We start from the raw sequence: 54,844 nt of genomic DNA on the forward strand, positions 1-54,844 counted from the left end.
GCAATCCACTCCGCGGTGCGTGGTGCCGCCCCACTGATAGTGAGTCCCTTTCCATTTCTGGTATTGATCCAGTATCCGGGAGCGGAGTGGGCCTGTCTCCTGGTGAAGCAGGGCCGACTTCACCGGCGATTCCGCAAATGTGCTATCGGCGGAGATCATCGATGCGGGCAACTGAAAACTCAGTGCGGAAAACGAAGCAAAACTTAACGTGAGGATTGAAATAAGCGATCTGAATGTCATATCTAAACAGGAGCTAAGAGTGAATTTTTCCTTACCTGTGGAGGCCAACGTTCCCCCGAAATATCTTTCGATGTGGCGATAATATAGACCGCTCACTTTTTCACCAATCATTATTGAGGCCAAAATTGGACTCACTTTCAGATCGCAAGATTGAGAAAAAAAAGGGTAGTGATGTAAGGACTGTTCAGATAAAGCAGGTAAACTGATCGACAGAATGTGTAATTCAGCTAAGACGTATTTATGACCAATATGATTGCCGACGAGACGGTGGCGAAATCCAGCGTGCTCTCTGTCTTTGACTTTGACGGGACGCTCACGCACCACGACAGCTTTATCCCTTTCCTGCGTTTTGCCTTTGGGAAACGCTACTTTGCGGGTCGTCTGGTGCGCATGGCGCTGCCCACGCTCCACTGCGTGCGCCGCAAGCTGACGCGTGATGAGCTGAAGGAAGTGCTGATTAAAACGTTCCTGACAGGCGTGGACGAACACTGGCTACGCCAGCAGGCGGAAGCCTTTTGCGAAAAATACTGGAACAAGCTGATGCGCCCCGAAGGGGTTCTGGCGGTGGCGGCTGAGGTGAATTCCGGCGCGGAAGTGACGATCTGCTCTGCGTCGCCGGCGCTGGTGCTCCAGCCGTGGGCGGACAGGCTCGGCATTAAGCTGATTGGCACGCAGCTGGAAGTGAAGGACGGCAAGCTGACGGGACGCATTACGGGCAATAACTGCCGCTGCGCCCAGAAAGTGGCGAGGCTGGAGAAGGTGTATGGCGATCTGAACGACTATCATCTGCGAGCCTGGGGCGACACCCGCGGCGACCACGAACTGCTGGCCGCGGCGCAGGATCCTCACTGGCGGCACTTCCATCACCCACGCAAGCGCCGGAATTCACCGATTAAAGGTTAGGTGCGGTCTGTTGCCCTCACCCCAGCCCTCTCCCACAGGGAGAGGGAGAAAAGCGGTGCATCAGGCCTCACGTTTCCCCGGGAACATTACGCTCGCAATAATCCCCAGCGCCAGCACACCTAACACCACAAACAGGCTGGCCGTCGCGCCAATGCTGTAACCGTGGTGCCAGAAGTGATCGGTCGCATTCAGACCCAGCTTGAACGCCACGAAGAACAGCAGCAGCACCACCGCTTTCTCCAGGTGCACCAGATACTGCTTGAGCGCTTCCAGCACAAAGTAGAGGGTACGCAGGCCGAGAATGGCGAACATCATGGCGCTGTAGATAATCAGCGGCTCGCGGCTTACCGCAATAATCGCCGGTACGGAGTCAAACGCGAACATTACGTCAGAGAGTTCCACCACCGCCACGCAGAGCAGCAGCGGCGTTGCATAGCGCTTCGCCTTCTTCACGCGGCCAACCGTTACGTCCTGGTTTTCCGGCTTTTCAAGCTCCGCATCCACCTCTTTCTGCGTCAGGATAAACGCGTTGCTGCTGATTTTGGGCCAGACGGGATAGAAGCGTTTCACCAGGCGATAGGCAAGGTGACCCGAGTAATCTTCCACTTCGTCACTCTCTTCATTGCGCTTGAGCATCATCACCGCCGTCCAGCCGACGACCAGCGCAAAAATAACCTCCACGTAAGGCCCCAGGCTCAGCAGGCTGGTGCCGATCGCCACGAAAATACCGCGGAAGACAATCGCCCCCAGCACGCCCCAGTAGAGCACACGGTGACGGTACTTATCCGGCACGCCGAACCAGGCAAAGATCGCCATCATCACGAACAGGTTATCGATGGAGAGCACCTCTTCCAGCGCGTAACCGGTGAGGAACAGACTCGCCATCTCGGCGCCGTGGTGGATGTACAGAAAACCGGCGAAGGCCATCGCCATCGAGAACCAGAAAACGGACCACATGGCCGCACTTTTCAGCGAAACAGGTTTATCGTGACGGTGCATGAAGAGGTCGATAAACATCGCCCCAACGGCCATCACCACAAAGACAACAACGGTTTCAGTCGGGAAACCGAGATGAGCAGAAGCCATGAATCTATCCTTAACCTTCATCTGCGCGCTGGCAGAGGCAACGTTTGCAACAAAAAAAAAGAAAACGCCCGTATCACCGGGCAAGAGAATAATAATAACACTTCTTGACGCCAGCCCGGCAATGTAAATGTGATGTTAAAAATGCCAAGATTTCTCTTACGTCTTCCGGGAAGGCAACGTGTTCTTCCGGAGATTATTCTTTCATTATTATGAAAGTTTTATTATCTGAGCTGAACCTGACATACGGCAAGTAGTAAATAAGCCGTAAAATTCTCACACTGAATTGCTGATAAAACCCTGATAAAAACAACCTAACTCATTGATTTTAAATCAACCAAAGACAAATCATGACGTTCTCACTTTATTTTTTTTAAACGCTTGTTAACCTGACCCAGAAAAATATTCAGACTTCTTGTGATGGAAGTTTTTCACATGGACTGGTAAGCGATGATGAATATCCACCTTAATGTTTCATATTAGCGGAATATCCACATCCCGTGACCACAACAACGCTTTCGAGTGACTAACCCGAAATAATACTGTTCTACCTTTTACACACTGAGGAATATTTTAAAAAATGAATAAATCCGTTATTACCATGGGATTTTTATTGGCTGCAATTGCCAGTCCTTCCAGCCATGCAGCGCCAGGTAAAGGCGCAGGGACCATTGAATTCACGGGTATGATTACCGCGAGCACCTGTGATGTCGATATTAACGGTCAGGGGGGGAACCCAACGATCGATATGGGTACCATCTCGTCTTCAGCATTTAAAGAAAAAGGTGACGTTGCGGGTATTCACCGTATCCAGATAGAACTGTCTAACTGCGATACCGCCGTCCTTAAATCAGCCGGAGCACGATTTGGCGGTGCCTATGATGCTAATGATAATAATCTGCTCGCGCTTAAAACCGGTGGCGACGCCGCAACGGGTTTGGGTATTGAATTCCTGAATGAAGATGGAACATCGTTAAAACTGGGCGACAACCCGAATAAATTTGTTCCTATTACCGGTGATGGCACCACGGGGGCAGCCACCCTGCTGTATTCAGCCCGTTATAAATCATCCCTGGATGCTGTGACCGCCGGTAAGGCAGATGCGGTTGCGGATTACACCATTATCTATAAATAAATCATTCAACTCAGTTCCGGGCAATGAATAACAGCCCGGAACGCAAGGACGTTTTATGTTAAGGAAACGCTATCTGACGCTGCTGGCTCTGCTCTTTGGCTCTTGTATGTCACACGCCAGTGTGACCTTATCCAATACGCGAGTGGTATATCATGCGGACAAGAAAGAGAGCAATATTACAGTCAGAAATAATACTGCCAGCCCGTTCCTGGTACAGAGCTGGGTACAGGGCAAAGATTCACAGGGCACCAAAGCCCCGTTTATTGTGACGCCACCGCTTTTTCGCATGGATGCAGGTAAGTCCAACGCGCTCCGTATTATCTATAACGGCGCGCCTTTACCGCAGGATCGCGAGTCGCTTTTCTGGATCAACGTAAAATCGATCCCCTCCTCTTCCAGAGAGGATATTAATAAACTGCAGATAGCGGTAAATACCCGGATCAAATTATTTTATCGTCCGTCAAATTTAATGGATGAACCCACGGATATTAGTAAGAATGTGCAATGGTCTGTTAAAAATAACGAACTCATTGTACGCAACAACTCGTCTTATTACATTTCCTTTGCGGAGGTGAAGATCAATAACAAAGCATGGTCAGAGATTGACATGCTCGCGCCTAAAAGCAGCACAACATTCACGCTCAGGAACACGCTTTTGAAAAACAATGCCACCGTACAATGGAAATATATCAATGATTATGGCGGCAACAGCCAGTTAATCACACAAAAAATAGAATAACGATTTTAAAACAATAACCTCACAGGGGTATTTTTTCATGACTATATTTTGGGGCATTCGTCCAGCGCTTTGCTTTGCCTGGATATTACCCAGCGCATTATACGCCAGTGATTACTTCGACCCGGCCTTTCTGGAAACGGGTGGCGCGCCGCGTACCGCCGTCGATCTTTCTCTCTTTGAGAACAAAGAGAGCCAGACACCCGGCGTTTATCGTGTTGACCTGTTTCTTAACAATAAAATGTACGACACGCGCGATATCACGTTTCGACTCGAAGAGAACGCGCAGCATAAAAATATCCTCGCACCGTGCCTCAGCGAGGAGACGCTCCGGTCGTTTGGTGTTAAAACGGCGGCATTCCCGTTGCTCCGGGACGATACCCAGGGCTGCGCGAATCTGTCGGCGATCCCTCTCGCAAGCAGCGAATTTGACTTCAGCGAGCAGGCGTTAAGGCTCAGCATTCCCCAGGCGGCCCTGGACAGCCACGCTCACGGCTACATCGATCCTGCGCGCCGGGAACAGGGTATTCCGGGCCTGATGCTCAGCTACAACTACAGCGGCGCCACGTGGACCTCGCACAACGGGACGGGAACCGATAGCCAGTACCTCAGCCTGCGTCCGGGACTGAACGTTGGACCCTGGCGTTTACGCAATTTCTCGACCTGGAGTAACAGCCAGGGACAAGCTGGGCACTGGGAATCGGTTTATACCTATCTGCAGCGTGATATCAGCGCCCTGAATAGCCAGCTGATTGTCGGGGATAACAGTTCTACCGCAGAAGTCTTTGATAGCACCCCATTTCGCGGCGTTCAGCTTTACTCGGATGAACAGATGCTTCCGGGCAGCCTGCGAGGCTATGCGCCGGTGATCCGCGGTATTGCTCGTACTAATGCCCAGATCACTATTTTTCAGAACGGCTACAGCATTTATCAAAGCTATGTCCCGCCCGGTGAATTTGTCATCAACGATCTTTACCTCGGCAGCAGCGGCGAGCTGAAAGTTGTGGTGAAAGAGGCGGATGGCAGCGAACAAGTCTCTTTAGTGCCTTACGCGTCGTTAGCGGTGATGCAGCGGGAAGGGCAATACAAATATGAAGTCATTAGCGGCAGCTATCGTTCCAGCAGCAGCGATGCTGAGAATGCCCTGTTTTCACAAGGGAGCCTGATTTACGGTCTGCCGTGGGAAACCTCGATATACGGAGGCATGCAGGCTGCCAGTCAATATCAGTCCCTGCTTTTTGGCATGGGTAAAAACATGGGCGATTTTGGCGCACTGTCATTTGATATTACCCAGGCCTGGGCCACCACTAAACAGGCAGAGAAAAACCGGGGACAGTCGCTACGCCTGCGCTATAACAAAAATTTGCTGTCTACCGGCACTAACGTTGCGATTGCGGGCTATCGCTACTCGACGTCCGATTTCTACACGCTCGGTGAAACCCTGAGCAGCTATCACTCGCAACCCTCGCGCATGGATCGACGCCGTAGCCGTACAGAACTGACGCTAAACCAAAACCTGGGAGAAAACCTCGGCTATCTCTCCGCCATGCTGGTCAGCGAGGACTACCACACGAGCCAAAAACGCACGACCTCCGCCACGCTGGGCTATGGCAACAGCTGGAACGGGATCAGCTATAGCCTGAATTACAACCACTATCTGAACGTGACAAAAGAGGATAACCAGCGTCTCTATAACCAGGACAATCTGTTCAGCCTGAGCGTGAGCGTCCCTCTGGACAAATGGCTCCGCTCCACACGTGCCGGTTACACCTTCTCTGCGGCGGAAAAACGCTCGCCAGGCCACAGTGTTTCCCTGAGCGGCAGCGCCCTTGAGGACAATAACCTGAACTGGAGCGTACAGCAGAATATCAACCCAGGGAGCCAGGCAAACAGCAGCGATGCCTCGCTTAGCTATAACGGACGCTATGCGCAGGTTGGCGCCGGGTATGGCTATAGCCGGGACGCGCAGCGGCTGAATTACAGCCTGCGCGGGGGCGTGCTGGTTCATCCTCATGGCGTCACGCTGGCGCAGTCGCTGGGTGAAACGGTCGCTCTGGTTGAAGCGCCGGATGCCGCAGGTGTCAGCGTCCGTAACCACACTGGCGTGCGCACCGACCCCTGGGGCTATGCGGTGGTGCCTTACCTGACACCTTATCAGGAGAGCAATATCCAGCTGCGTCCCGATACATTACCTGACGATGTCGAGCTGGAAAGTAACAGCCATAAAGTCGTTCCCACCCGGGGGGCTATCGTTCGGGCACGTTTCACCACGGCGGTGGGTAAACGCCTGATGATGACGCTGAAAGATGCGCAGGGCAAACCCGTTCCGTTCGGTGCCATTGTTTCTCAGAATACCACCACCAGCATTGTGGGTGATGAAGGCAGCGTATTCCTCACCGGGATGGCGGAAAAAGGGACGTTAGACGTGAGCTGGGGTAAGAAACCCGATCAGCGTTGCCAGGTTCACTATCAGCTTTCTGGCCAGGAACCCACGATTAGCGGAATTGTGCAATTAACGCAGACCTGCAAATCATCCGTTAATAAATAAAGGAATTAAAAATGAAAAAATTAACGTTACTCGCGTGCCTGGCAGCAGGGGGATTAATGGGCGCGCCAGCTTATGCTGATGTTGTAGGAAGCTGCTGGCCGACATCAACCGTATCTGGCCAGGCGCACAAGTTTGATATTATCGAAAACCTTACTGCTGACGACGTACCCGGCACAACCCAATCCACATGGAATAACAAAGGTAATTTTAATGGTATCTGCCTCTGTCAGGACTCCAGCGTGCCAGAAAGTATCTTATTTCGATTTACCAGTACGAAACTGGGCACAGGAGGCGGCAAACGTAACGCAGACTTTATCTATTATCCTCTGGATGCGGAAAAGGGTATTAATATCGGTATAAATGTCGTTCTTGGTGGCGAGGATGAATTGCGGTATATCCCGGTTGATTTGAGTAATACCGCCGGTGTTGATAATGGACGTCCTGCGACAAATAACTGTGATGATAAAAACGACCATACTCTGTTCGCAACCGGCTCCAGCGGGACTGTCTCTCTGGAATTAACTAAACCGCTTCCTTCAGGCCGCATTGATATTCCTATGCAGGAATTAGTGACCATTTTTGCCAAAAAACAGACGGGGAGTTATGACACCTTCAGACCTTTTGTCACACTTAATTTCCAACTGTCAATTGATATTCCACCACAATGCATGATTAATGACGGGCAAACCATCAAGGTCCCGTTTGGCAGTATTACCGCGAATGAATTTAAGCCCGAGGCCACCAGTAAGCAAAAAAACGTGGATATTCGTGTGACTTGCAAAAATCCTGAAGATGAAAGCAAGGTGAGTATTAAGTTCCGCGCGTCCGATTTTAATGGCTCTGGTTTTATCAAGACCCATAATGATGAAGGTGAGCGCAATGATTTAGGGATAAAACTTGAACACAACGGGAATAAAATTGATGGCAGCAGTTCGGCCGTACCAACGCAGGAGGGGAATGTCACTATTATAGCAACACCTGTCCAACAAGGAGAAAAGTCTCCACAACCGGGAAAATTTGAAGCCACATCCACGCTGGATTTCGAGTTTAAATAAAGAAAAAACTTTATACAGCGTAGAAACCTCTTATTTCCCGGCAACACATAGCGCTATACAAATGAGTTGCCGGGTATGAAAAATGGATTTGTATAAGGATATATACTATGAAACTCAAAACGAAAACGCGTGTAGCGCTTTGCGTTGCAGCTTTATCAGGTACTGGCATCACGGCATCACAGGTTATCGCCAGCGATATCGAGCCTTATTCTGTCCCTGTATCTATTAAGGGTGAAAAACAAAAAGACTATTTCGGTATGACGATGACCACGATCGGTAAGTTTTCCGATAAGGACAATGGTTCGCATATCGCGGGTGAAGATATTGTCATTACGGCTCCCTGGGGGGATGGCGCAAAAGGGATCGCGTACGTCATTTTCGGGACTTCCGGTGGGAAACCCATGCAGCAAGTCAATAACGTAGGTGAATTCGATCCGCAAAACGCGCTTAAAATTATCCACAGCAATAAAGCGAATAAGCCTGGCTCAGTGACGACAAAATGGATGGGCGTCGCGGTACGTAAAATAGGTGATATTAACGGCGATGGATATGATGATTTAGTCATCGCCTCCCACTGGCATGATCAGGTCTATATTATCTGGGGCGGACCGCATCACCGTACCGGCGCGCGTCTTTCTAATCAGATTGACCTCAATGATATCGACAACGGCGACGCTCGCCTGGGTATTCGCATCCGTACGGTGAATTCTTCAGGCAATGCGAATACCGGCGGCTGGTTTGGCGCCGCGGTAGGCCCAATTAAATATAAAAATTCTGCCGTGGCTAACAAGATGGTCGATCTTGCTATCGGCGATATCGAAGGCACGGGCGGACGCGGCGGCGCCGTCATTATCTACGGCGCTCAAAAGCCAGGCGATCAGTGGCAGAACATTGATATTAAGCGCAACAACCTGGGCGACTGGGAGATCCCTGCCGCGACCGGTGCCTATATTCGTCCGCAGATGACCGCCACCAACGGCCCGGATAAACCCCTTAACTACAACCTTGGGCAGCAGATCAGCGATGTCGGGGATATTAACGGCGACGGCTTCAGTGATTACCTGATCGTCGACCCGGAATCGGTCAATGAAGGCCGTAAATCAGAGAACAGCGGCACTGATGGACGCGGCACGGCCTATCTCGTCTACGGCAGCAGCTTCAACCAGGGGAATCTCGACATCGCCTCGCTAAACGCGACGCAGGCAACCCGCATTCACGGTATGGGGGCGGCTTTCCTGGGTGGTCAGTCCGGCGGAGGTGAAGGAAGTAACGATCATAGCGCGTATACGCAGGATAAGCCCAATAACGGCACCATTACGCCATTAGGTAACTTCCTGAATGCTCACGCTAACGCTTTTGCGATTAGCGCCCCTGCCGACATGGGTATTGATAAAAAACGTTCCGGGCTGGTCTGGATTATTAAAGGTAAGGCCGACGGCAGTAAGCTACCATCGTCTCTGTTCCTCGATGCGGCGCACACCCGGCTGAACTACAACAAAACATTTAGCGTACACGATGGCTATGCTATTTACGCCGAAAGGCCTGGCAGCAAGCTGGCAGGGTTCGGGAACAGCATTCTCGGTAATGTGGACTTGAACGGCGACGGTAAAAAAGACCTGGTGATCGGCGATCCGAATGCGGTGAACGGCAGCGGCACGCAGGTGGGTGCCGTGTATGTCATCAACGGCGGTAAAAGCCTGGATGACTACGCTGACGATGAAGAAGGCATGATCAATATTAATACGCTGGTGAGAGAAGGCGTTGCGAAAGTCTACTGGGGTAAAAATCAGTATGAAAAATTCGGCGCGTCCATTGCGGCCGGGAGCTTCAATGGCTTCACTCAGGACAGTCTCGCCATTGGTTCTTACCGTGATAACACCTGGACGGGTAAGGTCACCTTCCGCATTGCGGATTATGCCATACCGGATTAATGCTTACATCATCTGAATGGGCAACACCGCCGGGGAAGAGACTCCCCGGCAATTTATTGCGCATTTTGCAGCGCCTGCGCGCACGCCCAGGCGCTCGACCACGCCCACTGGAAATTGTACCCTCCGAGCCAGCCGGTTACGTCCATTACTTCGCCAATAAAGTAGAGCCCCGGTACGTTACGCGCTTCCATCGTGCGTGAAGAAAGCTCATTCGTATCAACGCCGCCCAGCGTCACTTCCGCCGTGCGATACCCCTCGGTACCGTTTGGCTGAACGCGCCAGTTCGTTAGCGTATCCACCAGCGTATCCTGCTCGCGGCTGTTAAGCTGCTTTAGCGACACATCCGGGATCTGCCCCAGCCCCTGCAAACACTCCACCAGACGCTTCGGCAGCTGCATCGCCAGGGTATTTTTCAGGCTCTGATTCGGGTGCGCGGTACGCTGTTCGTTGAGGAACGCGTTCAGATCGCAGTCCGGCAGCAGATTCACCGAGACAAATTCCCCCGGCTGCCAGTAGCTGGAGATTTGCAGGACCGCTGGGCCGGAGAGACCGCGGTGGGTAAAGAGCAGGTTTTCGCGGAATACCGTCCCGTCTTCGGCAGTAATAACGGAGGGAACAGAGACGCCGGACAGCGTCTGAAGCTGTTCCAGCAGCGGCTTATGCAGCGTGAACGGCACCAGCCCGGCGCGGGTTGGCAGCACCTTCAGGCCAAACTGCTCGGCAATCTTGTAGCCGAACGGTGACGCGCCCAGCCCGGGCATCGACAGACCGCCGCTGGCGATCACCAGGTTATCGGCGCTGACGGTGTCACCGTTCAGCTGCAGCGTGTACCCCTGCTCGTCGCGGGCCACCTCCAGCACTTCAGTGCGCAGGCGCATGACCACACCGCCCTTCTCGCACTCGGCCACCAGCATATCGACAATCTGCTGCGCGGAGTCGTCGCAGAAGAGTTGCCCGAGCGTCTTTTCATGCCACGCGATGCCATGCTTACCCACCAGGTCGATAAAGTCCCACTGGGTGTAACGCGCCAGCGCTGATTTGCAAAAATGGCGGTTCTGGCTCAAATAGGCCGCGGGTTCGACATAAAGATTGGTGAAGTTGCAGCGCCCGCCGCCTGACATCAGGATCTTGCGGCCTGGCTTTTTTCCGTTGTCCAGCAACAGCACGCGACGACCCGCCTGTCCGGCCATCGCCGCACAAAACATACCCGCCGCACCGGCGCCAATAACCACGGCATCAAACCTTTCCACGTCAAAACCCTCTTCGTTAACTGCCGCGGATTGTAAAGTTTCCTCTGTGGTCACACCAGCGTAAAAAGATATTACAAAGCCATTCCATTGAAATTTAACGATTATCCTTTCAGGCACTTTTCCCAAATCAGGTGGTATGTCAAAAAAAGTCTATATTTCACTTTGCCCGTTGCGCATTTGTCCTGGATAATGCGCCGCGTTCATGTCCTCAAAATGGCGTAACGTCCTATGCTACATTTGTTTGCCGGCCTGGATTTACATACCGGGCTTTTACTATTGCTTGCTCTGGTTTTTGTACTGTTTTACGAAGCGATCAACGGCTTCCACGACACTGCAAACGCAGTAGCAACGGTTATCTACACTCGCGCAATGCGATCGCAGCTTGCGGTTGTTATGGCGGCGGTATTTAACTTTTTTGGTGTCCTCCTGGGCGGACTGAGCGTTGCGTATGCGATCGTGCATATGCTGCCAACGGATCTGCTGCTTAACGTGAGTTCCGGTCATGGCCTCGCCATGGTGTTCTCAATGCTGCTTGCTGCCATTATCTGGAACCTCGGTACCTGGTATTTTGGCCTGCCTGCATCCAGCTCTCACACCCTCATCGGCGCGATTATCGGTATCGGGTTAACCAACGCCCTGATGACCGGGACATCGGTTGTTGATGCGCTGAATCTGCCTAAAGTACTGGGCATTTTCGCTTCTCTCATCGTCTCCCCTATCGTGGGTCTGGTGGTTGCGGGTGGATTGATTTTCATCCTGCGTCGCTACTGGAGCAACACGAAGAAACGTGCGCGTATCCACCTGACGCCAGCAGAGCGTGAGAAGAAAGACGGCAAGAAAAAGCCGCCATTCTGGACGCGTATCGCCCTGATCATTTCTGCTATCGGCGTGGCCTTCTCTCACGGCGCGAACGACGGGCAGAAAGGCATTGGTCTGGTGATGCTGGTTCTGATCGGTGTCGCACCGGCGGGCTTCGTGGTGAATATGAACGCCTCGGGTTACGAAATCACCCGTACCCGTGATGCGGTCAACAACGTTGAAACCTATTTCCAGCAGCACCCTGAGCTGCTGAAAAAAGCGACCGGCGTTGACCAGCTGATCCCTTCTCCGGAAGCCGGTGCCACCACCGCGCCTGGCGAATTCCACTGCCATCCGGCTAACGCGATTAACGCGCTGGAACGTGCCAAAGGTATGCTGGGCAACATCGAAAGCTACGATAAACTGGCCGTTGAACAGCGTGGTCAGCTGCGTCGTATCATGCTCTGTATCTCCGACGTGACCGATAAAGTCGCGAAGCTGCCAGAGGTGAATGGTGACGACAAGCGTCTGCTGAAGAAACTGAAAAGCGATATGCTCAATACCATTGAGTACGCGCCAATCTGGATCATCATGGCCGTCGCGCTGGCGCTGGGTATCGGTACGATGATTGGCTGGCGTCGTGTGGCGACCACCATCGGCGAGAAGATCGGTAAGAAAGGCATGACCTATGCGCAGGGTATGTCCGCGCAGATGACGGCGGCAGTGTCTATCGGTCTGGCGAGCTACACCGGTATGCCGGTATCCACCACCCACGTACTCTCCTCGTCCGTGGCAGGTACCATGATTGTTGACGGCGGCGGTCTGCAGCGCAAAACCGTGACCAACATACTGATGGCCTGGGTGTTTACGCTTCCGGCTTCTATCCTGCTGTCAGGCGGGTTGTACTGGATTTCGCTGAAGCTGATTTAATTGGCTGAAGGCGACAAAAAGCGGGTCAGGAAACTGACCCGCTTTTTTATGCTCAGTGCCAAATCATCAACGCAATCATACTGACCACGACCAGCCCACACAGGGCGCTGGTTAAAATGAACTGACGACGCAGACGCTCGCAGCGACGGATAAACTCTTCATCGTGATGATCGCGGTAGCGCTGGTAGTAGATATACCCCACCAGACGCATCTGCTTGCTGGGCTGTCCATGCGAGGTGAAGAACCCTCCACCGTCCACATACTGATACAGCAACGGATCGCAACCACGAAGTACCACTAACAGCGCACGTAACGATGAGAAGTAGCGCGCCATATTCACTATGCAAACTACGCATAACGCCCAAAACAATGCGACGGTGCTAATCATACATCCTCCCCGGCGTCCGCCCACGAAGCAAGGCTCCTGAGCTACCGCACCCCAATGCCCTGACAGACAGTTCAGTGAAAGAATGACTAAAAGTCGATCCGGTTCGCGTTTTAATATCCGAACGGCTCATTAAATAGTGTAGGAGATCCGTTAATTTTTTTGCCACAAGGTTAATCGTTATCAACACCAAAGCTTGAAAAATATGTTTAACTGGGCCGTAATGAAAGCATCAGACGACGGCTTTCCCATTTAGTCATCGATAACTTAAGGAAGGAGTAACACTATGGCTTACAAACACATTCTTATCGCGGTAGATCTCTCCCCGGAGAGCAAAGTGCTGGTTGATAAAGCGGTATCTATGGCACGTCCCTACAACGCGAAAGTCTCCCTGATTCACGTTGATGTGAATTACTCCGACCTCTACACCGGTCTGATCGACGTCAATCTGGGCGATATGCAGAAACGCATCTCTGAAGAAACGCATCACGCGCTGAGCGAGCTCTCCACCAACGCGGGCTATCCGATCACCGAAACCCTGAGCGGCAGTGGCGACCTGGGTCAGGTGCTGGTTGATGCGATTAAGAAATACGATATGGATCTGGTGGTATGCGGTCACCATCAGGACTTCTGGAGCAAGCTGATGTCTTCAGCACGCCAGCTGATTAACACCGTTCACGTGGACATGCTGATTGTTCCGCTGCGCGACGAAGAAGACGAGTAAGTGCAAAAAAAGCGGCACTGAAAGTAGGCCGGGTAAGGCGAAGCCGCCACCCGGCTTTTTTTATTCCGGCGTCCCCGAATAAATATCAAACCGATGCCCTTTTGTGGTCACCGCGTTGGTCGTAGCAACGTCCGCCAGCGGCGGCGCGTAGTCCGGGCGCTTCACCACCACCCGCTTCGTCGCGAGCTGACGAGCCGGCTCCAGCAGGCCATCTGCGTCTAAATCCGGCCCCACCAGCGACTGAAATACCCGCATCTCTTTCTTCACCAGCGCGCTTTTCTGCTTATGCGGGAACATCGGGTCGAGGTAGACAACCTGCGGACGCGGGGTGATGTCCGTCAGCGCCGTCAGGCTTGACGCGTGGATAAGCTGCAAACGTTCCTGCAGCCACGGGCCGATTTCCGGGTCCGCATAGCCTCGCGTCAGCCCGTCGTCGAGCAGCGCGGCGACAACCGGATTACGCTCCAGCATCCGCACATGACAGCCCACCGACGCCAGCACAAACGCATCGCGTCCCAGCCCCGCCGTGGCGTCCACCACGTCCGGGAGATAGCTCCCCTTAATGCCGACCGCTTTGGCCACCGCTTCGCCGCGACCGCCGCCGAACTTACGCCGGTGCGCCATCACGCCGCCAACGAAGTCGACAAAAATCCCGCCGAGCTTCGGTTCATCGCGCTTGCGTAATTCGAGATGTGCTGACGTCATTACCAGCGCCATCAGGTTCTCTTCATCGTGCTCCAGCCCCCAGCGGGCCGCCAGAACAGATAAGGCGCCGTCTCCGGCGCCCGTTTCATCCACTAAGCAGATCTTCACGTAACAATCAGCCTTTGATCCCGTAATGCTCAAGCATCGCATCCAGCTGCGGCTCGCGGCCACGGAAGCGTTTGAACAGCACCATTGGCTCTTCAGAACCGCCGCGGGTCAGGATGTTGTCAAGGAACGACTGGCCGGTTTCGCGGTTGAAGATCCCCTCTTCCTCGAAGCGAGAGAAGGCATCCGCCGCCAGCACGTCGGCCCACAGGTAGCTGTAATAGCCCGCCGCGTAGCCGCCCGCAAAAATGTGGCTGAACGCGTGCGGGAAGCGGCCCCAGGTAGGCCCTGGAATAACGGCAACCTGCTTTTTAATCTCGGCCAGCGTTTCGAGGATTTTCGCCCCCTGCTCCGGGCTGAACTCGGCGTGCAGGCGGAAATCAAACAGGCCGAACTCCAGCTGACGCAGAATGAACATCGCCGCCTGGTAGTTTTTCGCCGCCAGCATTTTATCCAGCAGCTCTTTGGGCAGCGGTTCGCCGGTCTCATAGTGGCCGGAGATAAACGCCAGCGCGTCCGGCTCCCAGCACCAGTTTTCCATAAACTGGCTTGGCAGCTCGACCGCATCCCATGGCACCCCGCTGATACCGGCGACGCCGGCGGTTTCGATGCGGGTCAGCATGTGGTGCAGGCCGTGACCGAACTCGTGGAACAGGGTGATCACTTCGTCGTGGGTGAACAGCGCAGGTTTGCCGCTTACCGGACGGTTGAAGTTACAGGTCAGATAGGCGACCGGCTTCTGCAGAGAACCGTCTGCTTTACGCATCTGGCCCACGCAGTCGTCCATCCACGCCCCGCCGCGCTTGTTCTCACGCGCGTAAAGATCGAGGTAGAAGCTGCCGCGCAGTTCGTTTTTCTCGTCATACAGTTCGAAGAAGCGTACGTCCGGATGCCAGACGTCAATATCAGTACGCTCTTTAGCGGTAATGCCGTAAATGCGTTTCACCACTTCAAACAGGCCGTTGACGGCTTTGTTTTCCGGGAAGTACGGGCGCAGCTGCTCGTCGCTGATGCTGTAGAGGTGCTGCTTCTGTTTTTCGCTGTAGTAAGCAATATCCCACGGCTGCAGCTCGTCCACGCCAAACTCCGCTTTCGCGAAGGCGCGCAGCTGGGCCAGCTCTTTCTCACCCTGAGGACGAGCACGTTTGGCCAGATCGGTCAGGAAATCAAGCACCTGCTGCGGGTTCTCGGCCATTTTGGTGGCGAGGGATTTATCCGCGTAGCTGTCGAAGCCCAGCAACTGAGCCAGCTCGTGACGGAGGGCGAGGATTTCCGCCATCACCGGACTGTTGTCCCATTTACCCGCGTTCGGCCCCTGATCGGAGGCGCGGGTGCTGTAGGCGCGGTACATCTCTTCACGCAGGGCCTGGTTGTCGCAGTAGGTCATCACCGGCAGATAGCTCGGGATATCCAGCGTTAACAGGAAGCCTTCCTGCTCTTTCGCTTCGGCCTGGGCTTTCGCCGCCGCCAGGGCGCTTTCCGGCATTCCCGCCAGCTCTGCTTCGTCGGTAATCAGCTTCGTCCAGCCCATGGTGGCGTCAAGGACGTTATTGCTGTACTGGTTACCCAGTTCGGACAGGCGCGCAGCGATTTCACCGTAGCGAACCTGCTTCTCTTTTGGCAGACCGATACCGGACAGTTCGAAATCACGCAGGGCGTTATCAACCGATTTTTTCTGCGCCGTATTCAGTTCGGCATAATGGTCGCCGTCGCGCAGGTCGCGGTAGGCTTTGTACAGCCCTTCGTGCTGGCCGACCCAGGTGCTGTACTCAGAGAGCAGCGGCAGGGTTTGTTCGTAGGCTTCACGTAGTTCCGGGCTGTTTTTCACGGAGTTCAGATGGCTCACCGGGGAGAAGATACGCCCCAGCACGTCGTCCACTTCGGCCAGCGGCTGACACAGATTCTCCCAGGTGTACGGCGCGCCTTGCGCAACCACGCTTTCTACCGCCGCGCGGCAGTTGTCCAGCGACTGGGTAACGGCTGGAACCACATGCTCAGGGAGGATTTTAGAAAACGGTGGCAACGAAAAAGGCGTCAGTAATGGATTGGTCATAAACGCTGTCCTGTTGAAATAGGTGAATGAAGCGCGCATCCGGCGCTGTGCATATTGTTTTCAGTAATGGGGTTAAGTGTAGAGGATTTCAATAGCTGCGCTTACCGGGCCTGCGGGTAATCTGTGCCGTTCTGCTGTAAACTGTGGCAAATCGTCAATTCAGCGGAATACCATTACCCATGCTCAGTTATCGCCACAGCTTCCACGCTGGCAACCATGCCGACGTCCTCAAACACACCGTTCAGAGCCTGATCATTGAATCGCTTAAAGAGAAAGAGAAGCCGTTTCTCTATCTGGACACCCATGCGGGCGCGGGCCGTTATCAGCTGAGCGGCGAGCATGCCGAGCGTACCGGCGAATACCTTGAGGGCATCGCCCGCATCTGGCAGCAGGACGACCTGCCCGCCGAGCTGGAGCCTTACATTGGCGTGGTGAATCACTTCAACCGCAACGGCCAGCTGCGCTACTACCCTGGCTCACCGCTGATTGCCCGCCAGCTGCTGCGCGAGCAGGACAGCCTCCAGCTGACCGAACTGCACCCGAGCGACTTCCCGCTGCTGCGTTCTGAGTTTCAGAAAGATAACCGCGCCCGCGTCGACAAAGCCGACGGCTACCAGCAACTGAAAGCCAAGCTGCCGCCGGTTTCCCGTCGCGGCCTGGTGCTGATCGACCCACCGTACGAAATCAAAACCGACTATCAGGCGGTGGTGACCGGCATTCACGAAGGCTACAAACGTTTTGCGACCGGAACCTATGCCCTGTGGTACCCGGTGGTGCTGCGCGCGCAGATTAAGCGCATGATCAAAGACCTTGAGGCGACCGGCATTCGTAAAATCCTGCAGATTGAGCTGGCGGTACGCCCGGACAGCGACCAGCGCGGCATGACCGCTTCCGGCATGATCGTCATTAACCCGCCGTGGAAGCTGGAAGCGCAGATGAACAACGTGCTGCCGTGGCTGCACAAAACGCTGGTGCCAGCCGGAACGGGCCACGCCACCGTCAGCTGGATCGTACCGGAGTAATTGCAGCCATCGGTGGAAACTATTGATTTCAGGTATACAATCGCGGCAATTCACGATTAAGGACAAAAGCTATGACTAAGCATTATGACTACATCGCAATCGGCGGCGGCAGCGGCGGCATCGCCTCCATCAACCGCGCGGCCATGTACGGCCAGAAATGTGCGCTGATTGAAGCCAAAGCGCTGGGCGGCACCTGCGTGAACGTGGGTTGTGTACCGAAAAAGGTGATGTGGCACGCGGCGCAAATCCGTGAAGCGATCCATATGTACGGTCCGGACTACGGCTTTGACACCACCATTAACAATTTCGACTGGGACAAGCTGATCGCCAGCCGTACCGCCTACATCGACCGCATTCACACCTCGTACGACAACGTGCTGGGCAAAAATAACGTCGACGTGATTCACGGCTTCGCCCGCTTTGTGGACGCGAAAACGATCGAAGTGAACGGCGAGACGATCACCGCCGATCATATCCTGATCGCCACCGGCGGCCGTCCGAGCCACCCGAATATTCCGGGCGCGGAATACGGTATCGACTCCGACGGCTTCTTCGAGCTGCCTGCTCTGCCTGATCGCGTGGCCATTGTGGGCGCAGGTTACATCGCGGTTGAGCTGGCTGGCGTGATTAACGGCCTGGGCGCAGAAGCGCACCTGTTCGTGCGTAAACACGCACCGCTGCGCAGCTTTGACCCGCTGATCGTCGATACGCTGGTTGAAGTGATGAACACCGAAGGCCCAACCCTGCACACCAACGCCGTGCCTAAAGCGGTCGTTAAAAACGCGGACGGCAGCCTGACCCTTGAGCTGGAAGATGGCCGCAGCCAGACCGTTGATTGCCTGATCTGGGCGATTGGCCGTGAACCGGCGAACGACAGCTTTAACCTGGCGGTGACCGGCGTGAAAACCGACGAAAAAGGCTACATCGTCGTCGATAAGTTCCAGAACACCAGCGTACCGGGCATTTACGCCGTCGGTGATAACACCGGTGCGGTTGAACTGACGCCGGTGGCCGTTGCGGCGGGCCGTCGTCTCTCCGAGCGTCTGTTCAACAACAAGCCGGACGAGCATCTGGACTACAGCAACATCCCGACCGTGGTCTTTAGCCACCCGCCAATCGGCACCGTCGGCTTAACCGAGCCGCAGGCGCGCGAGCAGTACGGCGATGACCAGGTGAAAGTGTATAAATCCGCGTTCACCGCGATGTATACCGCCGTCACCTCTCACCGTCAGCCGTGCCGCATGAAGCTGGTCTGCGTGGGCCCGGAAGAGAAGATTGTCGGTATCCACGGCATCGGCTTCGGCATGGATGAGATCCTGCAGGGCTTTGCGGTGGCGCTGAAGATGGGTGCGACCAAGAAAGACTTCGACAACACCGTGGCTATCCACCCAACGGCGGCGGAAGAGTTTGTCACCATGCGATAATGCAGAAGCCCCTCTCCGGAGGGGCTTTTTTTATTCACATACATAAATCGTTGCAAAACGAATGCTCCGAAAAGAGTGATCTACCGCACATATCCCTCCACATCTACCGAAGCGAATGTCTACGCTTATAGGACGCCCGGAGAAACCTGTCTTCAGAACACACAACCGGAGGTCCCTATCACCATGTTCAACCAGAAACTACAGGCTACCGAGAACATCGAATTCGAGATTGCAGAAGAACTGCGCTACGAGACCGATCCCTGCGAGTTAAAACTGGATGAGATGATTGAGGCGGAGCCGGAACCCGAAATGATCGAGGGGCTACCCGCCTCCGATGCCCTGACGCCCGCCGATCGCTACCTTGAACTGTTCGAGCACGTACAGTCGACGCGGCTGTTTGCGGACAGCAAAACCTTCCCCGACTGCGCGCCGAAGATGGATCCGCTGGATATTCTGATCCGCTACCGTAAGGTCAGACGGCACCGGGATTTCGACCTGCGCCAGTTCGTGGAGAACCACTTTTGGCTGCCTGAAACCTACAGCACGGAATATGTCTCCGACCCCGGACTGTCGCTGAAAGAGCACATTGATAGCCTGTGGCCCGTCCTGACGCGCGAACCGCAGGACCATATTCCCTGGTCGTCCCTGCTGGCGCTGCCGCAGGCCTATATCGTGCCCGGCGGGCGATTCAGCGAGACCTACTACTGGGATTCGTACTTCTCCATGCTGGGGCTGGCGGAAAGTGGTCGTAACGATCTGCTGAAGTGCATGGCGGATAACTTCGCGTGGCTGATCGAACGCTACGGCCATATCCCTAACGGCAACCGCACCTATTATCTCAGCCGCTCGCAGCCGCCGGTCTTTGCCCTGATGGTGGAGCTGTTTGAAGAGGACGGCGTGCGCGGCGCGAAGCGCTACCTCGACCATCTCAAAATGGAGCATGCCTTCTGGATGGACGGCGCGGAGTCGCTACTGCTTAATCAGGCCTACCGCAGCGCGGTGCGCATGCCGGACGGTTCATTGCTGAACCGCTACTGGGACGACCGTGACACCCCGCGCGACGAATCGTGGATTGAAGACGTGGAAACCGCCCGCCACTCGGGCCGTCCGCCGAATGAGGTCTATCGCGATCTGCGTGCGGGAGCAGCGTCTGGCTGGGATTACTCCTCCCGCTGGCTGCGCGATCCGGCGCGGCTCGCCAGCATCCGCACGACGCAGTTTATCCCCATCGATTTGAACGCCTTCCTGTTTAAGCTGGAGAGCGCGATTGCCAATATCTCGGCGTCGAAAGGGGATAAAGAGACGGCCGAGCTGTTCCGCCAGAAGGCCACCGATCGCCGCGCGGCGGTGAACCGCTATCTGTGGGACGAGGAGAGTGGCTGTTACCGCGATTACGACTGGCGACGCGAGCAGATGGCGCTGTTTTCTGCCGCCAGCATTGTGCCGCTGTATGTTGGAATGGCGACGCACGAGCAGGCAGAACGTTTATCTGACGCGGTAAAAGCGCGTCTGCTGACGCCGGGTGGGATTCTGGCAACCGAGTACGAAACCGGCGAGCAGTGGGATAAACCCAACGGCTGGGCGCCGCTGCAGTGGATGGCGATCCAGGGGTTCAAGCAGTACGGCAACGACTCGCTGGGGGATGAAATCGCCTGGAGCTGGCTGCATACGGTGAACCACTTCTACAAGACGCACCACAAGCTGATTGAGAAGTACCACATCGCCAGCAGTACGCCGCGCGAAGGGGGCGGCGGGGAGTATCCGCTACAGGATGGCTTCGGCTGGACGAACGGCGTGGTGCGACGGTTGATTGGGTTGTATGGGGAGCCTTGAGAGGGGTGCGATCTGGCCCCTCTCCCCTCCGGGGAGAGGGGGAAAACGTTAGCGAATCACCTCATAAATGGCGGTCTGAATAGACTGCCATTTTTTCGTGGTGGCATCCGGCTGTGACTGCGCGCGTCGCGTTGCCATCTCAAGATCGTGCTTCTGGCGCTTCACCACGGCCGGCACGGTGCAGAACGCTTTCAGATACTCTTTACGTATTGACGTCAGGGACTCGCCGTTTGACATGGCGTGGCTAAGCGTATTGATGAAACGACGACACGGCTTCTCTTCTGCCATGTTCTGCCGATAGCGCAGCATAAGCTCCAGAACGTCGTCATAGCCTGCCGACATCGCCTCTTCGGTCCATGACAGCTTCCAGTCCATCCCACCCTGCAAAAAGAGCAGCGCCACGCGGGTATCGTTGCGGTTAATCGCCGAACGGAAATTACTCTCGTCCCAGGTCACTCCCATGCGCGTCAGCGTCTCGCGCGAAGAAGGGGTTTCGCGCATCTCCTGCGGCGGAGCCGCCGCTTGCGCCGTATTTTCGGCCGCAGGCTGCGGTTTGCTGCTGGTCACCAGCCAGAAGCCGCCTACCACGATGGCAATCACCATCACGCCGACCGCTCCCCATAGCGCACCGGAGATAAGCTGCTCACGCTGTTCGGGCGTCCGCGGGGCGCGCTGGGTCGGCTTTTCAATCGTGTCGCGGACTTCAAATAGATCCCCACCGGTAACCCGATCCATTTTTTGCGCCTTTTCCCAGAACGCGTGCAGCTCGCTGGCATCCACCGCCATGAATCCGGCCGGGTTGACGCGCGTTCTCCCCTCTTCAAACGCGCGTTGAACCGGACGGGAGATCTGCATGTAGTAGTTATCCAGCAGCTGAATTTGCGCCGAACTTAACGTTTTCTGCACCGTAATGCTGTTGCGGATTTGCCGGATGTCGTCGAGGAAGGTTTGCAGCGTTTTGCGCGGCTCCACCAGGAGCGTCAGCATGGACGGGTCGTTAAACAGCGAGGCGTAATAGCGGCTGAACTCTTTTTTATCCACCAGCATTTGCGCCAGTTCACTGAACATCATGCCGCTCAGGACATCGTTGATTTCGCCATGCTTCAGCCAGCGCCGTACGCGGTCAGCGTTAAATAAGGTTTTAAGATGATTATTGAGCCGCACCTGATCGGGCCAGGCCTGCTGAATGAGGCCTTTAATCATTAATTCAATTGCGCGTACCTGCTTGTGCGCCTGCTGTTGCTGGAGTTCGCTTCCCGGGGCCAGCTCGGTGCTGTAGGTCAGAAGCGGCTGCTGCAGACGAAGATGTTCCAGCGTAGTCACAAACCGCATCGCCGCAATAAGCTGGTTTTCACTGACATCCTGCCCGCTTTCGTACTGCGGGACGCGCTGCTGCAGCAGGCGCAGCTGCAGCGTAAATTCCGACATCTCGGCATCATTCAGGTTAAGCTTCTTCGCAACCGTAGCCCATCCCCCGAGCCCTAAACGCGCGCTGTCCAGCTGTTCCAGAAACCAGCGTGGATCTTTCCCCTCAGAAACATGTACATTCAGAAGAAGCAAGATTTCCACCGACGCCTGGCGAATGACCGCCAGACAGTGTTCAAACTGTTCGCGGATATGATGTGATGTGCTGAGAGTCATTGTTTTCCTTAAGCGACAGCGAAGACATCCGGAATGGGCACTAACGGCCGTTTTTCTTTTTATTTATACGCGCTTAACCATACCTGACTTTCTGTTGAAATAAAGTGACAACCCTAAAATCATTTAAAATGTTTCAGGAGAATCTTAATGCCAGTTTTAATGACCTCACGCCTGAACTGCTCGCCCCTGCAGGAGCAAGACTGGCCCTTTTTTCTGGCGTTGCAGCAACACCCCGAAGTCATGCGCTTTGTGGCGGAGAACCGCCCCGTCGCAGCGATCCGGGAGGCGTTTGATTCGCGCCTGACGCCCTGGACGCCAGGCAGCGCGCACTGGCTGTGCCTCGTCGTACGTGATGCCCTCTCACAGGCCCCGCTGGGCGTTACCGGGTATATTCATCGGGAAGAAGATTGCGCCGAAGTGGGCTTTCTTTTTGCCCCCGAGGCGCAGGGCAAAGGTTACGGCTTCGAATCCCTGCAGGCGCTTTGCGATTACGCCTTTCATCAGGGCGGTATTCGTCGGCTCACCGCCACCGTCACCGCGGGAAACGTCGCCTCCAGGCGTCTGCTGGAAAAAGCCCGCTTCCAGCTGGAAGGCGAGCTACGTGAAAGCTATTACCTTTCCGGTCGCTGGCAAAATGACTGGTTATTTGGGTTATTACGGCAGGAATACCTGAACAATAATTCCTGATCAACAGCCATTTGGCGGATATTGCTCGTACCGCGATTCCTCTACAGTATCGCCATTAAGAGGAAACGAATATGAACGGTCATGCGCTAAATATATCTTCTGCCGCCATAGAATTAATAAAGAAACATCAAGGGCTTTCACTGGAGAAATATCGTGATGAAAAGGGTGTATGGGTTATCGGCTATGGGCATGTGATCCGCGAACGGGAAAATTTTCACGGCCTTATCACGCCTCTTCAGGCGGAATATTTACTCCATGAAGATATTCAGCTGTGTGAAACGCTGCTGCGGGAAAAGTGTATACATCCATTAACCCAGCAGCAGCATGACGCGCTGGTACTGATGATACTGAGTTTCGGCGTGACGTCTTCACTCCCGAAAGCGCTGCTTCAGGCCGTCGCCCGGGTGTAGTACATGGCTGCCTGGGTTCGGTTTTTTACCTCCAGCCGGCGAAAAAGCGCTTCCAGATGCGCTTTTACCGTGGCCGCACTGATGTTGAGATTGCGACCAATCTCTTTGTTTGATTCGCCCGCCGCCAGCAGCTTCAGCACCTCACGCTGACGCTCGCTTAAGGAAAGTAACGACTGCGCTGACGATTGCTGGCTGACCCACTCAGCGGGAAAGCAGACCATCCCTCTGGACACGGAATCCAGCACGGCGGCAAACCGCTCAGGGTTGGCGTTACGGGGGATAATAGCCATCACGTTTCGCTGCATGAGTTGTTCAACCCATCGGGTCTCTTTTTTTGCCAGAACCATCATCACCCGTACCGACGGGAAGCGATGCATGATTTCATCCAGGAAAGAACTCTCCTCATCCTGAATTAAATTGCCGTCAATCATGACGATAGCAGACGGTGACGCGGATATTTGCGTCCATAAATCGTCTGCCTGACAAGCCCCCGTTATATTTATTTCAGGAATTAATTTCTGCAAACCGTGTATCGCTCCATGAATAAATATCGACTGCCTGTCAAACATGATTACTCGCATCGTATTTCTCCCTCTGAGAATAGCGAAGGGGGATTCTACATAGGCGCTATTTAAGAAAAAACTCAATGAATGGAGAGGTTACAAATCCGCCAGTGGTTTTTATATTTACCCGCATTTTGACACATCCATATTAAGGATTTCCTTAAGGGGTTCCCTCCCCTTAACATCAGTCATCACAGGAACATACCGCCTGATACTTCAATACGTTGCGCGTTCATCCAGCCAAGCTTATCGCTAAGCAGCGCCGCAATGGCATCCCCGATATCGTCCGGCAAACCTACCCGCCCCAGCGCCGTCTGCGACGCCAGCATCTGGTTAAGCTGCGCGTTGTCGCGCACGCGCCCACCGCCAAAGTCGGTTTCGATCGCGCCTGGTGCGATAATATTGACGGAGATACCGCGCGCTCCAAGCTCCTTCGCCTGATAGCGGGTGAGCACTTCCATCGCCCCTTTCATGGCCGCGTAGGTGCCTGAGCCTGGCTGGGTGAAGCGGGCCAGTCCACTGGAGACATTGAGGATCCGCCCCCCGTCGTTAAGCAGAGGCAGCAGGCGCTGCGTCAGGAAGAAAGGCCCTTTGAAGTGAATGTTCAGCGCCTCATCAAACTGGGCTTCCGTCGTTTCGGTATAGGGTGCGTATAAACCCGTTCCGGCATTGTTCAATAAATAATCAAATGTTTCGCGCTGCCAGACGCTCTTCAGGATCTCCTGAAGCTGTTGAGCAAAATTTTCGAAACTGGCGATATCCCCGACGTTGAGCTTTAATGCCGCCGCCTTGACGCCTTTTTCCTGAATTTCGCGCACAACTTCCAGCGCTTCCTGCTGGCTATGATTGTAGGTCAGGATAATTCCCGTGCCGTCAGCAGCCAGCTTTAACGCAGCGTTTTTACCTAAGCCGCGGCTACCACCCGTCACTAATGCGATACGTTCAGTCATCATAAACCTCGTTTTGGCTGTTATGGAGATTGAGAAAGAGCTTATTAGGTGATAGAAGATCAATAAAGATGGGTAATAACGCTTCACTGTTTCAGTGCAAACAACAATGAGCTTCATCTATGGATAAAATTCACGCAATGCAGCTGTTTGTTCGCGTCGCGGAACTGGAGAGTTTTTCCCGCGCGGCAGAGACATTAACGCTGCCGAAAGGCAGCGTTTCCCGGCAAATTCAGGCACTGGAAAACCGGCTTGGCACCCAGCTACTGCACCGTACCACGCGCCGCGTCAGCCTGACGCAGGACGGCATGGTCTATTACGAACGGGCAAAAGATCTGCTGGCGAATCTGGATGAGCTGGACGGTATGTTTCAGCACGATCCCTCCAGCATCAGCGGAAGGCTGCGCGTGGATATGCCCGTTGGCGTTGCTCGAAATGTCGTCATCCCCAAACTGCCTGCGTTTTTACAGCAGTATCCGGGTATCGAACTGGAGCTCAGCAGCAGCGATCGTCTGGTGGATGTGGTCCGGGAAGGGTTTGATTGCGTCGTCCGCGTGGGTTCCCTGAAGGACTCAGGGCTGATAGCCCGTCCGCTGGGCAAGCTGTCGGTGATAAACTGCGCCAGCCCGGATTATCTGGCGCGTTTTGGCTACCCTGACACGCTGGACGATTTAGGCTCGCACGCCGTGATTCATTATGCCGCGATGCTGGGAAGCCGCCCTCAGGGCTTTGAATTTTATAACGGCAGCACGACGCAGTGGATAAAAACGGGCGGGGTGCTAACCGTCAACAGCACAGAAACTTACCAGGCCGCCTGCCTTGCCGGGCTGGGGATCATTCAGGCCCCGCGCGTTGGGGTGCGCGACCTGCTGCGCGCAAAGAAACTGATTGAGATCCTCCCGCAGTATCGCGCGGAACCGATGCCTGTCTCCCTGATTTACCCCCACCGGCGCAACCTCTCTCGCCGGGTTCACCTGTTTATGGAGTGGCTAACCGAACTCACAAAAGCTTACGTGGACTAGTCGCAAGCTATAATTCAGTAACATCCAGCCAAACGAAAAAGGAAAAGACGCGTGACGCCGGAAAATAACCCGCAACGACCCACCCAACATTTAGATTATGAACCCATCAAGAAGATGGAAACCGAGCCGGAAGAGGCTAAAGCCCCTGGTACAGCCAGCAAGGCGCTGGGCACCGTCACCAGCCTGGCGGAGAGAATTCAGCAGTTTCCCATTGTTGCGCATCTTATACGTGCGACCGAGCGCTTTAATGACCGCATGGGGAACCAGTTCGGTGCCGCGATCACCTATTTTTCGTTCCTGTCGATGATCCCCATCCTGATGGTGTCGTTTGCTGCGGCCGGTTTTGTACTCGCGTCACATCCAACGCTGCTGCAGGATATTTTCAATAAGATCCTGAATAACGTCAGTGACCCGACCCTCGCCACCACGCTGAAAAGCACGATTAACACCGCCGTTCAGCAGCGCACCACCGTCGGGATCGTCGGTTTGCTCATCGCCCTTTACTCCGGCGTTAACTGGATGGGCAACCTCCGCGAAGCTATTCGCGCTCAGTCGCGCGAGGTGTGGGAGCGTAAACCGCAGGATCAGGAGAAAATTTGGGTTAAATATTTCCGCGACTTTGTTTCGCTGATAGGCCTGCTTATCGCGCTCGTCGTCACGCTCTCCATTACCTCCGTGGCGGGCTCCGCGCAGCAGATGATTATTTCTGCGCTCTATCTTGATTACATCGAATGGCTGAAGCCCGCCTGGCGCGGGATCGGGCTGGCGATTTCTATCTTCGCCAACTACCTGCTGTTCTTCTGGATTTTCTGGCGCTTGCCTCGGCATCGTCCGCGTAAGAAGGCGCTGCTCCGCGGCACATTGATTGCGGCGATCGGCTTTGAAGTGATTAAGATCGTGATGACCTACACCCTGCCGTCACTGGTGAAATCCCCGTCCGGCGCGGCATTTGGCTCGGTGCTCGGGCTGATGGCGTTCTTCTACTTCTTCGCGCGTTTAACCCTGTTCTGCGCGGCGTGGATTGCCACCGCCGAGTACAAAGGCGACACGCGAATGCCCGGAAAAACACACCGTTAATTCCGCTCTCGGGCTGATATTTCAGCCCGACTCATCATTTCAGCATATAAATCCAGTCCGTAACTTTTATTTAACCGAAAACCAGTTTTATCCACCAATATTTAAAAAACGTGAAGCATTTCATGGAAGCATTTTGGCTGGCCTGAACATTATCCGCTTTTTGTTGATTTTATAATCAGGAAGCGACTTTGTTACAGATTGAAATGTCGCTTTTGCTGTGCGTAATATGGCCTTTCGTTCGACAAAAAATAAGAAAATATTATGCAATCAACAGCCACAACACTCGACTCTGGTGCGGAAAACGTCCCGGTAAACTCGCGCAATAAAGTTGTCGTCGCATCGCTGATTGGCACCGCCATTGAGTTCTTCGACTTTTACATTTACGCCACCGCAGCGGTCATCGTTTTCCCGCATATTTTCTTCCCGCAGGGAGACCCGACGGCGGCGACGCTACAGTCTCTGGCGACCTTTGCTATCGCGTTTGTGGCGCGTCCGATTGGCTCCGCGCTGTTTGGACACTTCGGCGATCGTATTGGGCGTAAAGTCACCCTGGTGGCCTCGCTGCTGACGATGGGCATCTCCACCGTGGCGATCGGCCTGCTGCCGACCTACGAAACCATCGGCATTCTGGCGCCGGTCCTGCTGGCGCTGGCGCGTTTTGGTCAGGGTCTGGGGCTGGGCGGTGAATGGGGTGGCGCGGCGCTGCTGGCGACCGAGAACGCCCCGCCGCGTAAACGCGCGCTGTACGGTTCATTCCCGCAGCTTGGCGCGCCGATTGGCTTCTTCTTTGCCAACGGGACCTTCCTGCTGCTCTCCTGGCTGCTGACGGACGAACAGTTCATGAGCTGGGGCTGGCGTATTCCGTTTGTCTTCTCGGCCGTGCTGGTGCTGATTGGCCTGTATGTGCGAGTTTCCCTGCATGAGACGCCGGTGTTCGCAAAAGTAGCCGCGGCGAAAAAACAGGTAAAAGTGCCGCTGGGCACCCTGCTGACCAAACACGTGCGCGTGACCGTGCTGGGCACGTTTATCATGCTGGCGACCTACACGCTGTTCTACATCATGACGGTGTATTCCATGACCTACAGTACCGCTGCCGCACCGGTTGGTCTGGGCCTGCCGCGTAACGAAGTGCTGTGGATGCTGATGATGGCGGTGATTGGGTTTGGCGTGATGGTACCGATTGCCGGCCTGCTGGCGGATAAGTTTGGTCGTCGTGCGAGCATGATTACGATCACCACGCTGATCATTCTGTTTGCTCTGTTCGTCTTCCCGCCGCTGCTGAGTTCAGGTAGCCCGGCGCTGGTGATGGCGTACCTGCTGATTGGCCTGAGCCTGATGGGGCTGACCTTCGGCCCGATGGGCGCGCTGCTGCCGGAGCTGTTCCCGACGGAAGTGCGTTATACCGGCGCGTCGTTCTCCTATAACGTCTCGTCTATTCTGGGCGCGTCCGTAGCACCGTATATCGCCACCTGGCTGCAGGCAAATTATGGTCTGTTCTACGTGGGCGTTTATCTGGCGGCCATGGCGGCGCTGACGTTGATTGCGCTGCTGCTGACGCATGAGACTAAGCATCAGGCGCTGTAATTCATTGCGGCCTGATGCCCTCACCCCGGCCCTCTCCCACAGGGAGAGGGAGAAAGGCGTTACTTCTTCATCTGCGACAAAATCGTCCGGCATTGATTCGCCTCGCCTTCTGACGGCGAAATCAACGCCAGCAGCGCGGCGGCCGGGGTGACCAACGTCGCGAGGGCTGCGGCCACCGCGCCACGCGCAATCAGCGGCCCGGGCTTGACGCCCGCCTGCGGATTTTTGAAGGTCCCACGAACGTAAAGCGGCGAGCGCAGGGTAATAATACGAATCCCCTTACTTTCCGGATCGATGGTCAAATCCAGCTGCTCGGAGGCCATGCTGGCGGTACCGGTCACGTTAATCACCGCGTTTTCCGTGTCGAAGGCAAAAATCTGCGGACGCGCCACGCCATTAACCAGATCCACATTCGCCGCCGCGCAGTTCACCCGCACCTCGTCATCGCCAAAGATTTGCCCGATGATAAAGTTACCGACGTTTAGCCCCAGGATCTCCATCAGGTTGCGGCTGACCAGACCGTCGTTCATTAACAGTTTCAGGTTACCGTTGCCGCTGCCCAGCAGCGCCGCCACGGAATTCCCCACCCCGCGAATGTCCGCATCGCCGTTCATTTCACCGAGGGTTTTCTGCATCAGCTCCACGTTCGGCATCAGCTCTTTCAGCTTCAATCGACGCGCCTGGATCTCCGCCCGCCCCTGCATCGGCTTTTTATCGCCTTCCAGGTGAATGTTGGAGGAAATCGTCCCGCCCGCCATGCCAAACTTCAGCGGCTGCAGGCGCAGGTCGGCATTTTTCAGGATGATATGCGTCGAGAGATCGCTCAGCGGCAGCGTGCTGCCATGCTCAATCTTGCGCCCTTTGAAGCGCACATCTGCGTCCATCACGTCCCACTTATCTGTTTCAAAGCGATCGTAAGGCAGCACTTTTCCCGCAGGCTGAACGTCCTTCTTAACCTCTTTTGACTTTGTCCCTTTGCCCGAATCCACGCCTATCAGCGGGCCAAGATCGGCCAGACGCAGCTGGCGGGATTCGACATCCCCTTCCAGTTTTGGCCGTGGTTTTCCGGTGGTGTAGGTCAGCGTGCCGTGAATATCGCTGTCGCCGATGCGGCCGTTGAAATCCCGGTAGTCAAAAACGGACGATTTTTCGGTATCAATTTTGGCAACCAAATGCCCGTCCGTTTCGAACGGCGGGGTATCCGGCAGCAGTACGCCAGTCAGTTCATACAGTTCGCCAAGCGAGTCACCGGCGAACTTGAGCTGCAGGTCGACGCCCCCCATGTTCATCGGGTCGTTGACCGTCCCCACAAACGCCACGCGCGTATTCCCCGAGCGGAAATCCGCCTGCACCGGGAACGGCGTGCCTTCGCTCCGGAGCGCCAGCATGCCGCCGATTTTCCCTTTCCCGTTAAGCGGCTGGCCGTTGTAGCGCCCTTTTGCCGTCAGGCCGAAGACATAATCACCCGCTTTGGCGCTATCGCCTTTCGCTTTGTTGCCCGTGACTTCGCTAAACGGCAGCGGTTTACCCAGCGGATCGACCAGGATCTCCACGTCTGCCTTGCTGACCTTATCGTCGATGGCGATCCGCCCGCGATCGAAAAGAATATTGTCCAGACGGAATGACCACGAAGAGGGCTGGGCATTCGGATCTTTTTCGCCGTCGCTGGCAAGGTTAAACGTCCAGTTATTGTTTTTTTCAGAGAGGCGGATCAGGCGCGCATCGGGCTGCTGGAGCTTGATCCACGGTAGATAGACGGTTTTGGTCAGGAGCGCTAGCGGCGCCAGCGTGGCTTCCACGCGCGGCAGATGCACCATGGTCACTTCGGGGATATCCGGCGGGTTGCCGAGAATAATGTCGTCGGCGTGGACGTGCGGCCAGGGGATCCAGCTTCGCCAGCCGGTCTCCTCTTTCTGACGCTCCCATACCACACCCAGATCGCCACGAATGGCGAAGGGACGGTTCAGCTCAGTTGAGACTTTCTGGTTGATGGTCGGCTTAAGGCGGTTCCAGTCAAACGTCGCGATAATGATGACGACGATCGCGATCAACAACAAGAAAATCCCTGTAATCCAGGAAATGACCCTGGTTGTTTTTGTCATTGTTATCCCCTTTCCTGATGACCTGTCCTGTAAAACTATAGTCCAGACAAAGGGAAACGGGGTTATCAGAGGGTCGTTCTGGCGCTTTCGAGGAGATCCATCGGCACGGGGCGAGAGAGGAAATAGCCTTGCGCCGCCGCTGCGGGAGAGTTTTGCACATCACGCCACTCTTCCAGCGTTTCCACGCCTTCAACGATCACCCCCTGGCAATAGCGATTCATCAACTGCAATAACAGCGTAAACAGATTCCGCCCTTCCGGGGTCTGGCGCAGCATGATGAACAGATCGCGGGCCACCTTGATGTAGTCATAGCGCACTTCGCTGAGGGCCGAGAAGTTCGCCATACCGGTGCCAAAGTCATCCAGCCACAGCGGGCCAAATTCACACATTGACGCAAACGAGGAATCCTGCGGCAGGCGCACGTGCTCCACTAGCTCAAAGCGCAGCCACGGCAGGGTGGCGATCAGCTCCTGCAGCTTCGCGTTCTGACGCAGTGCCAGCAGAGTTGGGCCATCCACGTTCACCGAGGCGAGGATCGTATGCTGCTCGAAAAAGGCCTGTTTCGTCGCCAGCATACGGAGCTGCTCTTCCAGCACGTCCAGACGCTGGCGAACGGCAACTTCGGCAAAGTAGCGATCCGGCGCGATGCGCTGAGTAGGGTTTGAGGGATGCGTAACGACGGTCAAAATCTCAATTGCCATCAGCCGACCGTCCGTTCGATAGATCGGCTGCCAGGTGTACGCGCGCTCACATTGCAGCCAGTAGCGATGCTCCTGCAAGTTCTCAATACTTGCCTCAGGCGTAGTGCTCAGCCGCTGGATAACCTGCTCTGACTTCATTTCAGATGTCCTGTTGTTGGGATAGCCTTTCTGGACTCGTCACAGGATTATCGGCGCGATAATTGAGAACTTTATGTTCAATTCACCGTGAAAATGAAATTAAGATGACAGAAATTTGCCGGAACACGCGCTGGCTCAAATAAAATAATGGAACACCGTTTTAATATAGTTGACCATCTAATTCACTCGGCGCACACTGCTGAAAATTCTTCTGTTCAGGTTCACGACTATGTCCAAAAAAATTGCCGTGATTGGCGAATGCATGATTGAGCTGTCACAAAAAGGCGCGGAAGTCAGCCGCGGATTTGGTGGCGATACGTTAAACACCTCGGTTTACATTGCCCGTCAGGTTGCGCCTGAGGCACTCACCGTGAACTACGTCACCGCCCTCGGCACGGACAGCTTCAGCCAGCAGATGCTGGAAGCCTGGCAAAGTGAACATGTTGACACCTCGCTGATCCAGCGTATGGAAAACCGCCTGCCTGGGCTTTACTACATCGAAACTGACAGCACCGGCGAACGCACGTTTTATTACTGGCGTAACGAAGCCGCGGCCAAATTCTGGCTGGAGAGCGACGCCGCTGGGGCCATCTGCGAAGAGCTGGCGACGTTTGACTATCTCTATCTGAGCGGCATTAGCCTGGCGATTTTAAGCCCGACCAGCCGCGAAAAGCTGCTCTCGCTGCTGCGCGAATGCCGCGCCAACGGCGGGAAGGTGATTTTTGATAACAACTACCGCCCGCGCCTGTGGGCCAGCCGCGAAGAGACGCAGCAGGTTTATCATCAGATGCTGCAGTGCACGGACATCGCCTTCCTCACGCTCGATGATGAAGACGCCCTGTGGGGTGAAAAGCCGGTTGAGGACGTGATTGCCCGCACGCACGCAGCAGGCGTGAGCGAAGTGGTGATTAAGCGCGGCGCGGAGTCGTGCCTGGTCGCGATTGCGGGTGAAGCGGTGGTTGAGGTCCCTGCGGTGAAGCTGGCCAAAGAGAAAGTGATTGATACCACTGCGGCGGGGGATTCCTTCAGCGCGGGCTACCTGGCGGTACGCCTGACGGGGGGAACGCCGGAAGCGGCGGCACAGCGTGGGCACCTGACGGCCAGCACCGTGATTCAGTATCGCGGAGCGATTATTCCGCGCGAGGCGATGCCTGTTTAGTTTCCCCTAACCCTCTCCCCAAAGGGGAGAGGGCCAGCGTGAGGGGGTTACTGCCCCTGCGGAATATCCGACGCGTCCTGGTGTAGATCATCAGCCGTTGCAGCCTGCGCCGGCTGCGACGCGGTAGCCATAATGGAATCCCAGGTCTTCTGAAGTTCCTTCATGTCATATTCCGGCTCGCCTTTCGGCTGCAGAAGGATCAACGCCATATCCTGCGACAGTTGCTGACGTAAATCCTGATTCAGCATATTCACAGTCAGACCGTTCAGGAAGTCCTGACGCAGCTTCTGGTACTGCTCAGGCGCAATGTCGACAACCTGATTCTGCAGGGAGCGAATCCGCTGGCTGATCAGAATGTCGGTATCGGCGCGAGCGTAGGTGGCAAACAGCTTCTGCAGCTCCAGTTTTTTCTGGGCCAGCAGCGCGTTGAACTCCTCTTCAGAGAGCCCCTCTTTACGCACTTTTGCCAGCTCTTTCGCCACCACACCCAGGTTCGCATTCAGTTTATCGCCCGGAGATTCAACGTTAATGGCACATTGCGCACGCTGGAACAGCACGCGGCAGTCAAAGCCAAGGCCAATGTTCTTCACGTTGTTTTTGCTGAGCGTCTGCTGAACGTGCCAGAACAACGCTTCACGCGCCAGATCGGCACGCCAGTAGCGCAGCAGCGCCGCAGACTCGCGAATAGGCTGCCAGGCGTTATCCCACATCACGGAGAGCCTGTCCTGGCGCACGGTGTCCGTCATAATGCTGACAGGCTCGGCGCGCAGCGGAGAGAGCGTCGGGACAGGGGCTGGCGTTTCGCGTTTGCCCTTCAGATCGCCAAACGCTTTGTTTATCTGCTCAACCACCGCGCGGCTATCCACATTGCCGACGACGATCAGCGTCATCGCGTCCGGGGTGTACCATTTCTGGTAGAACGATTTTACCTGTTCGACGTCCACCGGCTGCTTCAGCGGCTCTGCCGGATCGTGCCCCAGCAATGTTGAGCCTTTCAGACGGTAACGCCACCAGCCCTCTTTGGTATCCGCAGGCCAGGTCGCCACCATGTCGCCGTTGCTCAACGCATAGTTCACGGTGTCCGGCGTAATCGCCAGGTTGCCAGAGGCATCGGAGAGATAGGTAAGGGCTTCTTTAAGCAGGTCGTTACGGTTATTTGGCAGGCTCAGGTTAAACATGGTGTAGTCATAGGAGACCACAGCCGGAGGAAGGGGACGTTTCGGATCGATGGCCTGTTGCCACAGCGAACGCACCTGTACTGCCTGCAAGCTGCCGCTCTGCGTGAGCGCCAGACGGGGAATAAAATGGCTAAAACCGGTTTGCTGAGTGCTTTCCGTAAGGGAGCCGGTATTTACGGACAGACGGATTTCAATACGATCGCTGGGACGCTGTGGAGTAGATAACACCTGCCACTGAAAACCGTTCGCTAGCGTGCCTTGTTGCCAGGCCGGGTCTGGCTGGAGCGCATCTGCCTGCACATAACTGGCTGCTGCCATCATCAGCAAACCGCCGGTTAAGAGTCGAATTTTTGTGCCCTGCATGTGAACCCCTGATCAACATTCCTGGTTAAAAAGAGTGTCTCGCGACGCGCTGCACTCTAAAAGATGACGATGAAAACACGTCGATTAGACCGCGCGTTCGGCAAAACGTCACGGTCCGAAGTGAAATATACCCAAAAAAAATCTTGTCGAATTATGACAGGTATGAACAGTTATTATGCGCAGGAGCCCGCATCCCGACAAGGGAATGCGGGCAATTGTGACAAGATTAGGAGGTTAAACCAGGATTTTTGCTATCAGACGCGCGATTATTCAGCGTATCGTTGAGCTTCTTGTGATCCAGCTCTTTCACCCATTTCGCGACCACCACCGTGGCCACGCCATTACCCACCAGGTTGGTAAGAGCACGCGCCTCAGACATAAAGCGGTCAATACCAAGAATCAGTGCCAGACCCGCCACCGGCAGATGCCCCACCGCAGAAATGGTGGCCGCCAGCACGATAAAGCCGCTGCCCGTCACGCCCGCCGCCCCTTTAGACGACAGCAAGAGCACCACCAGCAGGGTGATTTGATGGAAAATATCCATATGGCTGTTGGTCGCCTGGGCGATAAACACGGCCGCCATCGTCAGGTATATCGAGGTACCGTCAAGGTTGAAGGAGTACCCCGTCGGGATCACCAGGCCGACCACTGATTTACGGCACCCGAGCTTTTCCATCTTGTCGAGCATACGCGGCAGCGCCGATTCTGAAGAGGAGGTCCCCAGAACAATCAGCAGCTCTTCACGGATGTAGCGGATGAATTTGAAAATGCTGAAGCCTGTCGCACGGGCGATGGAGCCCAGCACCACCACAACGAAAAGAATACAGGTGATGTAGAAGCAGATGATCAGCTGACCCAGCTGCACCAGCGTGCCAACGCCATACTTGCCGATGGTGAAGGCCATCGCACCGAAGGCACCGATCGGCGCCAGGCGCATGATCATATTGATGATGCCAAAGATGACCTGCGAGAAGCTTTCAATCACGTTGAAGATAAGCTGGCCTTTGCTGCCCAGACGGTGCAGGGCGAAGCCAAACATCACGGCAAACAGCAGCACCTGCAGAATGTTTCCGCTGGCGAAGGCGCCGATGACGCTGCCAGGGATGACGTCCAGCAGGAAGGCGACCACGCCCTGATCCTTCGCCTGTTCGGCATAGACCGCAACCGCTTTGGCATCCAGCGTAGAGGGATCAACGTTCATACCCGCGCCAGGCTGTACCACGTTGACGATGACCAGACCAATAATCAGCGCAAGGGTACTGACCACTTCAAAGTAGAGAAGCGCCACTGCACCGGTACGGCCCACTGCCTTCATGCTTTCCATGCCAGCGATGCCCGTTACCACCGTACAGAAGATCACCGGGGCGATGACCATTTTAATGAGCTTAACGAACGCGTCGCCAAGCGGTTTCATTTGCGCGCCCAGCTCCGGGTAATAGTGACCCAGCAGAATACCGATGGCGATGGCTGTCAGGACCTGGAAATAAAGACTTTTAAAGAGTGAGGTTTTCATAGGGTGTCCTTGGGAAGAAAAACCACAGGCTTTGTAAGGTTATGGTTAACCTGCGGCTCTAAAATAACACCCGTATAACAGGACAGAAATAAACCCGGTTCAAATTTGAAACACAAATGTTAAGAACTTTGAACTGGCTCGCACAAGCCAGCAACAAAATTACACTTTTGCGTTATGGTCAGCGCCAGAAAGGTATCGCTGCTCGAAGACATCCGGCGGCACCGCGGGGGCAAAAAGGTAGCCCTGGCCGCTCTCGACGCCCGCCTCTGCCAGCCAGACGCGTTGCGCTTCGGTTTCAATCCCCTCGGCAATAAGGTGCACCTTGAGGCTGCGCGCCATCTGGACGATGGCCTGCACCATGCTGCTGTCCTCCGGCAGCCCGTCGACAAACGATTTATCGATTTTGAGCACGTCCACCGGCAGGGCTTTCATGTGCTGAAGCTGGCGCAGCCCGGCGTAGCCCATACCAAAATCGTCCAGCGCGATGCGAATGCCGGCATTGCGCAGCGGCTTCAGGATGGCCACCGCGTCGTTAGGATCGTCAATGCGCCGGCTCTCCGTCACTTCCAGCGTCAGCGTATCAGGCTTGATCCGGTAGCGGTGGATCAGCTCCAGCATCTCGGAGACCATCGTCGGATGCATAAGCTGCAGGGCAGACAAGTTGACCGACAGCGGCAGCGTTACGCCGCGCTCCTGCCAGGCGGCAAGCTGGCGGCAGGACTCCTCCAGTACCCAATAGCCAACGGTGACCATCAGGCCGCACGATTCGATGCGCTCAATCAGCCCCTCCGGCAGCTCCCAGGAGCCATCCGGCTGCTGCAGGCGGAGCAGCGCCTCGGCGCTTTTCACTTCCCCCGTCTGTAAATTCACCTGCGGCTGTAGCCAGAGGGCGAACTGACGGTTATCCAGCGCGGTCAGGATATCGCTCTCTTCCGTCAGGCGCTGCTGCGCCTTTTCCATCTGCTCCGGGTCGAAGAACTGGATCTGATTTTTCCCTTTGCGCCGGGCGGTAAACGCCGCCGAGAACGCGCGGCGGTACAGCTGTTCCGCCGTTAAATCACCGTAGTACATGGCGATACCGATACTGGCGCTCGGACGAAGCTGGATGCCCTGCACGGGCAGCCGCTCATTTATGACAGTGAGTACTTGCTGACCTAATGTGATGGCGTGCCACGGCTCTTTCACGCCGTTGGCAATCACCACCAGGTCGTAACCGCTGACCTGGGTCAGCACCATGCGCGGGGCAAGGACAGACTTCACCTTTTCCACCAGCGTCAGCAACAGCATTTCACGCTGGCTCTCCTTGAGCACGCCCGCCGTGTCCTGCAGGGTTTCACAGGCAATCACCATCAGCGCCGTGGTTTGCTGCCGCGCAACGGTCTGCTCCAGCATTGCCATCAGAAACGCTTTATTAGGTAGCTCCGACACCGGGAAGCGCGTGGCGCTGTTGTTTAGCTCATCCTGATGACGCTGGATGCGCTGCTGGTTGAGGTTGTAGCTGCGCACCAGCATACCGATCTCATCGTCTTGATGCAGACGCGGCAGCTCAAGCTGGTGCCCCAGTTGATCCTGCGGCGAAAGCCCATTCAGCTCGCGGGCGATACGGCGCAGCGGGTGAACAATGAGGCGGTTTATACACCACGTCAGCGCTACGCTGATGATCAGGGTCATAAGTAAGCAAGTGGTCACTAACGTAACCACCCAACTCATGACGAATTTATACATCCGGTACGAGTCCGCCTGCAGAACCAGGTAGGCCAGTGGCTGCGGATTGGCAGGACGTTCCAGCGAATAGAGAGGCAGAGAAATTTGCACCGGCAGCTCAAACAGGCGCATCACCATCATCGGGACGGGACGCTCCGGGATAAAACTCATCCGCAACGCCTGGAACTGGTTGGGTAAGACGACATCGGCGCGGCTAACGACCCCGGCAGGCTGAATGCGCTTTAAGATGGTTTCCGCTTCGGGAATGTCCCCTTTCAGGATCGAGGCGGAGAGCGGGCCGCGCACCGAGCGGGCGATACTTTCTAACTGCGAAGCCGTGTTATAGCGATTCTGCTGTACGGAATGAAACAGCAAAATTACGCAGAAGAGCAGTACAAACAGCATAGTGACGGCAGAGACCATCGCCATTTGTTTGATCGTTAAGGAACGGCTGACACGCAAAATGACTCTCCACAAAACTCGAAGCGCAGGGCACGCCAGGGTGTAAACCTGGCGCGCCTGAGTATACCCGATTGCCGCGCTATTAAGAGAGACTTACAAATGGATTAAGGAAAATCCGATTACCAGTCCGCATAAGGAATAAGCGGCTGCGGCGGTAAGTCCATATCGCCCTGCCAGCCTGCAGCAGAGTAGCGCACATAAATTAGCGCATGGCTTGGGGTGTAATCTTTCGCTTCCTGAATATCTACGCCCATGCCCACAAACCAGTTGGAGGTGACCCGGCGTTCGATAATTGCCCGCGCGGTATAACCCGTCCCGGAGGAGGAGCTGCCGGTTTCCATCGCGCCACGGTCGGTATAGCGGCCTGGCTCATCGGTCGGGATCAGGCTCTGGATCGGGTAACGCAGCTCGTCTTTGGTTTTGGAGTGGGACCAGGACACCGAGCCACCCAGCTCCCAGGACCAGTTTTCCGTACGCTTACGCCAGGTCACCGGCAGCGCGAAGGAGACATACTCCTGCGGGCTGTAGTAGCCGCCCTGACCGAGGGAATAGCCGCTCAGATCCTTATCGTAGTGCCAGAGCATATTGGAGACGCCGACCGTCAGGCGCTCGTTGTTTTTATTAATGAGCTTGTAGTAATAACCCGTCATCCAGCGGACGCGCCAGTTATCTTCCACATTTTTACCGGTCAGCGTTTCCGCGTTCAGGCTTGACCAGACGCCGTTCGCCTCGCCTTTGTCATAGCTGATGCTTACCCCGCCGCCGGTCGCGCGCACGCCGCCCCAGGTGGTGCCGGTATTGGTATCTTTTTGCCCGGCGAACGCCAGCAGAGAGCTGGAGATAGGCCGACGATGGGCGTTGACGGTATAGCCGATGGGGCCTAAATCGCTGCTGTAGCTGATACCGCCCACCACGTCGACGACGTCAAAGCCCATTGGCGTGGTACCAATATCCATCGCCCAGGTTTTATTCTGCCAGCCAACGGCGACGCTGGCGCCGCTGTCGCTCTGGCTGGTGTTGCCGCTACACGGCGTGTCGTAGCAGGTCCCCCATTTAGGGTCGTAGGTTCCGTTATTGTTATCAAAGGTGCCAGCGTCCATGTTGACCAGATCGCTTCTGAAGAACATGCGCCCGTCAGAGAGCGGGGCGTCCACCTGGAGCATGGTGGTATGCGCTTTCAGGTCGGAATAGCCGCCCGTGCCGCTGGAGCCCCAGTAGTCGTGCTGCAGCGTGACGTTAACATCCTGCTGACGGTACAAATCACCGGCGTCACTGCGCACGCCGCGCTTCAGCCAGTCATCTTTTTCATCGTTACGCGTCAGACGGGTGAAACTGTCATTGTCCACCGGACGCGTCGTGGTGATACCGGACGACACCATCGCATCTTTATACGTCTCCAGCGCCTGCTGCGGCTGGCCGTTTTGCGTCTGGAAGCGGGCAGCATCACGCAGCACCAGCGCGCTTTCCATGGAGGCGGGCTGCGATTTGGCCTGCGGAATGATTTTGCTGAAGGTCTGTTCTGCGGCAGAGGAATCGCCCAGACCTGCCTGCGCCATCGCGATCCGGCGCTGCATATTGAGCGACGGCGGCTGGCCGTTTTGCGCTGCGGGCAGTTTCGCGAGCTCCGCACGGGCGGCATCTTTGTTACCTTCCGCGCTGTAAATTTCGGTCAGACCGAGGATCGCGTCTTCGTTCTGCGGCTCACGCTGCAGGACGGCGCTGTACGTCGTTTTCGCCGCGTTCAGATCGCCACGCTGCTGCGCCCAGTCCGCCAGCGTCAGGTCGATGCGGGTTGAGGCAGGCTGTTGACGCAGAAGATTTTCTGCCTCCTGCTCTTTGCCGCTGTCGCGCAGGCGGTTGGCGGTTTCCAGCACCTGATTGCTTTGCAGACGGTCGGCAAGTTCCTGAATATTGCCGTTCCACTGGCTGCGCGGCAGGGTATTCAGATGCGCCAGCGCAGCCCGGTCCTGATCGTTTCCGGACAGGTAGAGCCCGTTGGCATACACCTGCTCCGGGTCAGACGGTTTCTGGCTGGCAAGCTGGCGCATCAGGGTATCCGCCTGGCTGCGCTGGCCCGCGCTGTAGAGATCGCGCGAGAGACGATACGTTATCCAGACGTCACCGGGCGAGAGTGCCAGACGGCGACGCTGAATGTCTGCCGCCTGAGCGTATTTCCCCTGACTCTCCAGCTGTTCTGCCTGGGCGGAAAGCTGCTCGTTAGTCAGGCTACGCTCAATATCATCAATACTCCGGCGCTGGCTGGCAGAGAGCGACTGGATAAACTGCGAAGCTTTCTCCGGGGACTGCGCGCGGTAAACATTGGCAAGGCCGCGAACCGCATTGCTGTTGCTGCTGTCCATACGTAACGCCTGGCGGTAATAACGCTCCGCCGCGTCGTTATCTTTACGCGCGGCGGCAGCATCTCCCAGCCCCAGCACCGCATAGCTGTCGGTATTGTCGACGTTGCGCGCCTGCTGATAGTAACGCTCCGCCTGCGCCGGGTTATTCGCCTTCAGCGCCGCATCCCCCTGCTGGATCAGCAGCCAGTAGCGGTTAACCTTCAGCAAGCTGTCCCATTTCCCGCGGTTATCGCTCTGCGGATCGAGGGCAATCGCCTTTTCAAACTGTGCCACCGCGCGGGCGCGGTCGCCTTTCTGGGAATAGGCCTGCCCCAGAGCCCCCACCGCTTCACTGTCGGCATGGTTGGCGCTGACGGCTTTTTGCAGCTCCGCCACCGCCTTACTCCCCTGCCCGGCATCCACTGCCGCCAGCCCTTCCGCTTTCGCGCGGAACGCCGGGTCAGCGAGCTGCTTTTGCTGCGCCTCAAGCTGGGCGCGCGCCGCCGCGACGCTATCGCCGTCGCTGAAGACGGTCAGGTATTTTTGCAGCGCGGTGACGCTGGCGCTGCTGGCTGGCTGGTCTTTGATCTGCTCATACCACATGTCAGAGGCCTGGCCGCGGCCGCCGGTGGATTTAGCCATCTCCTGCAGCACCGCAAAGCCTTCATCACGGCGTCCGCTCTGGAACAGAAGCTGGGCCAGCGTCGTCTGGAGCTGGGTATTCCCGGGGCTGCTGCTGTTTATTTTTTTCAGTTGGTTGATGGCCGAAGCGCGACGGGCAGGATCTTTCGCCACCACATTCCAGTATTCCGTCGCCACGTCGCCGCCCGGCGGGTTGCCGTCAAAGAGCTTGTCATAGGCGGCAATCGCCTCCTGCGTGTGCCCTGTCGTAGCGAGTAAGCGCGCCTGCTGAAGCTGCTGGCGGCCATCCGGGGTGGAAAGCAGCATGGTATTGCGTGAGGACTGGTACGCGCCGGAGTCAGGGGCGATCCCCTTCAGGCGGTCCAACTCTTTTTGCGCTCCGGCGTTATCGCCCTGGCGCAGCAGGTAGCGAAAGCGGGCGGCAATGACGTCAGGGTTGTTCGGATCGATCAGCTCAAGACGGTAGAGCGACTGACGAACCAAATCCTCGCGATGGGTCGATTCGCCCAGCCGAACCTGCTCCAGCAGCTGTTTCTGCTGCGGAGAGTTAACGGCCTGCGCCAGCGGCATCAGTGCCAGCCCAAGCGATAGAGTGAGTAGATTTACTGTGAACTTGCGCATTCCTGGCCCCAATCCGGTATTAATTCACCCTTAGCGGTGAAGCGAAAACGATGCTGATCCCATCCCTGACCAAAAAGAGTCAATACATAGCTGTAGTAGGCATTGTTATCGGGAAAATGATCTGCCACGCGCTGGCGCTGAACCGCCTGGGCATCGCGCTGCTGTAAAAACGGCAGCATCGCGGCAGAGAACCCGACCGGGCCATTGCCGGTGTGTTTACCCGTCGCCACATCCACTTTCTCCGGCGGCACGCCCTGTTTAATTGTCTTTGCCGCCATCGGCTGGAAGCGCGTCAGCAGCCGGGCTTTTTGAGGATCTTTATCGCTCATCATGCCCACCCAAAGGTAGACACGGATGGCGTCATACCCCCCTTCCAGCGTTTTATCCTGCTGTAGCTGCCAGCCTTTGTTTTTCTGATACTGCACCCAGTTCGGCGAGAATCCCTTCGGCGCGCTTTCCAGCAGCAGACGCAGATTGGTTTCACGCAGCGTGGTCCACGGGGCACCGTAGCGGGTGAAATAGCTCGCTAACTGTGGAGGAAGGTAGCTGGGGTTAAAGCGCCAGGCGTTTTCTTCGGCAAAACCGACTTTACCGGGAAGCAGCATTGAGCCGAGCCCCGGCACTTTCACTACTTCCTCGCTGGCAATGCGTTTTAGCAGTGCCTTGCCCGTTTGGGTATAGTCCGGGTCTTTCCATAACCGGCCCGCTTCGAGCAGCGACCAGGCAATCCAGACATCGGCATCTGAGGCGGAGTTGGTATCAATCACCCCCCAGTTTTCTTTGTCTTTCTGTCCCCAGAGCCAGGCGGGCAGACGATCGTTGAGATTGCCGCTGGCGAGGTTATCGCGCGTCCACGTCAGCAGCTGGTCAAACGCCTTGCGATCGTTAGCGGCCAGGGCAAAGAACAACGCATAGCTTTGCCCTTCCGACGTTGTAATTTTGCGCGTGTCGCTCGGATCGATGACGCGCCCGCCCTCGCTGATGTAATCCTTTTTAAACTGCTCCCAGGCAGGCCAGGTACAGGCGGCGCGAAGAGGGATCGCCGCCAGCATCAACGCTGCGACTACACACCAGCGAAAGGCTTTCATCACGTCTTACTCATCCGGGTTAAGGCGACGACGGCTGATGATGCGCAGCAGACGCCACAGCACCCATGCCAGCAAGACCACGCTGACCGCAGCCAGGATGGCGAGCAGAACCGGATGGTTCGACAGCGCATACCACAGGCGCTCGAACCACGGCAGATGGCCGACGTAATACACATCACCCACGCGCAGGCTGTTGACACCGGACTCGCGGATCACCGACACAGAACCAAACATCGCGGCACGTTTGCCGCTGTCGTTCATCGCGGTATTCAGCAGCTCATAGCCGCGCGGGCTGTCCGCCAGCAGGGCTATCACGCTACGCTGATCGTTGTAAGGAGACTGGAAGCCCACCACCGCAGCCATCGCCCCCTGAGAGGTTACGGCCGTCTGCGCGCTGGCCTTACGGTCGTTCACGTCCGGCATAATGCTTGGGAACTCGGTCTGGCGAAGCGGCGTGTTAACCCACGACTCGGTGGCTTTCACCAGCAGGTCGATACGTTTTTCATCCTTCAGCTTGTCCGGGATGGTGCCGATCACCATGATATCCGCATCTTTGTTCTGGATCTGACTGCCATCGTCCGTCAACGTGACGTTAACTGCCGGTAATCCGGTTTGCGCGCCTACGGTTGCCATGGTGTCGAGCAGGGTCGTCACCTGACCTTCGTTTGGCGCTTTTGGCATCACCACAATGGATTCAGAGAGATCGGCCATGCGGCTGAACGGGAAACCTGCGTTAGCAAAGGCACGCAGATCCGGCATCGCCAGGAAATGGTAGTACTTTGAGAAGTCGATGGTCGACTCATCGCCGATCACAACGTGGTTTTGTACCGGCTGGAAGGTGATGCAGTTATCCACCGAACCGCCAGGCATCGGGTTCATGTACTGGAAATCAAAACGCAGCTGGTTGATCGCGCCAAGCTTCAGCGCCGGAATAGAGACGTCCGTTTTACCGTCCAGCAGCCCCTGCAGCACCGGCAGGCGGAGCATCAGACGGTTAGTGTCCTGGGTACTTTGCAGGCTGAACGATTGCAGGAACTGGTTGTTCAGGCTGATATCCATGCGCGAGCTGTCTTTCGTCGCCGGCGCGGTATAGCGGTAGTTGAGATTGATATCAATGCCGTTGGTGCGCAGCAGGTACAGATCCGGCGGCAGGTTCAGCGACAGGCTAATCGGCGATGGCTCAAGGCCGGAGGCCTGCAGCTGCTCTTCATAGGTTTTCAGTTCACCAAACGTCACGGCGCGGTCGGTACGCACCCAGTTTGGCGCGTCATAAGGTTTACGCGCCAGCAGCGGCTTAACTTCGTCCACCACCACGCTGTTGCCGCGGAAAAGGACGTTGCCCTGAGCAATCGCCTTCGCGGCCTGGACCAGATCTTTATCATCACGACCAAAGACCACCAGCAGCTTCACGTACGGGTTATCCGGGTGGCTTACCATCTCAATGGTTGGCGCTTTGACTTCCGGGTGGTCGCGCAGGAAGCCCGGACGCTTCGCGTTGGTTGCAAAGACAATCGCGTTCCTGTCCGGCATTTTGTCATACATTACCGGGAAGTTCTGACCGCGCCAGCCGGAGCGGGAGCCAAACCAGGAGGCCACAATGGTCGCCGCCAGCTGCTCGGTCACGTCAGGGGACGATGCAAACACCATCGGCAGCGTGAGCGGACGGTTATCTCGCGGGTCGAAGAACGGAACCGGGAACGCCGACAGATCGTTTTTCAGCGCCAGCGGCTGGTAGGTCATCTGCAGCGAGGAGTTACGCCCGACGTCCAGCCACAGCGTGTTGCTGGCGGGGTTTTCGCAGACATCGCGGTAGTGACCAACAAACTCCAGACGGATACGGTTAAAGTCGGTGATGAAGAGCGGGTTAATCGGCACCTGCGCCTGTGTTTTCTTACCCAGCTGCTCTTTGGTCACCGGCAGAACGTCCATCAGTTCATCGTTCAGGTAGACCTTCAGCTGAGACTGCGTCGGCAGCAGGGATGGCGACGGGGTGTATTCAAGGTTCAGTACCGCATTTGAAACAACCTCATCGCTGCGCATACCAAATTCAATGCTGCCGTTAGGGTTGACGCCGCGCAGCACCATGCTGCCCGGCGGCGGCGCAATTTGCGCGAAGGTCAGCTTCACGTCCCGCGACGGCACATTATCTGCGACAACGGGCGCGTTAGCCCCCCGCACGCCCGGCATCACCTGCCCGATGACCGGATTCTCGGCCGGCAGGGTGTTCCCCTCCGTTGGCTGGTTCGGAATGATGTTTTCTGTTTGACCGGGTGCCGCCGTAACAACCGGATCGGTTGCCTGCGCGACGACAGGGACCGTCGGCGCAGGCGTCGCCGCTGCGTTACCGGGTGCTGCGTTAGCCATTGTTGCGGGAAGTGCACTCACTCCCATTGCCACTGCACATAACCAGGAAAGTTTTGTTTTCATCGCGTTATCATCATTGTTGAGCCATAACCGGGTCCGCCTGCTTCGTCTCATCCCGCTCGGGACGACGAGGAATGAACGACACGACCCAGGAAACCAGCGAAGTAAGTGACCGGAAAATTAATTTCACCGACGACGGGGCAAATTCTGCAAGGTGACGATAGCCACGGAACCCCAGCTTCAGAATATCCAGCAGGCTTTCCAGTGGTTTATCTTCCGGGAAGCTGTCCTGCCAGAGAGCCCATGTATCCGCACGGGCAAACGTACACTGCACAAAATCAATGTGTTGCTTTTTGGTCAACGGCATCAGCTGCAGACCCACTTCACTGCCTGCCACACGCACAACCTGCGTCGGGAAGACATACTCCTGCTGACCGCGCTTAAGCAGCAGGTTAACCTTCTGCCCTTCCAGCACTTTCGCCTGGCCGTTGATTTTGATCCCCAGGCCACCGTCAGAGAAGTCGTGCACCGTGCAGGAGAAGAGGTGACCATCTTCACGGGCGATTGCCGCAGGCATGCAGATTTCAACGCGATGCGCGCGACGAACCTGTTTACTCTCTACCGACACCGCCACCGCGCCGCCGAGGATAATCAGGTTGTAGAACACCCAGGCCATACTGACAAAGACGGTCAGGATTTCGTTTTCCGGGCCGTAGAAGTAGCGCCAGATACCGGCGATCACGCCGACAATATTCAGCAGCACGAGGAAGATATACGGGCGGGAGATCACCCAGTCGACGTACTCCTCTTCCACCAGACCGCCCTTCGCGGTGACGTTGAATTTCCCTTTGTGCGGGTTAATCAGCGCGACCATCGTCGGCGGCGCGATGTACCACGCCAGCACCGTTTCGTAGATTTCACTCCAGAAGGAGTGCCGGTATTTGCCCTGAATCTTCGAGTTCGTCAGGCTCGCGTGGATCATGTGCGGCAGAACGAACAGCGCAATCATCAGCGCGGGGGCGTAAATGATATAGGCGTGAAGGAGCAGAAACGCCAGCGGCGCGGTCAGGAAGATCAGCCGCGGGATGCCGGACAAGAAGTGGAACATGGCGTTGACGTAGCAGAGACGTTGCGCCAGCTTGAGCCCTTTGCCTATCAGCGGGTTATCGAGGCGGAAAATCTGCACCATGCCGCGCGCCCAGCGAATACGCTGACCGATGTGTGCCGAGAGTGATTCCGTCGCCAGACCGGCGGCCTGAGGAATACGCATGTAGGCAGAGGTATAGCCGCGGCGGTGCAGGCGCAGCGAGGTATGCGCATCTTCCGTTACCGTTTCAACGGCAATTCCGCCGATTTCATCCAGCGGCTTACGGCGGATAACCGCGCAGGAGCCGCAGAAGAAGGTGGCATCCCACATGTCGTTCCCGTCCTGCACCAGCCCATAGAACAGCGTGCCTTCGTTCGGGGTTTTGCGGAAGCGGCCAAGGTTACGTTCAAACGGGTCCGGCGAGAAGAAGTGGTGCGGCGTCTGCATCATCGCCAGCTCTTTCTCTTTCAGGAACCAGCCCATGGTCATCTGCAGGAACGAGCGCGTCGGCACGTGGTCACAGTCAAAAATCGAGACGAACTCCCCGGAGGCATATTTCAGGGCGTTGTTGATGTTCCCCGCCTTAGCGTGTTCATGCGTCGGGCGGGCGATGTACTCAACGCCGACCTCTTCCGCAAACTGGCGAAACGCCGGACGGTTGCCGTCATCCAGGATCCAGACTTTGAGCTTATCTTTCGGCCAGTCGATGCCCAGCGCGGCATAGATGGTGTTTTTCACCACGCTCAGGTCTTCGTTGTAGGTCGGGACGAAGAGATCGACGGTCGGCCACTGCGTGGTGTCTTTAGGCAGCGGAACCGGCTGGCGGTTGAGCGGCCAGATCACCTGGAAATAGCCTAGCACCAGCACAATCCACGCGTAGGTCTCAGCAAAAAGCAGCACCAGACCGCACACCAGGCTGACCGGGTCGTCCCAGTTCAGCGTTGAGGTGTAACGCCACCAGATGTAGCGGCAGGAAACCGTCAGCGACAGCACAATCAGCATCAGCGCCGAGAAACGGCCCGGAATACGACGAACCAGCAACGCCACGCCCCACAGCAGGATCAGGAAGATGAACTGCGCCAGCGGGTTGAAAGGTTGCGTAATACAGACCAGCGCCAGAATGAGCGAGAACACGACAATCACGCCGAGAATAAAACGCCGCAAGCCTGGGTGGAGATGCCCAAGCTCTTTATGGTTATCCAGATGGCTGGTCTTATCGCTGACGCTAGCGGGCAGTTTATCCAGCCACTGGTGATAGCGTTCACGTAACTGCTGTACGCGGGAATAGCTGCGCCAGTGCGGCGTTATTTTCTCCGTTCGGGATGACGATATTGCCAGCCAGACGGCCTGAATAAGATAGCGCGCCGGGTCCAAAGGCCGTGGTCGGTCGGGGTTAATGTGTGGGTATAATTCGCCGTGACGCGCACGGATGCGCTGCCAGCGCGGGTGCTCGAGCGGAATGAACGTCCAGGCCAGAATCAGCCAGAAACAGCCGAGTGCGGCGCTAAATGCCGGAGCACCATGCCGGCGAAAGTGCCGGTAATGGTCGCTCAAACGCGAACTGACCGGCGGGATAAGAAGCCAGCTGGCGAGTCGACTCATACCGAACTCCCAGCAGGCTCCGCCTTGCTGGCGAAGTTCAGCAGACACCAGTTCGCCAACGTCAGGATCTCTTCTGCTGCCAGCGAGTCGCTGCGGTATTCGCCCAGCGGCTGCTTGGAGGCGAGGCATTCCGCCATCCCCTCATCCCGATGAATCACAATGGGAAGCAGGCGGCGCTGGCTTTGCAGCCACACCTGATAGAGGTCGTCCTGGATTTGGCTACCGATACGTAAATCGTTAATCAGGAGATGTGCGTTCTGAGGCAGCCCCTGCTGATGCAGGCGAATATGGCAGTTCGCATCGACGTTCACCACGGAAAGTACATGATCGCACTGGGCGATGAGCTGCCGGGTCAGCGTCCCGGCGCCGTGCGGCAGATCCAGCAGGATCCACTGGTAGTGCCCCTTTTCTTTCAGGCTCTGCAGCGCAAGCGTGAACTGCGAAAACAGACGCTGATAGGCGGCTTCATTCTCGCGTTCTGTGGTGGTCAGTTGGCCAAAAGGCAGTAAATCCAGCTGGGAGGTATAGCGTAGCCCCGCATCCCGCCAGTCTTTGTCATCAAGCAGCGCGCGGGCCCAGCCCTCTTCGCGAGTGAAATCGACGTTGAACGACATACGCAGCAAATTATCGGCGCAGGCGTCAATCACCAGCACCGATTCACCTAAAAGCTGTAATGACCACGCCAGCGCCGCGGTAACAGATGTGGTACCCACACCGCCACGGACGCCCTGTAATCCGAGTATGGCCATCAATGGCTCCCTTAATGTTGATGGGCGAATTCAGCTAATAACGGCCAGCGTTTAATAGCAGCAGCCAACTGTTCCCGCTGGGAAATATCGGTGTAATCTATTTCAGGTAGAGAAAAGGCCTGCGCCAGCGCCAGAAAATCGTTTTGGAATGTGTAACCCAGAGTCGAGTCGACTGGGGTTGCAGGTTCGTTATTATCCATTCTTATTCCATCCCTTTGAGGAAAATCGCACGCTCGGAAGTTGCGGGGCATCCTGCCCTGACAAATTTCATTTACATGCTAAATCTGATGTTCTTTAATTTCAATGTTAGGTTTATTTCTACGCTTTCGCTAGTAAACTGAGATACAGGCAAATTAGACGAAAAGAGGGACATCGTGGACTCCATATTTTCTATTGGCATCCAGTCATTATGGGACGAATTGAGCCACATGCCAGTCGGTGGAGTCTGGTGGATTAATACGGATCGTAATGAAGACGCTATCAGCCTGGTAAACCAGACAATTGCCGCTCAGGATAAGGATTCCCGCGTGGCCGTCATTAGCATGGGCGAAGAGCCGAAGAAAATAATTACGCTCGAAAGCGACAGCGGCCCCCAGAAAGTACGTTTGTTTTCTATGTCAGCGGAAGCGGATAGTCTATACTTTTTGTCCCGCGACGTTCAGTGCTCTATAGATCCGGATCACTATTTAGTGATTCTTAAATGTGCAAATAACATACTGCAAAATATTCCTGCTGAAAAACTGCTGTCGTGGCTGGAAAAAATCAATAAATGGGCAAAGTTTCAAAATTGCACGCTATTGGTCGTCAACCCCGGCAGTAATAACGACAAGCTGTTCTCACTTTTGATGGGCGAATATCGCTCCCTGTTCGGGCTGGCAAGTCTTCGTGACCAGGCAGGCAGCTATCTCTACGATATTGCCTTCTGGTGCAATGAAAAGGGCGTGAGCGCCAGGCAACAGCTGACTCTTAAACCTATTGAGGGGAAATGGCACCTGGCACAGCAGGAAGAAACCGTGGTGCAGCCGCGCAGCGATGAAAAGCGCATCCTGAGCCATATTGCGGTTTTAGAGGGCGCGCCCGCGCTTTCGGAAAACTGGTCACTGTTTGAGTCTAACGAAGCGCTTTTTCATGAAGCCCGCACCACCCAGGCAGCCACCCTCGTTTTCTCGTTGATGCAGAATAATCAGATTGAAACGCTGGCGAGACAAATTCACACCCTACGCCGCCAGCGCGGCAGCGCGTTAAAAATTGTGGTGCGCGAAAATAATACCAGCCTGCGCGCTACCGATGAGCGTCTGCTTCTGGGCTGCGGGGCAAATATGGTGATCCCCTGGAATGCGCCACTGTCACGCTGCCTGACGCTTATTGAAAGCGTTCAGGGTCAGCAGTTCAGTCGCCATGTCCCGGAAGATATCTCCACGCTGCTCTCCATGACCCAGCCGATGAAGCTGCGTGGCTACCAGAAATGGGATACGTTCTGCGATGCCGTCGGCAACATGATGAGCAACACGTTACTTCCGGCGGACGGGAAAGGGGTTATGGTTGCCCTGCGGCCGGTCCCGGGCATTCGCGTTGAGCAGGCGCTCACCCTGTGTCGCCCGAACCGTACAGGGGACATCATGACCATTGGCGACAATCGCCTGGTGCTGTTTTTGTCGTTTTGCCGGGTCAACGATCTTGATACCGCGCTTAACCACATCTTCCCCCTGCCTACCGGGGATATTTTCTCGAACCGTATGATTTGGTTCGAAGATAATGCTATCAGCGCAGAGCTGGTGCAAATGCGCGCTCTCCAGCCTGAACAATGGGTTAAACCGCTCGCAATCACGAGCGATGTAAAACCGCTCCTCAATGCCAGACATGACGGACATGTCTGGCGTCGGGTTCCGGAACCCCTTCGCTTATTAACTGAGAACGGGGAGAACGCATCATCATGAATATCAGCGATATCATCCAACTGGTCGTATTCTGCGCGCTGATCTTTTTCCCGCTTGGCTACTATGCACGCCATTCCATACGCCGTATCCGTGATACGGCCAGAGTGATGTTTGTAAAACCTCGCTATGTAAAACCAGCCGGAACACTGACACGGGCATCACACGTCAAGGCAGACCGTAAACATGACTAATTCTTCCTATACCGCTTCGTCACCCTCGCCGCTCTGGCAATACTGGCGCGGCCTTTCCGGCTGGAACTTCTACTTTCTGGTGAAGTTTGGCCTGCTTTGGGCAGGTTATCTGAATTTCCATCCCCTGCTTAACCTGGTGTTTATGGCCTTCCTGCTGATGCCTCTGCCGAACATCAGGCTGCATCGTTTACGCCATTGGGTGGCCATCCCCATCGGCTTTGCGCTGTTCTGGCACGATACCTGGCTGCCTGGTCCGGAAAGCATAATGAGCCAGGGATCGCAGGTCGCGGGCTTCAGCGCAGACTATATGCTTGACCTGGTTGAGCGTTTCATTAACTGGCAGATGATTGGCGCCGTCTTTGTCCTGCTGGTTGCCTGGCTGTTCCTGTCTCAGTGGATCCGCGTCACGGTGTTTGTCGTCGCCATTATGATCTGGCTTAACGTGCTGACGCTGGCGGGGCCAAGCTTTTCGCTATGGCCTGCCGGCCAGCCGACGACAACGGTGACCACGACGGGAGGAAGCGCAGCGGCTACCGTTACAACGGCAGGCGATACGCCGGTGGTGGGCGATATTCCAACGCAGACTGCACCGCCGACCTCCACCAATCTTAATGCCTGGCTCTCCAGCTTCTATACCGCTGAAGATAAGCGACAGACGAAATTCCCGGATGCGCTGCCAGCCGATGCACAGCCGTTTGAGCTGCTGGTGATTAACATCTGTTCCCTCTCCTGGGCCGACGTGGATGCCGCCGGTTTGATGTCTCACCCGCTGTGGTCCCACTTTGACATCCAGTTTAAAGATTTTAACTCTGCCACCTCATACAGCGGCCCGGCGGCAATCCGCCTGCTGCGAGCAAGCTGCGGTCAGGCATCGCATAAAAACCTGTATCAGCCCGCTGGCAACCAGTGTTATTTATTCGATAATCTCGCGAAGCTGGGCTTTACGCAGCACCTGATGCTGGGGCATAACGGTCAGTTCGGTAACTTCCTGAAAGAGGTACGTGAACAGGGTGGCATGCAGGCGCCACTGATGGATCAAACCGGTCTTCCCGTTACGCTGCTGGGCTTCGATGGCTCGCCGGTTTATGACGATACTGCCGTGCTGCAGCGCTGGCTGCAGACCATCGAAAAAGACAGTAATCCGCGCAGTGCAACGTTCTATAACACCCTGCCGCTTCACGACGGTAACCACTTCCCGGGGGTGAGTAAAACGGCGGATTACAAAGTGCGGGCGCAGAAATTCTTCGACGAGCTGGACGCGTTCTTCACGGAGCTGGAAAAATCTGGCCGTAAAGTGATGGTGGTCGTGGTACCTGAGCACGGTGGCGCGCTGAAAGGCGACAGAATGCAGGTATCCGGCCTGCGCGATATCCCAAGCCCGTCCATTACCAACGTGCCTGCAGGCATTAAATTCTTTGGTATGAAGGCACCGCACCAGGGCGCACCAATTGAGATTACCCAGCCAAGCAGCTATCTGGCGATTTCAGAACTGGTTGCCCGCGCCGTTGACGGGAAGCTGTTTGTGGAAGATAGCGTGAACTGGGATCAGCTCACCAGCAACCTGCCGCAAACGGCTGAAGTCTCCGAGAACGCCAACGCGGTAGTGATTCAGTATCAGAACAAACCGTACGTTCGCCTGAACGGCGGGGACTGGGTACCGTATCCGCAGTAACTGATTTCCCCCTCTTCCCACAGGGGAGAGGGGATAGTCAGTGCGTCATTATTGCGCTGAAATCCACATCCGCATTTTCAGACTTGTCGAATAGTCGTCGTCTTTAGAGGTGATTTCGGGCTCTCCGGAAGGCTGCCCCATCGTTAAATGCCAGGGTAGCGCAGACGGATTTTCGCATCGTTTACTCCATCCGGTCATTCGGCGCTTCGCAGGGAAATCTCACCGCCCACCCAGGGCTTGATCGCGCCATCCTGCTCCAGAAGCAGCGCGCCCTGTGCGTCAATACCGCGGGAAATGCCGTAAATCTCTTTATCACCAATCAGCAGCTTCACCGGACGGTTGATGAAGTTATCCAGCTTTTCCCAACGAGACAGGAACGGTGCCAGGCCTTCCTGTTCAAAAAGCGTGAGTGAGCTGCGCAGCTCTTTAATCATGCGCACGGCAAGGGTGTTACGATCGATGACAATCCCCGCCTCCTGGAGATTGGTCCAGGCCTGATTCACCACGTCGTTTTGGACAGTACGCATCACCATATTGAGCCCCGCGCCAATAACAATTTGCGCCGCATCACCGGTTTTTCCCGTCAGTTCGACCAGAATACCGGCAAGTTTACGATCGTTAAGGTACAGATCGTTTGGCCACTTAACGCGGACCCGATCGGCACCCAGATCGTGCAGCACTTCCGCCATGACGATACCAATGACCAGACTCAGACCAATGGCTGCGGCAGGCCCCTGCTCCAGACGCCAGTACATGGACAGATAGAGATTGGCGCCAAATGGCGAGAACCATTTGCGACCGCGACGGCCACGACCGGCCTGCTGGTATTCAGCAACACAGGCATCGCCGGATGAGAGTTCGCTCAGCCGATCCATAAGGTACTGGTTCGTCGAATCAATCACCGGCAGCACCGCAACGTTGCCGTGTCCAAGCTGGCTGCGGATGACGTCTTCATTCAGCAATTGAATTGGCTCCGGCAGGCTGTAGCCTTTTCCCGGCACCGTGAACACATCGACGCCCCAGTCGCGAAGCGTCTGGATATGCTTGTTAATGCCGGCACGGCTCATGCCCAACTGCTCGCCCAGCTGTTCGCCAGAGTGAAACTCCCCGTCAGCAAGGATGCTAATCAGGGTTAATGGAATGGTATTGTCCTTCACGCAATGGTCTCCACGGCATTCACTTCACCTGTGCGGCCAATGAAGCGGACTTCTGGCTCCAGCCAGACGTTAAACTTTTCGCCCACACGTTGACGAACATAATGCGCCAGCTGGACAACATCATCGCTGGTCGCATCGCGTTGATTAATCAGTACCAGAGCCTGCTGCTGGTGAACGGCAGCGCCACCTACGGACGTGCCTTTTAACTGGCATTGATCGATCAGCCAGCCAGCGGCCAGCTTCACGCTGCCATCTGCCTGAGGATAATGTGGCGCAGTGGGCCATCCTTCAAGAAAGGCTTTTGCATTTTCGCTGCTAATAACCGGATTTTTGAAGAAGCTTCCTGCATTTCCGTTTACTTTCGGATCGGGAAGTTTGGTCATTCGCATATGGCAAACTGAGTCAAATACGTCGCGGGGAGTGACGGTTGCCGGATCGAGACGCGTTAAATCGCCATAGGTCAGCACCGGCTGCCAGTTCTTTGGCAGACGCAGGCCCACGGCGACAATCACGTAGCGATCCTGATATTCATGCTTGAAGATACTGTCACGATAGCCAAACCGACACTGTTCTGCCGTTAAGCGCTTAGCCGTTCCGGTCGCCAGTTCGATGCAGTCGACATATTCACAGACATGTTTCAGTTCGATGCCGTAGGCACCGATGTTTTGGATGGGTGACGATCCGGCGCAGCCTGGGATCAGCGCCAGGTTTTCCAGACCCGGCATCCCTTTTTCGAGGGTAAATTGCACCAGCTGATGCCAGTTTTCTCCGGCCCCCACGTGCAGATGCCAGCTATCGGCATGCTCTTCCACACCAATGCCCATGATGCGGTTAACGATCACCGTTCCCGCATAATCGTCGAGAAACAGGACATTGCTTCCTTCGCCCAGAATCAGTACGGGTTCGTTATTTTCTGTTGCGCTTTGCCATGCATCCAGCAGCTGCTGTGCAGTATCGGCACGTACAATTTGATTAGCATTACGTTGAATGCCAAAGGTATTCCAGGGCTTAAGGGAGTGGTTCATAGACGCTATCCTGATGCAAAAACGCAGGTAGTTTACCGTATAAGCAGGGCGTTGGGGGATTAGTTTGTGCAGCGCAGAAACGCAAAAAGGCCATCCTTTCGGATGGCCTCTTCACTTATTTGATGCCTGGCAGTTCCCTACTCTCACATGGGGAGACCCCACACTACCATCGGCGCTACGGCGTTTCACTTCTGAGTTCGGCATGGGGTCAGGTGGGACCACCGCGCTAAAGCCGCCAGGCAAATTCTGTTAATCTGTA

The 54,844-nt window shown here is 55.8% G+C and carries 42 protein-coding genes and 1 rRNA gene (1 of these 43 running past the window's edge); 20 read left to right on the forward strand and 23 right to left on the reverse strand.

The window, feature by feature from the left end; all coding sequences use genetic code 11:
* On the reverse strand, positions 1 to 240 hold the start of the coding sequence (locus A6013_RS20235) for an NlpC/P60 family protein (protein ID WP_028014725.1). Its footprint begins 288 nt before the window's first position; only the first 240 of its 528 coding nucleotides appear in the window; it begins with the start codon at positions 238 to 240; the stop codon falls past the left edge of the window.
* Between the two features lie 240 nt (positions 241 to 480).
* Between A6013_RS20235 and A6013_RS20240 the strand changes: the two genes are divergently transcribed.
* On the forward strand, positions 481 to 1,143 hold the full coding sequence (locus A6013_RS20240) for an HAD family hydrolase (RefSeq protein WP_028014726.1): 663 nt from the start codon (positions 481 to 483) through the stop codon (positions 1,141 to 1,143).
* Between the two features lie 60 nt (positions 1,144 to 1,203).
* On the opposite strand, the gene A6013_RS20245 is transcribed toward A6013_RS20240, so the two are convergent.
* Complete coding sequence (locus A6013_RS20245; RefSeq protein WP_028014727.1) at positions 1,204 to 2,229, reverse strand: TerC/Alx family metal homeostasis membrane protein; 1,026 nt, start codon at positions 2,227 to 2,229, stop codon at positions 1,204 to 1,206.
* 577 nt (positions 2,230 to 2,806) lie between these two features.
* On the opposite strand from A6013_RS20245, the gene A6013_RS20250 reads away from it, so the two are divergent.
* The 5 genes from A6013_RS20250 to A6013_RS20270 all read left to right on the forward strand — a co-directional run bounded on the left by A6013_RS20250 (position 2,807) and on the right by A6013_RS20270 (position 9,631).
* Positions 2,807 to 3,361, forward strand: a complete 555-nt coding sequence (locus A6013_RS20250) for a fimbrial protein (protein ID WP_028014728.1) — start codon at positions 2,807 to 2,809, stop codon at positions 3,359 to 3,361.
* A gap of 55 nt (positions 3,362 to 3,416) precedes the next feature.
* Entirely contained in the window at positions 3,417 to 4,100 is a 684-nt protein-coding gene (locus A6013_RS20255) for a molecular chaperone (protein WP_041911869.1), read from the forward strand.
* A gap of 37 nt (positions 4,101 to 4,137) precedes the next feature.
* Positions 4,138 to 6,645: a fimbria/pilus outer membrane usher protein gene (locus A6013_RS20260; protein WP_069733655.1), complete on the forward strand. Its 2,508-nt coding sequence runs from the start codon at positions 4,138 to 4,140 to the stop codon at positions 6,643 to 6,645.
* An 11-nt stretch (positions 6,646 to 6,656) separates the two neighbouring features.
* Entirely contained in the window at positions 6,657 to 7,700 is a 1,044-nt protein-coding gene (locus A6013_RS20265; RefSeq protein ID WP_069733656.1) for a fimbrial protein, read from the forward strand.
* A 107-nt stretch (positions 7,701 to 7,807) separates the two neighbouring features.
* Positions 7,808 to 9,631 (forward strand): integrin alpha, encoded by a 1,824-nt coding sequence (locus tag A6013_RS20270; protein WP_063944074.1) that lies wholly within the window; start codon positions 7,808 to 7,810, stop codon positions 9,629 to 9,631.
* Positions 9,632 to 9,684: 53 nt separating this feature from the next.
* Here the strand turns inward: A6013_RS20270 and A6013_RS20275 are convergent, their stop codons facing one another.
* Positions 9,685 to 10,881, reverse strand: coding sequence for an NAD(P)/FAD-dependent oxidoreductase (locus tag A6013_RS20275; RefSeq protein ID WP_069733664.1), 1,197 nt, complete (start codon positions 10,879 to 10,881; stop codon positions 9,685 to 9,687).
* Between the two features lie 228 nt (positions 10,882 to 11,109).
* Between A6013_RS20275 and pitA the strand changes: the two genes are divergently transcribed.
* Positions 11,110 to 12,609, forward strand: coding sequence for an inorganic phosphate transporter PitA (pitA, locus tag A6013_RS20280; protein WP_028014734.1), 1,500 nt, complete (start codon positions 11,110 to 11,112; stop codon positions 12,607 to 12,609).
* A 52-nt stretch (positions 12,610 to 12,661) separates the two neighbouring features.
* Here the strand turns inward: pitA and uspB are convergent, their stop codons facing one another.
* Positions 12,662 to 12,997: a universal stress protein UspB gene (gene uspB, locus A6013_RS20285; protein ID WP_003861224.1), complete on the reverse strand. Its 336-nt coding sequence runs from the start codon at positions 12,995 to 12,997 to the stop codon at positions 12,662 to 12,664.
* Between the two features lie 283 nt (positions 12,998 to 13,280).
* Here uspB and uspA point away from each other — a divergent pair, with 283 nt between their 5' ends.
* On the forward strand, positions 13,281 to 13,718 hold the full coding sequence (uspA, locus tag A6013_RS20290; protein WP_003861223.1) for a universal stress protein UspA: 438 nt from the start codon (positions 13,281 to 13,283) through the stop codon (positions 13,716 to 13,718).
* 60 nt (positions 13,719 to 13,778) lie between these two features.
* Here the strand turns inward: uspA and rsmJ are convergent, their stop codons facing one another.
* Positions 13,779 to 14,531, reverse strand: a complete 753-nt coding sequence (gene rsmJ / locus A6013_RS20295; RefSeq protein ID WP_063438466.1) for a 16S rRNA (guanine(1516)-N(2))-methyltransferase RsmJ — start codon at positions 14,529 to 14,531, stop codon at positions 13,779 to 13,781.
* Positions 14,532 to 14,538: 7 nt separating this feature from the next.
* Positions 14,539 to 16,581, reverse strand: coding sequence for an oligopeptidase A (prlC, locus tag A6013_RS20300; RefSeq protein WP_047367223.1), 2,043 nt, complete (start codon positions 16,579 to 16,581; stop codon positions 14,539 to 14,541).
* A gap of 179 nt (positions 16,582 to 16,760) precedes the next feature.
* On the opposite strand from prlC, the gene A6013_RS20305 reads away from it, so the two are divergent.
* From A6013_RS20305 to A6013_RS20315, 3 genes are all read left to right on the forward strand, one after another.
* Positions 16,761 to 17,603, forward strand: a complete 843-nt coding sequence (locus tag A6013_RS20305) for a 23S rRNA (adenine(2030)-N(6))-methyltransferase RlmJ (protein ID WP_048960796.1) — start codon at positions 16,761 to 16,763, stop codon at positions 17,601 to 17,603.
* A gap of 71 nt (positions 17,604 to 17,674) precedes the next feature.
* Positions 17,675 to 19,027, forward strand: a complete 1,353-nt coding sequence (gene gorA / locus A6013_RS20310) for a glutathione-disulfide reductase (RefSeq protein WP_069733657.1) — start codon at positions 17,675 to 17,677, stop codon at positions 19,025 to 19,027.
* A 183-nt stretch (positions 19,028 to 19,210) separates the two neighbouring features.
* Positions 19,211 to 20,860: an alpha,alpha-trehalase gene (locus tag A6013_RS20315; RefSeq protein ID WP_028014741.1), complete on the forward strand. Its 1,650-nt coding sequence runs from the start codon at positions 19,211 to 19,213 to the stop codon at positions 20,858 to 20,860.
* 48 nt (positions 20,861 to 20,908) lie between these two features.
* Here the strand turns inward: A6013_RS20315 and A6013_RS20320 are convergent, their stop codons facing one another.
* Complete coding sequence (locus tag A6013_RS20320) at positions 20,909 to 22,501, reverse strand: STY4199 family HEPN domain-containing protein (RefSeq protein WP_041911859.1); 1,593 nt, start codon at positions 22,499 to 22,501, stop codon at positions 20,909 to 20,911.
* A 147-nt stretch (positions 22,502 to 22,648) separates the two neighbouring features.
* Here A6013_RS20320 and A6013_RS20325 point away from each other — a divergent pair, with 147 nt between their 5' ends.
* Complete coding sequence (locus tag A6013_RS20325; protein ID WP_028014743.1) at positions 22,649 to 23,188, forward strand: GNAT family N-acetyltransferase; 540 nt, start codon at positions 22,649 to 22,651, stop codon at positions 23,186 to 23,188.
* Between the two features lie 71 nt (positions 23,189 to 23,259).
* The gene (locus tag A6013_RS20330) at positions 23,260 to 23,598 is read left to right on the forward strand and encodes a lysozyme (protein WP_028014744.1); all 339 of its coding nucleotides are present in this window, start codon (positions 23,260 to 23,262) and stop codon (positions 23,596 to 23,598) included.
* Here A6013_RS20330 and A6013_RS20335 read toward each other — a convergent pair.
* Both A6013_RS20335 and A6013_RS20340 read right to left on the reverse strand, forming a co-directional pair.
* Positions 23,577 to 24,179 (reverse strand): response regulator transcription factor, encoded by a 603-nt coding sequence (locus tag A6013_RS20335; RefSeq protein ID WP_069733658.1) that lies wholly within the window; start codon positions 24,177 to 24,179, stop codon positions 23,577 to 23,579. The genes A6013_RS20330 and A6013_RS20335 overlap by 22 nt on opposite strands.
* 173 nt (positions 24,180 to 24,352) lie before the next feature.
* Entirely contained in the window at positions 24,353 to 25,111 is a 759-nt protein-coding gene (locus A6013_RS20340) for an SDR family NAD(P)-dependent oxidoreductase (RefSeq protein ID WP_069733659.1), read from the reverse strand.
* Between the two features lie 119 nt (positions 25,112 to 25,230).
* On the opposite strand from A6013_RS20340, the gene A6013_RS20345 reads away from it, so the two are divergent.
* From A6013_RS20345 to A6013_RS20355, 3 genes are all read left to right on the forward strand, one after another.
* Positions 25,231 to 26,130: a LysR family transcriptional regulator gene (locus tag A6013_RS20345; protein ID WP_028014747.1), complete on the forward strand. Its 900-nt coding sequence runs from the start codon at positions 25,231 to 25,233 to the stop codon at positions 26,128 to 26,130.
* 51 nt (positions 26,131 to 26,181) lie between these two features.
* Entirely contained in the window at positions 26,182 to 27,207 is a 1,026-nt protein-coding gene (yhjD, locus tag A6013_RS20350; protein ID WP_069733660.1) for an inner membrane protein YhjD, read from the forward strand.
* A gap of 261 nt (positions 27,208 to 27,468) precedes the next feature.
* A complete protein-coding gene (locus tag A6013_RS20355) occupies positions 27,469 to 28,791 on the forward strand; it encodes an MFS transporter (RefSeq protein ID WP_028014749.1) in 1,323 nt (440 codons plus the stop codon).
* Positions 28,792 to 28,850: 59 nt separating this feature from the next.
* Here the strand turns inward: A6013_RS20355 and A6013_RS20360 are convergent, their stop codons facing one another.
* Together A6013_RS20360 and pdeH are read right to left on the reverse strand one after the other, a co-directional pair.
* Positions 28,851 to 30,893 carry an AsmA family protein gene (locus A6013_RS20360; RefSeq protein ID WP_047367228.1) on the reverse strand — a complete coding sequence of 681 codons (2,043 nt, stop codon included), beginning with the start codon at positions 30,891 to 30,893 and terminating at the stop codon, positions 28,851 to 28,853.
* Positions 30,894 to 30,958: 65 nt separating this feature from the next.
* Positions 30,959 to 31,732 carry a cyclic-guanylate-specific phosphodiesterase gene (gene pdeH, locus A6013_RS20365; RefSeq protein WP_041911854.1) on the reverse strand — a complete coding sequence of 258 codons (774 nt, stop codon included), beginning with the start codon at positions 31,730 to 31,732 and terminating at the stop codon, positions 30,959 to 30,961.
* A 229-nt stretch (positions 31,733 to 31,961) separates the two neighbouring features.
* Between pdeH and A6013_RS20370 the strand changes: the two genes are divergently transcribed.
* The gene (locus tag A6013_RS20370; RefSeq protein ID WP_069733661.1) at positions 31,962 to 32,891 is read left to right on the forward strand and encodes a sugar kinase; all 930 of its coding nucleotides are present in this window, start codon (positions 31,962 to 31,964) and stop codon (positions 32,889 to 32,891) included.
* Positions 32,892 to 32,938: 47 nt separating this feature from the next.
* Here A6013_RS20370 and A6013_RS20375 read toward each other — a convergent pair whose 3' ends face one another.
* The 9 genes from A6013_RS20375 to bcsR all read right to left on the reverse strand — a co-directional run bounded on the left by A6013_RS20375 (position 32,939) and on the right by bcsR (position 48,803).
* On the reverse strand, positions 32,939 to 34,432 hold the full coding sequence (locus tag A6013_RS20375; RefSeq protein WP_041911852.1) for a pitrilysin family protein: 1,494 nt from the start codon (positions 34,430 to 34,432) through the stop codon (positions 32,939 to 32,941).
* A 226-nt stretch (positions 34,433 to 34,658) separates the two neighbouring features.
* Complete coding sequence (locus A6013_RS20380) at positions 34,659 to 35,945, reverse strand: dicarboxylate/amino acid:cation symporter (protein ID WP_028014754.1); 1,287 nt, start codon at positions 35,943 to 35,945, stop codon at positions 34,659 to 34,661.
* Positions 35,946 to 36,104: 159 nt separating this feature from the next.
* Positions 36,105 to 38,111 carry a biofilm formation regulator HmsP gene (gene hmsP / locus A6013_RS20385; RefSeq protein ID WP_028014755.1) on the reverse strand — a complete coding sequence of 669 codons (2,007 nt, stop codon included), beginning with the start codon at positions 38,109 to 38,111 and terminating at the stop codon, positions 36,105 to 36,107.
* Between the two features lie 119 nt (positions 38,112 to 38,230).
* Entirely contained in the window at positions 38,231 to 41,713 is a 3,483-nt protein-coding gene (gene bcsC, locus A6013_RS20390; RefSeq protein ID WP_069733662.1) for a cellulose synthase complex outer membrane protein BcsC, read from the reverse strand.
* Complete coding sequence (bcsZ, locus tag A6013_RS20395) at positions 41,695 to 42,801, reverse strand: cellulose synthase complex periplasmic endoglucanase BcsZ (RefSeq protein ID WP_047363559.1); 1,107 nt, start codon at positions 42,799 to 42,801, stop codon at positions 41,695 to 41,697. The genes bcsC and bcsZ overlap by 19 nt, the downstream gene beginning before the upstream one ends.
* A 6-nt stretch (positions 42,802 to 42,807) precedes the next feature.
* The gene (gene bcsB / locus A6013_RS20400) at positions 42,808 to 45,228 is read right to left on the reverse strand and encodes a cellulose biosynthesis cyclic di-GMP-binding regulatory protein BcsB (RefSeq protein ID WP_049000466.1); all 2,421 of its coding nucleotides are present in this window, start codon (positions 45,226 to 45,228) and stop codon (positions 42,808 to 42,810) included.
* Positions 45,229 to 45,238: 10 nt separating this feature from the next.
* Entirely contained in the window at positions 45,239 to 47,854 is a 2,616-nt protein-coding gene (bcsA, locus tag A6013_RS20405; protein WP_028014759.1) for a UDP-forming cellulose synthase catalytic subunit, read from the reverse strand.
* The gene (gene bcsQ / locus A6013_RS20410) at positions 47,851 to 48,603 is read right to left on the reverse strand and encodes a cellulose biosynthesis protein BcsQ (protein ID WP_028014760.1); all 753 of its coding nucleotides are present in this window, start codon (positions 48,601 to 48,603) and stop codon (positions 47,851 to 47,853) included. Before bcsQ ends, bcsA begins: the two co-directional genes overlap by 4 nt.
* A gap of 11 nt (positions 48,604 to 48,614) precedes the next feature.
* Positions 48,615 to 48,803, reverse strand: a complete 189-nt coding sequence (gene bcsR / locus A6013_RS20415; protein ID WP_028014761.1) for a cellulose biosynthesis protein BcsR — start codon at positions 48,801 to 48,803, stop codon at positions 48,615 to 48,617.
* A gap of 174 nt (positions 48,804 to 48,977) precedes the next feature.
* Here bcsR and bcsE point away from each other — a divergent pair, with 174 nt between their 5' ends.
* Genes bcsE through bcsG form a run of 3 tightly spaced genes read left to right on the forward strand, consistent with a single transcriptional unit; the run spans position 48,978 to position 52,403 of the window.
* Positions 48,978 to 50,540 carry a cellulose biosynthesis c-di-GMP-binding protein BcsE gene (bcsE, locus tag A6013_RS20420; RefSeq protein WP_069733663.1) on the forward strand — a complete coding sequence of 521 codons (1,563 nt, stop codon included), beginning with the start codon at positions 48,978 to 48,980 and terminating at the stop codon, positions 50,538 to 50,540.
* A complete protein-coding gene (gene bcsF, locus A6013_RS20425; protein WP_072201618.1) occupies positions 50,537 to 50,731 on the forward strand; it encodes a cellulose biosynthesis protein BcsF in 195 nt (64 codons plus the stop codon). Before bcsE ends, bcsF begins: the two co-directional genes overlap by 4 nt.
* Positions 50,724 to 52,403, forward strand: coding sequence for a cellulose biosynthesis protein BcsG (bcsG, locus tag A6013_RS20430; protein WP_028014764.1), 1,680 nt, complete (start codon positions 50,724 to 50,726; stop codon positions 52,401 to 52,403). Before bcsF ends, bcsG begins: the two co-directional genes overlap by 8 nt.
* 194 nt (positions 52,404 to 52,597) lie before the next feature.
* Here the strand turns inward: bcsG and birA are convergent, their stop codons facing one another.
* The 3 genes from birA to rrf all read right to left on the reverse strand — a co-directional run bounded on the left by birA (position 52,598) and on the right by rrf (position 54,825).
* Complete coding sequence (gene birA / locus A6013_RS20435) at positions 52,598 to 53,560, reverse strand: bifunctional biotin--[acetyl-CoA-carboxylase] ligase/biotin operon repressor BirA (protein WP_028014765.1); 963 nt, start codon at positions 53,558 to 53,560, stop codon at positions 52,598 to 52,600.
* Positions 53,557 to 54,585: a UDP-N-acetylmuramate dehydrogenase gene (murB, locus tag A6013_RS20440; RefSeq protein ID WP_047367234.1), complete on the reverse strand. Its 1,029-nt coding sequence runs from the start codon at positions 54,583 to 54,585 to the stop codon at positions 53,557 to 53,559. The genes birA and murB overlap by 4 nt, the downstream gene beginning before the upstream one ends.
* 124 nt (positions 54,586 to 54,709) lie before the next feature.
* A 5S ribosomal RNA gene (gene rrf, locus A6013_RS20445) occupies positions 54,710 to 54,825 on the reverse strand.
* Positions 54,826 to 54,844: the final 19 nt, after the last annotated feature.

The sequence above is a fragment of the Enterobacter sp. IF2SW-B1 genome, from assembly GCF_001743375.1.
Lineage (GTDB): Bacteria > Pseudomonadota > Gammaproteobacteria > Enterobacterales > Enterobacteriaceae > Enterobacter > Enterobacter bugandensis.

Coding starts and splice junctions, on each gene's coding strand:
- A6013_RS20240 (WP_028014726.1), top strand. CDS start 481: ATGACCAATATGATTGCCGACGAGACGGTGGCGAAATCCAGCGTGCTC.
- A6013_RS20380 (WP_028014754.1), bottom strand. CDS start 35,945: ATGAAAACCTCACTCTTTAAAAGTCTTTATTTCCAGGTCCTGACAGCC.
- A6013_RS20330 (WP_028014744.1), top strand. CDS start 23,260: ATGAACGGTCATGCGCTAAATATATCTTCTGCCGCCATAGAATTAATA.
- A6013_RS20320 (WP_041911859.1), bottom strand. CDS start 22,501: ATGACTCTCAGCACATCACATCATATCCGCGAACAGTTTGAACACTGT.
- murB (WP_047367234.1), bottom strand. CDS start 54,585: ATGAACCACTCCCTTAAGCCCTGGAATACCTTTGGCATTCAACGTAAT.
- bcsZ (WP_047363559.1), bottom strand. CDS start 42,801: ATGAAAGCCTTTCGCTGGTGTGTAGTCGCAGCGTTGATGCTGGCGGCG.
- A6013_RS20360 (WP_047367228.1), bottom strand. CDS start 30,893: ATGACAAAAACAACCAGGGTCATTTCCTGGATTACAGGGATTTTCTTG.
- A6013_RS20325 (WP_028014743.1), top strand. CDS start 22,649: ATGCCAGTTTTAATGACCTCACGCCTGAACTGCTCGCCCCTGCAGGAG.
- A6013_RS20375 (WP_041911852.1), bottom strand. CDS start 34,432: ATGCAGGGCACAAAAATTCGACTCTTAACCGGCGGTTTGCTGATGATG.
- A6013_RS20245 (WP_028014727.1), bottom strand. CDS start 2,229: ATGGCTTCTGCTCATCTCGGTTTCCCGACTGAAACCGTTGTTGTCTTT.
- A6013_RS20370 (WP_069733661.1), top strand. CDS start 31,962: ATGTCCAAAAAAATTGCCGTGATTGGCGAATGCATGATTGAGCTGTCA.
- A6013_RS20340 (WP_069733659.1), bottom strand. CDS start 25,111: ATGACTGAACGTATCGCATTAGTGACGGGTGGTAGCCGCGGCTTAGGT.
- A6013_RS20260 (WP_069733655.1), top strand. CDS start 4,138: ATGACTATATTTTGGGGCATTCGTCCAGCGCTTTGCTTTGCCTGGATA.
- bcsC (WP_069733662.1), bottom strand. CDS start 41,713: ATGCGCAAGTTCACAGTAAATCTACTCACTCTATCGCTTGGGCTGGCA.
- A6013_RS20315 (WP_028014741.1), top strand. CDS start 19,211: ATGTTCAACCAGAAACTACAGGCTACCGAGAACATCGAATTCGAGATT.
- uspA (WP_003861223.1), top strand. CDS start 13,281: ATGGCTTACAAACACATTCTTATCGCGGTAGATCTCTCCCCGGAGAGC.
- A6013_RS20355 (WP_028014749.1), top strand. CDS start 27,469: ATGCAATCAACAGCCACAACACTCGACTCTGGTGCGGAAAACGTCCCG.
- A6013_RS20250 (WP_028014728.1), top strand. CDS start 2,807: ATGAATAAATCCGTTATTACCATGGGATTTTTATTGGCTGCAATTGCC.
- A6013_RS20305 (WP_048960796.1), top strand. CDS start 16,761: ATGCTCAGTTATCGCCACAGCTTCCACGCTGGCAACCATGCCGACGTC.
- gorA (WP_069733657.1), top strand. CDS start 17,675: ATGACTAAGCATTATGACTACATCGCAATCGGCGGCGGCAGCGGCGGC.
- prlC (WP_047367223.1), bottom strand. CDS start 16,581: ATGACCAATCCATTACTGACGCCTTTTTCGTTGCCACCGTTTTCTAAA.
- bcsA (WP_028014759.1), bottom strand. CDS start 47,854: ATGAGTCGACTCGCCAGCTGGCTTCTTATCCCGCCGGTCAGTTCGCGT.
- bcsQ (WP_028014760.1), bottom strand. CDS start 48,603: ATGGCCATACTCGGATTACAGGGCGTCCGTGGCGGTGTGGGTACCACA.
- pdeH (WP_041911854.1), bottom strand. CDS start 31,732: ATGAAGTCAGAGCAGGTTATCCAGCGGCTGAGCACTACGCCTGAGGCA.
- uspB (WP_003861224.1), bottom strand. CDS start 12,997: ATGATTAGCACCGTCGCATTGTTTTGGGCGTTATGCGTAGTTTGCATA.
- bcsB (WP_049000466.1), bottom strand. CDS start 45,228: ATGAAAACAAAACTTTCCTGGTTATGTGCAGTGGCAATGGGAGTGAGT.
- A6013_RS20270 (WP_063944074.1), top strand. CDS start 7,808: ATGAAACTCAAAACGAAAACGCGTGTAGCGCTTTGCGTTGCAGCTTTA.
- pitA (WP_028014734.1), top strand. CDS start 11,110: ATGCTACATTTGTTTGCCGGCCTGGATTTACATACCGGGCTTTTACTA.
- A6013_RS20255 (WP_041911869.1), top strand. CDS start 3,417: ATGTTAAGGAAACGCTATCTGACGCTGCTGGCTCTGCTCTTTGGCTCT.
- bcsF (WP_072201618.1), top strand. CDS start 50,537: ATGAATATCAGCGATATCATCCAACTGGTCGTATTCTGCGCGCTGATC.
- A6013_RS20335 (WP_069733658.1), bottom strand. CDS start 24,179: ATGCGAGTAATCATGTTTGACAGGCAGTCGATATTTATTCATGGAGCG.
- bcsR (WP_028014761.1), bottom strand. CDS start 48,803: ATGGATAATAACGAACCTGCAACCCCAGTCGACTCGACTCTGGGTTAC.
- A6013_RS20265 (WP_069733656.1), top strand. CDS start 6,657: ATGAAAAAATTAACGTTACTCGCGTGCCTGGCAGCAGGGGGATTAATG.
- bcsG (WP_028014764.1), top strand. CDS start 50,724: ATGACTAATTCTTCCTATACCGCTTCGTCACCCTCGCCGCTCTGGCAA.
- A6013_RS20345 (WP_028014747.1), top strand. CDS start 25,231: ATGGATAAAATTCACGCAATGCAGCTGTTTGTTCGCGTCGCGGAACTG.